The organism is Mycolicibacterium chubuense (assembly GCF_001044255.1).
Classification (GTDB): domain Bacteria; phylum Actinomycetota; class Actinomycetes; order Mycobacteriales; family Mycobacteriaceae; genus Mycobacterium; species Mycobacterium chubuense.
Window position 1 is genome coordinate 1 of record NZ_JYNX01000061.1, and the last position, 53,866, is coordinate 53,866.

The following is a 53,866-nucleotide window of genomic DNA, read 5'->3' on the forward strand; positions in this document are numbered from 1 at the left end:
GCGCCGCGTTGCCGTAGCCCCCTGTCGTCGACACCACGTTGTTGCTGCCGAAGATGCTGCGGCACTGCGACGAGCACGGGCTGAGTTATCAGCGCGAGGACGACCATGCCTACGCCCAGAACGAGAAGGGTCTGGGCACGGCACGCAGCGTGTTGGCGGCGTGCAAGGAAGCCGGGCTGGATGCGCAGTGGGTCGACGAGGCCGACGTCCCGTTCCCGTTCGCCGGCGGCGTGCGGCTGCGCGAACAGGCGCAGATCGACCCGATCCCTTTCCTGTCCAGCCTGGTCGCCGAACTCGAGAAGCACGGCGGCACCCTGCTGCAGGGCGTGCGCGCCACCACGGTGTCGGGTACCGGACCGCTGCGGGTGAGCCTGCGCCGCACCGCCGAGGCCCAGGACACCCGCGACGCCCAGCACACCGTCACCGCGCAGAAGGTCGTGCTGGCCACCGGGACTCCGGTCCTCGACCGCGGGTTCTTCTTCGCGCGGATGGAGGCCAAACGCTCCTACTGCCTGGCCTTCGACGTCCCGGGCGACATCACCCGGTCGATGTACCTGTCGGTGGACTCGCCGACCCGCTCCGTGCGCTACGCGCCGACCCCGACGGGCGACAAGCTGATCGTCGGCGGCGCCGGCCACACCGTCGGCCGGGCCGACCACCCGAAGAACGCCGTCACCGAGCTGGCACGCTGGGCGGCGCTGCACTACCCCGGCGCGGTGCAGACCCACTACTGGTCGGCGCAGGACTACCATCCCATCGACGAGCTGCCCTACGTCGGACCCCTGCTGCCCAAGTTCGAGAACCTGCTCGTGGCAACGGGATTCGACAAGTGGGGGATGACCAACGGGGTCGCCGCCGCGCTGGCGCTGTCGTCCCGGATCCTCGGCGGCCGGATGGACTGGGCCGCGGCGTTCGCCAGCTGGAGCCCCCACGAACTCAGCGGCATCCCGACCGCGCTCCAACTCAACATGCAGGTCGGACTGCACCTGGCCAAGGGCTGGGTGGCCCCGCTGACCGCGTCGGGCGAACCCGAGGAGGGCCAGGGCATCGTCAGCGGCGCGCCCTGGCGGATGACGGCCACCAGCATCGTCGACGGGGTGACCCGCACGGTATCCCCGGTGTGCCCGCATCTGGGCGGCGTCGTCACCTGGAACGACTCCGACCTGGCGTGGGAGTGCCCGCTGCACGGCTCGCGCTTCGCACCCGACGGCGCACTGATCGAGGGTCCCGCGACCCGCGGTCTGACCCCGTCCCGCTAGCTCACCTGCGCAGGCTGTCCGACGGGTTCACCCCGTAGGCCTGCCGGTACATCCCGGCGAACCGGCCGGTGTGGGCAAACCCCCAGCGTGCGGCGACGATCCCGACCGTCGTACTCGCGGGATCCGACCGGAGCAGTTCGCGGTGCGCGTGATCCATCCGCACCCGGCGCAGGTACTCCATCGGCGTCATGTCCAGGTGTTTGCGGAACATGTACTGCAGCGCGCGCGGGGTCACGTGGACACTCTCGGCGATGTCGACCAGCGTGACGTCGCGGTCGGCGCTGTCGTCGATGAAAGCCACAGCGCGGCGCAACAACTCGGGCTTCGCGTCGGTCCGGTCGGTGGCCGTTGGTTCCACGACCGCGTTGCTGGGCAGCGTCGACAACACGACCGCGGCGAGCATCGACGACGTGGTCGACGCGACAAGCGGGGTCGGCGGCTCGTCCGCCTTCGCCACGCTGCGGACGTAGTCGATGGTGCGGCTCAGCCGCCGGTGCGCGGCGGCCGACACCGGACGGTGACCGGTCAGCCGCACGCCGTCGGCGGGCCGCGCCGAGGACGCGACGCGGTCGAGCAGTGCGGTGTCGAACATCGTCAGATCGAAGCTCGCCCGGCGGACCCGGCCCGAGTAGGGTAGATCCGGCGGCGATAACAGCGCGACGTCGCCGGGCGCGAACACGTCCGGTCCGTCGCCGATGAAGTTCTCCTCGATGCGACCGTCGTGCACCCGACACAGGCAGACCCGGCCCAGCGGGGCCGCGTCGTAGGACATCGTGAAGTCGAGCCGGAGTTCGTCGAAGCTGACCGGGCCGACCCACTGGCGCTCGATGTGCGCCGAGGTCGCTTCGCCGTCGTCCGCCCCGATGGACATCTTGGTGTACGCCCGTACCAGGAAATCCTCGGTTGCTGCGAGATCCGTGCTGTCGAACACCAGATCGTCGTGCGCAGGATCACTGCTGGTCATGAAGCCTCCCGCCAGGTTCAGCGGTGCCGCGGGGCCAATGGCTTCGCCCCCTTGTTGCCGACCACTTTACCGGCCGGGCCAGCGCAGCACGCAAAAGCGGCGGGGCGCGGCTTTGCTGTGAAATGCTGTCCGCCATGGTGGCGCGGTGAGCACCGACAAGGTCCGCGTGGTGGTCGGCGACGACCACCCGATGTTCCGCGACGGCGTGGTGCGGGCGCTGCAGTCCAGCGGGTCGATCGACGTGGTGGCCGAGGCCGACGACGGGCCGGCCGCGCTGGCGGCGATCCGCGAGCACCGGCCGCATGTGGCGCTGCTCGACTATCGGATGCCGGGCATGGACGGCGCCGCCGTCGCCGCGGCGGTGACGCGCGACGATCTGCCGACGCGGGTGCTGCTGATCTCCGCACACGACGAGTCCGCGATCGTCTACCGTGCGCTGCAGGACGGGGCGGCCGGATTCCTGCCCAAGGAGTCGACGCGCGGGGAGCTGGTCACTGCCGTGCTGGACTGCGCGAAGGGGCGTGACGTGATCGCGCCGAGCCTGGCCGCGGGGCTGGCCGGGGAGATCCGCCGCCGCGCGGAGCCCGACGCCCCGGTGCTCAGCCCGCGCGAACGCGAGGTGCTGGTGCTCATCGCGAAAGGAAGCAGCATCCCGGCGATGGCCAAGGAGCTGTTCCTCGCCCCGTCGACGGTGAAGACACACGTGCAGCGGCTCTACGAGAAGCTCGGGGTCAGCGACCGGGGCGCCGTCGTCGCCGAGGCGATGCGCCGCAAGCTGCTGGACTGACGTGGATCTGCTGCGCACCTGCCGCGACTATCTGGCCGCCGAACCCGTGCGCGTCTCCGCGGTGCTGCGAGTGCCGCTGATCGCGCTGATCGGGGTGCTGGTGTGGATCTGGGAGGTCGACCACTGGCTGCCGCAGCTCTACGCGGGGATCCTGGGCTGCTACGCCGTGGCCGCGGTGGTGTGGCTGCTCGCGGTGCTGCGCGGGCCGGTGCCGCGGTGGGCCGACTGGGCGTCGACGATCGCCGATCTGGCCGTGATCATCGCGCTGTGCCTGGTCAGCGGCGGGGCGACGGCGGCGCTGCTGCCGGTGTTCTTCCTGCTGCCCATCTCGGTGGCGTTCCAGGACCGGCCCACGCTGACCGCGATCATCGGCGCCGTCACCGCCGGCGGCTATCTGACGGTGTGGATCTTCTACTCCAAGCGCGACGACAAGGTCGGCCTGCCGAACATGGTGTACACCCATTTCGGGTTCATGGTGTGGATGGCGGTCGCGACGACGGCGCTGAGCTTCGTGCTGGCGCGGCGCGCGGCCCGGCTGCGGGCTCTGCAGGAGGTGCGCCGCCAGCTGGTCTCCGAAGCCATGCAGTCCGACGAGCGGCACAACCGGGAGGTCGCCGAGCATCTGCACGACGGTCCGCTGCAGACGCTGCTGGCCGCGCGGATGGAGCTCGAGGAGGCCCGTGAGCGGCATCCCGACCCGGCGCTCGACCTCGTCTACACCGCGCTGCAGGAGACGGCGACCGGGCTGCGCTCCACCGTCACCGAACTGCACCCGCAGGTGCTGGCGCAATTGGGCCTGACCGCGGGCATCCGGGAGCTGTTGCGCCAGTTCCAGATTCGCTACGACGTCGAGGTGGTGGCCGAACTGGAGGAGGTCGGCAAGCCGGCGTCGCAGTCCCTGCTGTACCGGGCGGCCCGCGAATTGCTCACCAACGTCGGCAAGCACGCCGGCGCCACGACGGTGACCGTTGATCTGATGCGCCGCGGCGACCGGGTCATCCTGACCGTCGGCGACGACGGCCGCGGCTTCGATCCCGACATCGTCGGCACGTCGCTGGCCGCAGGCCACATCGGACTGGGGTCGCTGCTGGCCCGGTTCGACGCGATGGGCGGGTCGATGGACGTCGACTCCGAACCCGGGCGCGGCACGCTCGTCACCGCGACGTCGCCGCCCGAATAGTGACTGCCCAAGGTCGAGGAGAGGTGAGGCGCCTGTGGTGAGAGGTCGCCCGCGCCCCGCCTCGTGACGACGTCACCACGAGCAGTGAGCCACACGTCTACACGTTGTGCACGAGAAGTGCGAGTGACCTCGTGCAGAACGTGCGGACCTGGGTCCAGTGGGGCAGAACGCGACTCGTTCCTCGCCGCTTGATCGTCGTCAGACCGTTCTGAATGGTCGGTCTTCTCAACGCGGCTCGTTCCTCGCCGCTTGATCGTCGTCAGACCTTCGCGGTCTCCGACAGCGCCGCGTTGATCGCGTCGACGCGGTCCTTCGCGTCGCCGAACAGCATCTGGGTGTTCTCCCGGAAGAACAGCGGGTTCTGCACGCCGGCGTAGCCCGAGGCCATCGACCGCTTGAACACGATCACGTTGTCGGCGTTCCAAACCGTCAGCACCGGCATGCCGGCGATCGGGCTGGACGGATCCTCCGACGCGGCCGGGTTGACGGTGTCGTTCGCGCCGATGACCAGGACGACGCTGGTGCCGTCGAAGTCGTCATTGATCTCGTCCATCTCGAGCACGATGTCGTAGGGCACCTTGGCCTCGGCCAGCAGCACGTTCATGTGCCCGGGCAGCCGGCCCGCGACCGGGTGGATGCCGAAGCGCACCTCGATGCCGCGGTCGCGCAGCTTGCGGGTGAGCTCGGCGACCCCGTACTGCGCCTGCGCGACGGCCATCCCGTAACCGGGCGTGATGATCACCGAAGTCGCCGACGCGAGCAGTTCGGCTGCACCGTCGGCGGTGATCTCGCGGTGCTCGCCGTAGTCCTTGTCGTCGGCCGGGCCGGCCTCGATGCCGAAGCCGCCGGCGATGACGGAGATGAACGACCGGTTCATCGCCTTGCACATGATGTAGGACAGGTACGCACCCGAGGAGCCCACCAGCGCGCCGGTGATGATCAGCAGGTCGTTGCCCAGCAGGAAGCCCGACGCCGCGGCGGCCCAGCCCGAGTAGCTGTTGAGCATCGACACCACGACGGGCATGTCGCCGCCGCCGATCGAGGCCACCAGGTGCCAGCCGAGCAGCAGCGCCAGCACTGTGACGACGACGAGCAGCCACAGCTGCGGGTCGATGACGAACCACACGGTCAGCGCGACGAAGACCACCAGCGCGCCGACGTTGAGGAAGTTCTTGCCGGGCAGCATCATCGGCGCGGACTTGATGCGCGCCGAGAGCTTCAGGTTGGCGACGATCGAACCGGTGAACGTCACCGCGCCGATGAACACGCCGATGACGACCTCGGCGGAGTGGATCCCGAGCATGCCCTCGCGGCTCAGTTGCAGCGCCTCGGCGCCGCCGGCGTCGCGCTCGACGTGCAGGTAGCCGTTCCAGCCGACGAGCACCGCGGCCAGGCCGACGAAGCTGTGCAGCAGCGCGATCAGCTCCGGCATGCCCGTCATCTCGACGACCTTCGCGCGCCACAGCCCGATCGCGGCGCCGATCGCCATCGCGACGACCAGCAGCGCCAGGCCGAGCGGCTCGATGTGGCGGGCCAGCGCGAGCGCGATCGTCGCGATCAGCGCGACGGCCATGCCGGCGATGCCGAACGAGTTGCCGGCGCGCGACGTCTCGTGTTTGGACAGTCCGGCCAGCGCCAGGATGAACAGCAGCGCGGCGACGACGTAGGCCGCGGTGGCGGCGGTCTCCAGGGTGAACATGGTCTTAGCTCCTCGAGAACATGGCCAGCATGCGGCGGGTCACCGCGAAGCCGCCGAAGACGTTGATGCTGGCCAGCAGGATCGCCAGGCCGGCCACCGCGGTGATGACGGGGTTTCCGTGCCCGATCTGCAGCAGTGCGCCGACGACGATGATCCCGGAGATCGCGTTCGTCACCGACATCAGCGGGGTGTGCAGCGCGTGGTGCACGTTGCCGATCACGTAGTAGCCGATCACGATCGCCAGCGCGAACACCGTCAGGTGCACCTGCAGTGCGGCGGGGGACAGCGCGATCAGCGCGAACAGCACCGCCGCGGCGGCGAACGCCGTGCCGAGCCGGCGACCCGTCGACATCGGCTTCTTCGCCGGCTTCTGCGCGACCGGCGCGGCTGCGGCCGCGGCCGCGGGTGCGGCCGAGACCTGCACGGGCGGCGGTGGCCACGTGATCTCGCCGTCGCGCACCACGGTCACCGACCGCTGCACGACGTCGTCGAAGTCGCGGAAGGCCCGTCGCGGCTGCGCCGGTTCGGCCAGGCCGTCGTCGACCGGTTGCCCCAGCTCAGCGTCGCCATCGTCGCCGGGTTGGCGCNGATGATCTGCTTGTCGTGCCGATCGGCCTGGTCCTTGACGGTGCCTTCGACGTTGCCGCCGTTGGCCGCGGCCATGTCGACGATCACGCTGCCCGGCTTCATCGAGGCCACCATCTCGGCGGTGATGATGCGCGGCGCGGGCCGGCCCGGGATCAGCGCGGTGGTGATGATGATGTCGACGTCCTTGGCCTGCTCGGCGTAGAGCTGGGCTTCGCGGGCCTTGTAGTCGTCGCCCATCTCCTTGGCGTAGCCGGTGGCCGACACCTCGGCCGCCGCCGGATCGACGGCCAGGTACTCGCCGCCCAGCGACTTGACCTGATCGGCGACCTCGGGACGCGGGTCGGTGGCCCGCACGATGGCGCCCAGGCTGCCGGCCGCGCCGATCGCCGCCAGGCCGGCCACGCCGGCGCCGACGACCAGCACCTTGGCCGGCGGCACCTTGCCCGCCGCGGTCACCTGTCCGGTGAAGAACCGGCCGAAGCGGTGCGCGGCCTCGACCACGGCGCGGTAGCCGGCGATGTTGGCCATCGACGACAGCACGTCCAGCGACTGCGCCCGCGAGATCCGGGGTACCGCGTCCATCGCGAGCACCGTGATCGGCCGGCTGGACAGCTTCTCGAGCAGTTCGGGCTTCAGCGCCGGCGAGATCAGGCTCACCAGGGTCGCACCGTCGCGCAACGCTGCGATCTCGTCGTTGGCGGGAGCGTTGACCTTGAGCACCACGTCGGCGTTCCAGGGGGAGCCGATCTGGGCGCCGGCGTCGACGTAGGCGGCGTCGGCGAAGCTGGCGGCGGCACCGGCGCCGGACTGCACTACGACCTCGTAGCCCAGTTTGACCAGCTGCGTGACGGTGGCCGGGGTGGCGGCCACCCGCGTTTCACCAGGCAGAGACTCTGCGGGTATCCCGATGATCATCGATGTCGATCCGATCTAGGCTGCGCGTGCGAATCTGCGGAAGGGCCCCGGCGGCGTGCCGGGCACTTCGACGCTGCTCGTCGTTGGACGTGGAGGATGACAGTCTAAAGACGGCACACGCGCGACTCACAATCCGATCCGTCATCTCCCCCGCATGGGGGAGGGCGCCGGCCGCAGTTCAACTCAGCGTGAGCGCAGTACTTTTCCTGACTTGACGGATCCGTCAGTGTCTGCCGGTGTCCGTTTTCGTCGACATCGCGCCCGAGGACTCCGCTACCGCGGCGCCCGGCCCTGACGCGCGCCCCCGGGGCGCTCGGTGGCGGCGCCGGCTGACCCGCGCCGCCCTGCCGCTGCTGTCGGTCGTCGTGTTCGGCGCCGTGTGGCAGGCGGCGGCCGCCAGCGGGATCTGGAACCAGACGTTCGTGCCCTACCCGGCGACGGTGTGGCGGGCCTTCGTCGACGTCTCCACCACCCACGACGGCGTCCGCGGCTACGCCGGGTATCTGCTGTGGGAGCACCTCTACATGACGCTGCGCCGCGTGCTGGCCGGCGTGGTCATCGGGGTGGCCATCGGCGTCGCGCTCGGACTCGTCATGGGATCGGTCGGCTGGCTGCGCAGCGTGCTGGAACCGTGGCTGACGTTCCTGCGGGCGCTGCCGCCGTTGGCCTACTTCTTCCTTCTGGTCATCTGGCTGGGCATCGACGAGGCCCCCAAGATCACACTGCTGGCGCTGGCCGCACTGCCGCCGGCCGCGGTGGCCACCACCGCCGCGGTGGTCGCGGCACCCGTCGGGCTGCAGGAGGCCGCCCGCGCGCTGGGCGCGTCACGGCGCCAGGTGATCCGCGATGTCGTCGTCCCGTCGGCGCTGCCGGAGACGTTCACCGGGATCCGGTTGGCCGTCGGCATGGCCTACTCGTCGGTGGTGGCCGCCGAACTGTTCAACGGCATCCCCGGCATCGGCGGTCTGGTCAAGGACGCCAGCAACTACAACAACACCCCCGTCGTGCTGGTCGGCATCTTCGCCATCGGCGTCTCAGGTCTGGTGATCGACGGACTGTTGCGGTCGGTCGAGCGCCGGGCCGTCCCCTGGAGAGGAAAGATATGAAACGCAAGTCCCTGATCGTCGCGCTGGTGGCGGCCGTGCTGGCGCTGGCCGGTTGCTCGGTCGGCAACGGTGGGCAGCAGAGCAACGACCCAGACAAGCCCACGATCCGCATCGGCTACCAGAGCTTCCCCAGCGGCGATCTGATCGTCAAGAACAACAAGTGGCTCGAAGAGGCGCTGCCCGACTGGAACATCAAGTGGACCAAGTTCGACTCCGGCGCCGACGTCAACACCGCGTTCATCGCCAAGGAACTCGACTTCGGCGCACTCGGGTCCAGCCCGGTGGCGCGCGGACTCTCGGCGCCGCTGAACATCCCCTACAAGGTGGCCTTCGTGCTCGACGTCGCGGGCGACAACGAGGCCCTGGTGGCGCGTAACGGCAGCGGCATCGACACCATCGCCCAGCTGCGGGGCAAGCGCATCGGCACCCCCTTTGCGTCCACCGCGCACTACAGTCTGCTCGCGGCACTGAGCCAGAACGGGTTGTCCCCCAACGACGTTCAGCTCGTCGACCTGCAGCCCCAGGCGATCCTGGCGGCCTGGGAGCGCGGTGACATCGACGCCGCCTACACGTGGCTGCCGACACTGGACCAGCTGCGCACCTCGGGCAAGGACCTGATCACCAGCCGGCAGCTTGCCAAGGACGGCAAGCCGACGCTCGACCTCGGTGCGGTCGCCGACGACTTCGCCGCCCAGCACCCCGAGGTGGTCGACATCTGGCGTCAGCAGGAAGCGCGCGCGCTCACGCTGATCCAGAAGGATCCCGCGGCCGCGTCCTCGGCGATCGCCGCCGAGATCGGGCTGAGCGCCGAAGAAGTCGCCGGCCAGCTCAAGCAGGGCGTGTACCTGACCCCCGAGCAGGTGGCGTCGCCGGAATGGCTTGGCTCCGAGGGCAAACCGGGCAACATCGCGGTGAACCTGCAGAGCGCGTCGCAGTTCCTCGCCGAGCAGAAGCAGATCCCGGCCGCGGCGCCGCTGCAGACGTTCCAGGACGCGATCTACACCAAGGGTCTGCCGGGTGTCCTCGCGCAGTGACGCAGCGATCCGGATCGCGTCGGTCTCCCACCGGTACGGCAGCGGACGCGACGAGGTCACCGCGCTGGGACCCGTCGACCTGACTGTCGACCCGGGGTCGTTCCTGGTGCTCGTCGGCGCGTCCGGCTGCGGCAAGAGCACGCTGCTGCGGCTGCTCGCCGGCTTCGAGGCGCCCAGTCAGGGATCGGTCGAAATCGCCGGTGCCGCACCGACTCCCGGCGTGACCGCCGGGGTGGTGTTCCAGCAGCCGCGGCTGTTCCCGTGGCGGACGGTCGGTGGGAACGTCGAGCTGGCGCTGAAATACGCGAAGGTGCCGCGGGACCGGCGGGCCGAGCGTCGCGACGAGCTCCTCGACCGGGTCGGGTTGGCGGGCACCGCACACCGGCGCATCTGGGAGATCAGCGGCGGCCAGCAGCAGCGCGTCGCGATCGCCCGGGCGCTGGCGGCCGAGACGCCGCTGTTCCTGCTCGACGAGCCGTTCGCCGCGCTCGACGCGCTGACCCGGGAGCGCCTGCAGGAGGACGTCCGCCAGGTCAGCGCGGAATCGGGGCGCACCACGGTGTTCGTCACGCACAGCGCCGACGAGGCGGCGTTCCTCGGCTCCCGGATCGTCGTGCTGACCCGTCGCCCCGGACAGGTCGCGCTGGACATCCCGGTGGACCTGCCCCGCACAGGCATCGACCCCGACGAGTTGCGTCGCTCGCCGGAGTACGGGGAGTTGCGCGCGGAGGTCGGCCGGGCCGTCAAAGCCGCCGCGGCCTGAGCCGTCCAGGCACATCTCGAAACGGCACCGATCCCGCATCGACATCGACCGGGCCGGTGCGCCCCGCGCCCCACGGGCCGCACGATGTCGAGGTGAGCATGGTGGTGGAGCGCGGATTGGCACGGTGCCCGCGGTGTGTCTCGATGGCGGACTACGTCTTCATCGAGGGCGAACCCGACGGGATGCGCTACGAGGTGCGTTGCCGAAAATGCGGGGAGCGCTACGAGGAGGACCTGCGGCCGGTGGAGCCCGGGAAGCAACTCGCGCTCATCGAGCCTCCGATTCTGTGGCCGCCGGACCAGGAGCCTGTGCCGCCGAGGGACTGGCGCGCGGAGATCCGCGGGCACGTCTCAGTGGTGGTACAGAAAAGCCGCGCCGAACTCGACGAGATGGTGCGGCGCACACGCACTTTGGCGCCCAAACGTCGGTTCGGGCGCCAGATGGCCGATCAGACCGGCGGGTAGGAGGGTGGCGGGTACACCCCGCGCAGGATCCACGCGAACCAGTTGATGCCGTACTCGACTTCGTCGCTTGCGTCGTAATCGGGATTGGGGTCCACCGCGATACCTCTCCGTCGGCCGTGCACGCTGGCTCTGCAGGAAGTCTAGACCGGCTGGGGCTGCGGTCACAGGGCAACGACCTAGACTGAACCAACCAGTTAGTGGATCGTGGACCCACCGGTCCGTTCTAGAGTGAGTCACCATGTCTGAGACCGCTGTGCCGACCGGGCCGAGCAACGGTATGTCCCGCCGCGAGGAACTGCTGGCCGTGGCCACCAAGCTCTTCGCCGCGCGCGGCTACCACGGCACCCGGATGGACGACGTCGCCGACGCGGTCGGGCTCAACAAGGCGACGGTCTACCACTACTACGCGAGCAAGTCGCTGATCCTCTACGACATCTACAAGGGCGCGGCCGACTTCACCGTCGACGCGCTGCACGACGACCCGTCGGCCTCGGCCCGCGAGACGATCTACCACTTCACTCGGCGCCTGCTGGTCGGCATCTCCAGCGACATCGAGCGCGCGGCCGTCTACTTCCAGGAAGCCCCCTACATCACCGAGTGGTTCACCGAGGAGCAGGTGGCCTACATCCGGGAGAAGGAAACCCAGGTCTACGAGCACGTCCGCGACGTGATCGACCGTGGCATCGCCAGCGGCGAGTTCTACGAGTGCGACTCCCACGTGCTCGCGCTCGGCTACATCGGGATGACGCTGGGGTCCTACCGCTGGCTGCGTCCGCACGGCCGGCGCACGGCCCAGGAGATCGCCGTCGAGTTCAGCACCGCGCTGCTGCGCGGGCTGATCCGCGACGAGGCGGTGCGCCACGATTCCCCGCTGGGCGCCGACCAGGCCGACGCCCGCTCGGGCGGCTAGCCGAGCTCGCGCCACGGGTCGCGCAGGAACCCGGTCAGCACGTCGGCCATCGCGGGAATGGCGCCGTTGGCGATCACCTCGAACCCGTGGGTGCTCAGCGTGGGCAGGCACAGCAGCCCGGCCTGCGGCGTGAGCGCACTCGCCTTGGCGTGCGAGGCGTCGGACTCGAACGCGCCGAGCACCGCGGCCTGCGGCGCCAGGCCCAGCTCGTCGGCCATGTCCATCAGCCGGTCGGCCACGGACTTGTCATAGACGCACAGCGCGTCGCTGTAAGCGACGATCGGGCCACCCCCGACCTGCGTGCCGTACTCGGGTTCGGTGGGCCCCACCTCGAGGGCCAGGGTCAGCTCGCCGGGCAGGGTCCGGCTGGCGTACCCGCCGCCGATGCCGCCGATCTCCTCGTTGGTGGTGCACACGAAGTACACGTCGCCCGGCGGTGTGGCGCCGCCGCGCAGGTCACGGGCGCAGCACAGCAGCGCGGTGAGCGCGGCACGGTCGTCGAGGAAGTAGCAGCCGAGGTAGTCGTTGCCGACGTCGACCAGGGTGCGCCTGCAGCGGTCGACGCACACGCGGGTACCCGGCGCGACGCCGGCGTGGCGCAGTTCGGTGCCGGTCAGTCCGGTGAAGACGTAGACGTCGGGCCAGTCCAGCGCCTTGTCGCCCTGATCGGGTTTGGTCCGCCAGATGCGCGGGCTCTCCCGGGTGGTGTGCTCGGAGCCGAGCGCCAGCACGCCGCACACCGTCGTGTGCTGCCCGAGCACGGCCACCGGTCCGAGGCCGACGTTGCCCGGGTACATCGTGCCCAGCGGCGTCAGGTGCAGGGTGCCGTCGGCATCGATGCGCTTGACCAGCATCGACAGCTCGTCCATGTGCGCCATCACGCGCACCGCGGGCGCGTCGCCGCCGCGCAGCACACCGATCACGTTGCCGGCCGGATCGGTCCACGCCTCGTCGACCTCGGGCTGCAGTTCGCGCAGGCACACGTCGCGGACCGCGTCCTCCTGCCCACACGGTCCGTAGGCGAACAGCAGTTCCTGGAGCAGCGGTCGGTAGGCGGTCACACCGGTAGCAATTGCCGATGCGGTGATCGGCAAACGGGCGGGTACCCGACCTGCCGTGACGATCCGCATCGGCACCTCGGGATGGTCGTACAACCACTGGGTGGGCGTCCTCTACGAACGCGGGCTGGCCCCGGCGCGGCGATTGGAGCGCTACGCCGCCGAATTCGACACCGTCGAGCTGAACGGAAGCTTCTACCGGTGGCCACCGGACGCGTGGTTCGAGCGCTGGCGGGACCAGCTGCCGCCAGGCTTCCTGATGGCGGTGAAGGCGGCCCGCGGCCTGACCCATGCCCGCCGGCTGAGCTCGCCGGAGATCTGGGTCGAGCGCCTGCACCGCGGCTGGAGCGCGCTCGGCGACCGGGCCGGACCGCTGCTGGTACAACTGCCGCCGACGATGGAGCGTGACGACGCGCGGCTCGATCACTTCCTCGACGTGATGCCCGCAGCCATCCCGGTGGCGGTGGAGTTCCGGCACCCCTCCTGGAACGACCCCGGCGCGTTCGCCGTCCTCGAGCGCCACGGGGCCGCGTACGTGGTGATGAGCGGTGCGGGGTTGCCGTGCCTGCTGACGGCGACGGCCCGGTTCGTCTACGTGCGGCTGCACGGCCCCGATCCCGGTGCGCTCTACGGCGGCTCCTACAGCCCCGAGGACCTGCGGTGGTGGGCCGACCGGATCCGCGAGTGGGACGGGCAGGGCCGCGACGTGCTGGTGTACTTCAACAACGACCTCGGCGGCAACGCCGTGCGCAACGCCAGAGATCTGCGCGCCGCCCTGGCCGCCTGACGTTTGGCACCCCCGTGAGGCGGGTACGCGAACCCGCCATGAGGGCCCCCCGCATCGTCACCGCAGTGCACGCGTTCCTCCGCGCGGGATATCCCGCTGCGGCGCCGCGCCAGGGGTATGTCGTCGCGCTGGCTCTGCTGCCTCCGTCGTCGGCCACAGCGCGCTGACGGCGTCGGCGGACCTGCCGATGATCGACACCGTCGTGCGATGGCTGCTCACCACGGGTGTGCCCATCGCGCTCGTGGTGCTGTTCGCCGTCCTCGCCGGCCGGGCGATCCGCAGCCTCGCGCGCCGCATCAGCCGCCGGTTGGCCGCGAGCGACGATGCGGCTGTGCGCTCCGAGAACGTCAAGCACCGGCAGACGCTGGCCTCGGTGGTCTCCTCGGTGGCGATCACGCTGCTCTATGCCGGCGCGAGCCTCGAGGTCGCGGACCGGTTGGGGCTGCCGATCGGCTCGCTGGTCGCGCCGGCCGCGGTGCTCGGCGGCGCACTGGGGTTCGGGGCGCAGCGCATCGTGGGGGACCTGCTCAGCGGGTTCTTCGTCATCACCGAGAAGCAGTACGGCTTCGGTGACCTCGTCGAACTGACCATCTCCTCGGGTGGAACCGCAACCGGCACAGTCGAATCGGTGACCCTGCGGGTCACCACGCTGCGCACGGCCGAGGGTGAGGTGTACACGGTCCCGAACGGAACGATCGTGAAAGCCCTGAACCTGTCCAAGGATTGGGCCCGCGCGGTGATCGACATCCCCCTGCCTGCAGCGGCGGACATCGCCGCGGTCAACGAGGTGCTGCGCGACGTGTCGGCTGCGGCGATGCGCCGCGACGCCCTGGCCGACCTGCTGCTCGACGAGCCGCAGCTGATGGGCGTCGAGAGCATCCAGGTCGACACCATCAACGTGCGGATGGTGGCACGGACGCTGCCGGGCAAGCAGTTCGAGGTGGGCCGCGAGCTGCGCGCGCTGGTGGTGCCCGCGTTGCGCCGGGAGGGCATCGCCACGACCGCGTGAGGCGCCGGCGCGAGTCGCTATGCTCAGCCGATGCCGTTGGTGAGCAAGACAGTCGAGGTCGCAGCGCCCGCAGAGTCGATCATGGCGATCGTCGCCGACTTCGAGAGCTACCCGCTGTGGAACGAGGAGATCAAGGGCTGCTGGATCCTCGCCCGCTACGACGACGGACGGCCGAGCCAGCTGCGGCTCGACGTCGTGGTGCAGGGTCAGGCCGGCACGTTCATCACCGCGGTCTATTACCCCGGCGAGAATCAGATCTACACGGTGCTGCAGCAGGGCGACCACTTCGACAAGCAGGAGCAGAAGTTCTCGGTGGTCGGGCTCGGCGTCACGTCACTGCTGACCGTCGATCTCGACGTGGAGACCAAGCTGGCGCTGCCCAAACCGATGGTCAAGAAGGCCATCGGCGACACGCTCGACTACCTCGCCGACAACCTCAAGACCCGCGCCGAGCAGCTCGCGGCCGGCTAGCCCACAGTCCGACCTGGTCCAGGTAGCCGAGCAGGCGCGACAGCCCGTCGGCGAACTGGTCCTCGGTCAGATCGACCACCGTCGCGGTGTCGCGGCGCCGCAGCGCGGCGATCAGCCGGTCGTGGCTGGCGACCGCTTCGGCGCCCCAGGTCCGGTCGGAGGCGAACAGCTGCGGCGGCAGATACCGGGTGGCGTGCAACAGGAACCAGGCCAGCTTGATCCGCCCCGAGGCGCGGTTGAACGTGCGGTGGAAGGCGAACTCCGCGGCCGCGATCGCGTCGGGATCCTGCTGCTCGACCGCGGCCGCCATGGCCGCGTTGAGCACCTCGAGCTCGTCGATCTGCTCGTCGGTGATGCGCCGCGCGGTCGTCGCGGCGAGCTCCTGGGCGATCGTCGACTGGAGCCAGAAGATGTCCTCGATGTCGTTGCGGGACAACGGAACCACGCGGTGCCCACGGTGCGGCTCGAGCTCGACCATGCCTTCGCCGCGCAGGGTGCGCAGCGCCTCCCGGATTGGGGTGATGCTCACACCGAGGCGGGCCGCGGTCTCGTCGAGGCGGATGAAGGTGTTGGGGCGCAGCACCCCGGTCATGATCTCGGTGCGCAGGCGGGAGGCGACCTCGTCGGAGAGCTGTTCGCGGCGCACCGCGCCGGCGGGTCGTGCTCCGGCGGGAGCGATCATCGCGGTGCCGCCCTTCAGATGTGACGACGGGTTGTCCCGACGCCGCCTGGCCCATAGTGTGACCGAGGCAACATCATGTTTGATCAAATATCATCCTCGCGCAACTCACAGTGACGGAGCGGACGACGGTGACTTCGACGAGCGTGCCGGAGCAGCCCTACCTGGCCCGCAGGCAGAACTGGGCCAATCAGCTGAGCCGGCACGCGCTGATGCAGCCCGAAGCGACGGCACTGCGGTTCCTCGGCGCCACCACCACCTGGGCCGAGTTGGACCGCCGGGTCAGCGCGCTGGCCGGGGCGCTGCACCGGCGCGGCGTCGGATTCGGCGACCGGGTGCTGATCCTGATGCTCAACCGTCCGGAGTTCATCGAGTCGACGCTGGCGGTCAACAAGCTCGGCGGGATCGCCGTGCCGGTCAACTTCCGGATGACCCCGCCGGAGATCGCGTTCCTGGTGTCGGACTGCCAGGCCGCGGTCGTCGTCACCGAGCCCGTACTGGCCGGGGTCGCCACCGCCGTGCGGGACCTCGACGCCACGCTCGACACGGTGATCGTCGCCGCCGGCGCCACCGAGGACGGGGTGCTGGGCTACGAGGACCTGCTGGCCGAGAACGCGCCGTGCCCTGCGGTGGACATCCCCGACGATTCGCCCGCGCTGATCATGTACACCTCCGGCACCACCGGGCGTCCCAAAGGTGCGGTGCTCACCCACAACAACCTGGCCGGCCAGGCGCTGACGCACCTGTTCACCATCGGCGCCGACATCAACCACGACATCGGGTTCGTCGGGGTGCCGCTCTTCCACATCGCCGGGATCGGCAACACGATCTTCGGCCTGCTGCTCGGCCGGCCGACGGTGATCTACCCGCTCGGCGCGTTCGATCCCGGGGAACTGCTCGACGTGCTGGCGGCCGAGAAGGTGACAGGCATCTTCCTGGTGCCCGCTCAGTGGCAGGCGGTGTGCGCCGCGCAGCGCGCCGAGCCCCGGGACCTCAGACTGCGGGTGCTGTCCTGGGGTGCCGCGCCGGCGTCGGACACGCTGCTGCGCGAGATGGCCGACACGTTCCCCGGCGCCCAGATCCTGGCCGCCTTCGGGCAGACGGAGATGTCTCCGGTGACCTGCATGCTGTTGGGCGAGGACGCGCTGCGCAAACTCGGTTCGGTCGGCAAGGTCATCCCGACGGTGTCGGCGCGCATCGTCGACGAAGAGATGAACGACGTGCCGGTGGGGCAGGTCGGCGAGATCGTCTACCGGGCGCCGACGCTGATGGCCGGCTACTGGAACAACCCCGCGGCGACGGCGGAGGCCTTCGCGGGCGGCTGGTTCCATTCCGGCGACCTCGTCCGGCAGGACGAGGAGGGTTACATCTGGGTCGTCGACCGTAAGAAGGACATGATCATCTCGGGCGGCGAGAACATCTACTGCGCGGAAGTGGAGAACGTGCTCGCCGCCCATCCGGACATCGTCGAGGTCGCGGTGATCGGCCGCAGCCACGAGAAGTGGGGCGAGGTCCCGGTTGCTGTGGTCGTTACCCGGAGTTCGCTGAGAGCATCCGGTGAGGTCGCTTTGACGCTGGCCGATCTCGACCGATTCCTGACCGAGCGGCTCGCCCGGTACAAGCACCCCAAGGCCCTCGAAATCGTCGAGGCGCTGCCCAGGAATCCGGCGGGCAAGGTGCTCAAGACCGAACTGCGCGCACGCTTCGCCGCCGGCGACCAGATTGACGCTCGCGAAAGTTCCACTCGGACAACGGTTTCGGCCGGGCAGCAGCCAGGTTAGCCGGAAGGGGATCATTTGCTAACGGTTGAGGGGCTAATCCCGCGGATGCGGTACGGGCGGTCCGAGGGATCGGGTACAGTCCTGTGGTCCGCCTTACTACCAACCGGTAGGGAGGCGGGGCTCACACGGTTGGGGTTGGGGCTGGAAAGGGGCGTGCGTCAGGTGCTGCCGGTGCGCTACACCAGCGACGGATTAGTCGCGAGAGGTCTGCGGTGACCACCACTTCCAACCTGACGGGCTACGTGCGCGATCAGGTCAGACCGGCGCTGGTAGCGGTCGGTGGCTTCGTGCGCATGTGCGTGCTGGTCGGCAAGGCCCTGCTGCGGCCGCCGTTCCAGTGGCGCGAGTTCATCCTGCAGAGCTGGTTCCTGCTGCGGGTCGCCTTCCTGCCCACCGTCGCGGTGTCCATCCCGCTGACCGTGCTGCTGATCTTCACGCTCAACATCCTGCTGACCGAGTTCGGCGCGGCCGACATCTCCGGCGCGGGCGCGGCGCTCGGCGCGGTCACCCAGCTGGGTCCGCTGGTGACGGTGCTCGTCGTCGCCGGTGCCGGCTCCACCGCCATCTGCGCCGACCTCGGCGCCCGCACCATCCGCGAGGAGATCGACGCGCTCGAGGTGTTGGGCATCGACCCCATCCACCGGCTGGTGGTGCCCCGCGTGATCGCCTCGACCTTCGTCGCGATGCTGCTCAACGGCGCGGTCATCACCATCGGCCTCGTGGGCGGCTTCATCTTCGGTGTGTACCTGCAGAACGTGTCGGCCGGCGCCTACGTCTCCACGCTGACCCTCGTCACCGGCCTGCCCGAGGTGATCATCTCGTTGGTCAAGGCCCTGACGTTCGGCCTGATCGCCGGTCTGGTCGGCTGCTACCGCGGGCTGACGTGCGCCGGCGGCGCCAAGGGCGTGGGCACCGCGGTGAACGAGACGCTGGTGCTGTGCGTGATCGCGCTGTTCGCGGTCAACGTCGTGCTGACCACCATCGGTGTGAAATTCGGAACGGGGAGCTGACATGTCGACTGCTGCCGTTCTGCGGTCCCGGTTCCCCCGGGGTGCCGCGGCCGCCCAGAAGGTGGCCGGCGCGCCCGGCCGTGGCCTGGACTCGATGGGCCACATCGCCTGGTTCGTCGTCACCGCGGTCGGATCGATCGGGCATGCGATGCGGTACTACCGCAAGGAGATGCTGCGCCTGGTCGCCGAGATCGGCATGGGCACCGGCGCGATGGCCGTCATCGGTGGCACCGTCGCCATCGTCGGCTTCGTCACGCTGTCAGGTTCGTCGCTCGTCGCGATCCAGGGCTTCGCGTCGCTGGGCAACATCGGTGTCGAGGCGTTCACCGGATTCTTCGCGGCGCTGATCAACGTGCGCATCGCCGCGCCCGTCGTCGCGGGTCAGGCACTGGCGGCCACCGTCGGCGCCGGCGCGACCGCCGAGCTGGGCGCCATGCGGATCAGCGAGGAGATCGACGCCCTGGAGGTGATGGGCATCAAGTCCATCTCCTACCTGGTGTCCACGCGCATCGTGGCGGGCTTCGTCGTGATCATCCCGCTCTACGCGATGGCGATCATCATGAGTTTCCTGTCGGCGCAGGTCACGACGACATTGATCTACGGGCAGTCGACCGGCACCTACGAGCACTACTTCCGGACCTTCCTGCGGCCGGACGACGTGTTCTGGTCGTTCGTGCAGGCGATCATCATCTCGGTGATCGTCATGCTCAACCACTGCTACTACGGCTTCTACGCCAGCGGCGGTCCCGTCGGCGTCGGTGAGGCCGTCGGCCGGTCGATGCGAGCCTCGTTGATCGCGATCGTCTGTGTTGTCCTGTTCGCGTCGTTGGCGCTCTACGGCGTCGACCCGAACTTCAACCTGACGGTGTAGCGATGACGGCACCTGTGAACGACACGCGCAAGCCGCCCTACAAACTGGCCGGCCTGGTGCTCGCGATCGTGACCATCATCGTGCTGGTGCTGGTGTTCCTGCAGTTCCGTGGCGACTTCCTGCCGCGCACCCAGCTGACGATGATGGCCGCCCGCTCGGGTCTGTCGATGGATCCCGGCGCGAAGGTCACCTACAACGGTGTCGAGATCGGCCGGGTCGGTGAGGTCGAGCAGGTCACCGTCGGCGGCGAACCGCGCGCGAAGATCGTGCTCGAGGTCAACCCGAAGTACATGGATCTGATCCCGCAGAACGTCAACGCCGACATCAGCGCGACCACGGTGTTCGGCAACAAGTACGTGTCGTTCTCGTCGCCGCCGAATCCGTCGCCGACACGAATCACCGGATCCGACGTCATCGACGTGACCAAGGTGACCACCGAGTTCAACACGCTCTTCGAGACCGTGGTGTCGGTGGCCGGCCAGGTCGACCCGATCAAGCTGAACCAGACACTGACCGCGACCGCGCAGGCACTCGACGGCCTCGGTGACCGGTTCGGGCAGTCGATCGTCAACGGCAACCAGATCCTCGACGACGTCAACCCGCGCTTGCCGCAGCTGCGCCGCGACAACCAGCTGCTCGCCGACCTCGCCGACGTCTACGCCGACGCCTCACCCGATCTGTTCGACGGCCTGCAGAACGCGGTGACCACCGCACGCACCCTCAACGAGCAGCAGGGCAACGTCGACCAGGCGCTGATGGCGGCCGTCGGCTTCGGCAACACCGGCGGCGACATCTTCGAACGCGGCGGGCCCTACCTGCAGCGCGGCCTGAAGGATCTGGTGCCCACCTCCGCGCTGCTCGACCAGTACAGCCCCGCGCTGTTCTGCACGATCCGCAACTACCACGACGTCGAACCCAAGATCGCGGCGTCGCTGGGCGGCAACGGCTACTCGCTGCGCACGCACTCCGAACTGCTCGGGCTGGGCACCGGCAACGCCTACGTCTATCCCGACAATCTGCCGCGGGTGAACGCCAAGGGCGGACCCGAGGGTCGCCCGGGCTGCTGGCAGCCGATCACCCGCGACCTGTGGCCGGCGCCGTACCTGGTGATGGACACCGGGGCGTCGATCGCCCCGTACAACCACCTGGAACTGGGCCAGCCGATCCTCACCGAGTACGTCTGGGGACGCCAAGTCGGGGAGCACACGATCAACCCATGAAAATCACCGGAACCGCGATCAAGCTGGGCGCCTTCTCGCTGGTGCTGCTGCTGTTCACCGCGATCATCATCGTGGTGTTCGGTCAGATGCGCTTCGACCGCACCAACAGCTACTCGGCGATCTTCACCAACACCAGCGGGCTGCGCTCCGGCCAGTTCGTCCGTGCCTCCGGGGTCGAGGTCGGCAAGGTCAAGGACGTGAAGCTGATCGACGGCGGCACCAAGGCGCGTGTCGACTTCGACGTGGACCGTTCGCTGGAACTGTTCGACGAGACGACGGCGTCGGTCCGATACCTCAACCTGATCGGGGACCGCTACCTGGAGCTCAAACGCGGCGACAGCAACAAGAGGTTGCCCGCGGGCGGCACCATCCCGGTCGAACGCACCGAGCCGGCGCTCGACCTCGACGCGCTGATCGGCGGCTTCCGGCCGGTGTTCCAATCGCTGGATCCGGACAAGGTCAACACGATCGCGCAGTCGATCGTCACGGTGTTCCAAGGACAGGGCGGCACGATCAACGACATCCTGGACCAGACCGCCTCGCTGACCTCGGCGCTGGCCGACCGCGACCAGGCCATCGGCGAGGTGATCACCAACCTCAACACCGTGCTGGCCACCGTGGTGAAGCACCAGACGCAGTTCGACGACACGGTCAAGAACTTCGAGACGCTGATCACCGGGCTGAAGAACCGCGCCGACCCGATCGCCTCATCGGTCGCCGACATCAGCGACGCGGCGGGCACCATCGCCGACCTGCTGGCCGACAACCGGCCGCTGCTGCAGCAGACCATCAGCAAGCTCGAGGTCGTCCAGCAGCCGCTGGTCGACCAGAAGGATCAGCTCAACGACCTGCTCGTCCGGCTTCCGACCGCGTTGAAGATCATCGGCCGCGCCGGCGGCGTCTACGGTGACTTCTTCAACTTCTACGCCTGCGACGTGACGCTCAAGCTCAACGGGCTGCAGCCCGGCGGGCCGGTGCGCACGGTCAAGGTGTGGAGTCAGCCCTCGGGTAGGTGCACGCCGAAATGAGAGTCCTCGAGGGATCGAACCGTGTCCGCGGCGGGCTGATGGGCATCATCCTGCTCGTCATCGTCATCGGCGTGGGGCAGAGCTTCACCAGCGTGCCGATGCTGTTCGCGACGCCCACCTACTACGCGGAGTTCTCCGACACCGGCGGCATCAACAACGGCGACAAGGTCCGCATCGCGGGTGTCGACGTCGGCCTGGTGCGCTCGCTGGAGATCTCCGGCGACAAGGTCGTGATCGGCTACTCGCTGGGCGGCACGCAGATCGGCACCAGGAGCCGGGCGGCCATCCGCACCGACACCATCCTGGGCCGGCGCAACATCGAGATCGAGCCGCGCGGTGATGATCCGTTGCGGGCCAACGGGACACTGCCGCTGGGCCAGACCTCGACGCCGTACCAGATCTACGACGCATTCTTCGATCTCAGTAAATCCGCCTCGGGCTGGGACACCAAGACGGTCAAGGATTCGCTCAACGTCCTGTCCCAGACGATCGATCAGACCTATCCGCACCTGAGCGCGGCGCTAGACGGGGTGGCCCGGTTCTCAGACACCATCGGCAAGCGCGACGATCAGATCAAGTCGCTGCTGGCCAACGCCAACCGGGTGGCCGGCGTGCTCGGCAACCGCAGCGAGCAGATCAACCAGCTGTTCGTCAACGCGCAGACCCTGCTCGCGGCGGTCAACGAACGTAACTACGCGGTGAGCCAACTGCTCGAGCGCGTCGACAAGTTCTCCGCTCAGGTCAAGGGGTTCATCGACGACAACCCCAACCTGAACCGCACCCTCGAGCAGCTGCGCACGATCAGCGACGTGCTCAACGAGCGCAAGTTCGATCTCGTCGACGTGCTGACCACGCTGTCGAAGTTCACCGCGTCGCTGGGCGAGGCGATCGCGTCCGGCCCCTTCTTCAAGGTGATGCTCGTCAACCTGGCTCCGTACTGGATCCTGCAGCCGTTCGTGGACGCCGCCTTCAAGAAGCGCGGCATCAATCCGGAGGAGTTCTGGCGCAACGCCGGCCTGCCCGCGTTCCGGTTCCCGGACCCCAACGGCACCGGCTTCACCAACGGCGCGCCGCCGCCGGCGCCCACCCCGCTCGAGGGCACCCCGGACAGCCCGGGTCCCGCCGTCGTGCCCGGCTCGCCGTGCTCGTACACCCCGCCCGCCGACGGGCTGCCCCGGCCCGGCAATCCGCTGCCGTGTGCGGGACTGTCGGTCGGCCCCTACGGAGACAACCCGTACGGCCCGAACTACGAGGGTCAGGGCCCCAACGTCGCGACGTCGGCGCCGAACCCGACCGGGCCGCTGCCCGGACCGGGTGTGCCGGCTGCGGCGATCCCGGGCCAGCTCTCGCCGAACGTGCCGGGCGCGATGCCGCCGTTGCCGCCGGCCCCGCCCGGTGCGCGGACGGTTCCGCTGGCACCGCAGCCCTCGGCGCCCGATTTCACGCCGGGCATCGCGCCGCTGCCGCCGGCGCTGACGGGTCCGCCGCCGCCGCCGGGACCGGGTCCGCAGCCGGCGCCCGCGGGTCAGCCGCTGCTGCCGGGCAATCCACCGTTCCTCCCACCGGGTTCACAAGGTTGAGGGGGGAGAGCGAGATGTCGACGATCTTCAACGTGCGAAACCTCAAGGTGCCCGGCGTGTCCCGGGCGGCCCTGGTGGTCGGCACGATCGTGCTGATCGGCGCGATCGTGGCCGCGTTCGTGGGCTGGAAGGCCTATCAGCGGTTGACCACGAACACCGTCACCGCCTACTTCAGCCAGACCCTGGCGCTGTACCCCGGGGACAAGGTCCAGATCATGGGCGTGCAGGTCGGCAAGATCGAGAAGATCGAACCCGACGGCGACAAGATGAAGGTGACCTTCAACTACGACAAGAAGTTCAAGGTCCCGGCCAACGCCACCGCGTCGATCCTCAACCCGAGCCTGGTCGCGTCGCGCACCGTCCAGCTGGCCCCGCCCTACACCGGCGGACCGGTGATGGAGAACGGCGCGGTCATCAACCTGGACCGCACCCAGGTGCCGGTCGAGTACGACGATCTGCGCGATTCGCTGGACCGGTTGCTCACCGACCTCGGGCCGACGCCCGAGCAGCCCAAGGGCCCGTTCGGTGACATCATCGAGTCGGCCGCCGACGGTTTCGCCGGCAAGGGCGAGCAGCTGAACAAGACGCTCAAGGGTCTGTCCGAAGCGCTCTACGCGCTCAACGAGGGCCGCGGCGATCTCTTCAGTGTCGTCAAGAGCCTCGCCCTGTTCGTCAACGCGCTCTACAAGAGTGATCAGCAGTTCGTGGCGCTGAACAACGACCTGGCGAAGTTCACCAACGCGTTCACCAACACCGACCGCGAGGTCGCCGACGCGTTGCAGAACCTCAACCAGTTGCTCTCCACCACAAGGGATTTCATCGGCAAGAACGGTGAGGTGCTGACGCACGACATCGACAACCTGGCCGACGTCACCAACGCGATCCTGCAGCCCGAGCCCCGCGACGGTCTGGAGACCGGCCTGCACGTGTTCCCGAACCTGGGCGCGAACGTCGTCAACATCTCCGCGCCGAACGCGGGCGGCATCGTCGGTCTGCCGGTGATCAACAACTTCGCCAACCCGATGCAGTTCATCTGCAGTGCGATCCAGGCGGGCAGCCGGCTGGGCTACCAGGAGTCCTCGGAGCTGTGCGCGCAGTACCTGGGTCCGATCCTCGACGCGATCAAGTTCAACTACCTGCCGTTCGGCGCCAACCAGCTGCATCCGGCGATGACGCTGCCCAAGCAGATCGCGTACTCCGAGCCACGGCTGCAGCCGCCGCCGGGATACAAGGACACCACCGTGCCGGGCATCTTCTCGCGGGACACGTTGTTCTCCCACGGCAACCACGAGCCCGGCTGGGTGGTCGCGCCCGGCATGCAGGGTGTCGACGTGCAGCCGTTCACCCAGAACATGCTGACCCCGGAGTCGTTGTCCGAGTTGATGGGCGGACCCGACATCGTGGCCCCGCCCGCGCCTCCGGCGTTCGGCGTCAACAACGGCAGGCTGCCCGGCCCGCCGAACGCGTACAGCGAGAACACCCCGTTGCCGCCGCCGTGGTACCCCCAGCCGGGGCCGCCGCCGGGTCCGGCACCGGGCGTCGTCCCGGGCGATCCGCTCGGCGCGATCGCACCGGCCGCACCGCCGGCCGCGTCCGCGCCGGCACCCGCGGCGCCGTCGGGTCCGTTGTTGCCGGCTGAGGCGGGAGGCCGACCGTGAGAAGCATCGCGACATTCGGGCGACGGGCGGTCGCGCTCGGCGCGGCCGCCGTGGTCCTGACCTCGTGCGGCTCGTGGAAGGGCATCGCGAACGTGCCGCTGCCGGGTGGCCCCGGCACCGGTCCCGACCACACGACGATCTACGTGCAGATGCCGGACACGTTGGCGCTCAACGTGAACAGCCGGGTGCGGGTCTCCGATGTCTACGTCGGACGGGTCCGCGCCATCGAGCTGAAGAACTGGGTCGCGACGCTGACGCTGGATCTGGACAAGTCCGTCCAGTTGCCGGTCAACACGCTGGCCAAGATCGGCCAGACGAGCCTGCTGGGCTCCCAGCACGTCCAGCTCGACCCGCCGCCGGACCCGTCACCGCAGAAGCTGAAGACCGGGGACACCATCCCGCTGAAGAACGCCTCGGCGTTCCCGACCACGGAGCGGGTGCTGGCCAGCATCGCCTCGATCCTGACCGGCGGTGGCGTCAACAACCTGGAGACCATCCAGTCCGAGATCTTCAACGTCCTCAACGGCCGGTCCGACCAGATCCGGGACTTCCTGGGCAAGCTGGACACGTTCACCGACGAGCTGAACAAGCAGCGCGACGACATCACTCGGGCGATCGACTCGACCAACCGGCTGCTGTCGATCGTCGAGCAGCGCAACGACACCCTCGATCAGGTGCTGACCGAGTTCCCGCCGCTGATCAAGCATTTCGCCGACACCCGCGATCTGTTCGCCGACGCCGTGCAGGCGCTGGGCCGGATCAGCAACGCGGCCGACGATGCGCTCTCGCCCGCCAGCGGGGACCTGAACACCAACCTGGCCAACCTGCAGCGGCCGCTGCGCGAACTGGGCAAGGCCGGGCCGTACACGCTCGGGGCGCTGAAGCTGCTGTTCACCGCGCCGTTCAGCATCGAGAACGTGCCGAAGGTGGTGCGCGGTGACTACATCAACGTCTCGCTGCTGGTGGACCTGACGCTGTCGGCCATCGACAACGGCTTCCTGAGCGGCACCGGTGTCTCGGGAATGCTGCGGGCGCTGGAACAGTCGTGGGGCCGCGACCCGAACACGATGATCCCGGATGTGCGGTTCACACCGAACCCGCACGACGTGCCGGGTGGACCGCTGGTGGAAAGGGGTGAGTGAGCGATGTTGACCCGGTTCATCAAGATCCAGCTGATCATCTTCACGGTCCTCACCGTCGCCGCGGTCGCGGTGCTGGGGCTGTACTACCTGCGGCTGCCCAGCTTGGCCGGCGTCGGGCAGTACACGCTGTACGCGCAGCTGCCCCGCTCGGGCGGGCTGTACGCCACCGGCAACGTGACCTACCGCGGCACCCAGATCGGCAAGGTCACCGAGGTCGAGCCGACCGAGAACGGCGCACGGGCCACGATGAGCATCAGCAACGACTACAAGATCCCGGTCGACGTGACCGCCGAGGTGCATTCGGTCTCGGCGATCGGCGAGCAGTACCTCGACCTGGTGCCCGCCGCCGACACCAAGCAGTACCTGAGCCCCGGCCAGACGATCACCAAGAGCACGGTGCCCGCCGAGGTGGGTCCCGCGCTCGACGCGGCCAACCGCGGTCTGGCGGTGCTGCCGAAGGAGAAGATCGACTCGCTGCTGACCGAGACCTCCGCGGCGGTCGGCGGTCTGGGCCCGTCGCTGCAGCGGCTCGTCGAATCGACCACCAACCTGGCCGAGGGATTCCGCGACAACCTGCCGCAGGTCAACGACATCATCACGAACGCGGCGCCGATCCTCGACAGCCAGGTGCAGTCAGGGGACGCGATCGGCCAGTGGTCGCGCAACCTGAACATCATCGCCGGGCAGACCGCGGAGCAGGACTCCGCGCTGCGCAGCGGGTTGCAGCAGGCCGCGCCGACGCTGGATCAGGTGTCGACGGTGTTCAACGACGTCCGCGACTCGCTGCCGCAGACGCTGGCGAACCTGTCCGTGGTCATCGACATGCTCAAGCGCTACAACAAGGGCCTCGAGCAGGCGTTGGTGATCCTGCCGCAGGGCGCGGCGCTGTCACAGGCGGGCACGATCTTCGAGAACGAGGGTCTGCTGCACTTCGGCCTGTCGATCAACCTGCCGCCACCGTGCCTGACGGGCTTCCTGCCCGCCTCGGAGTGGCGATCGCCGGCCGACACCAGCATGGCGCCGCTGCCGTCGGGCACCTACTGCAAGATCCCGAAGGATTTCCAGGGCAACGTGGTGCGCGGTGCGCGCAACTATCCGTGCGCCGATGTGCCGGGCAAGCGGGCGGCCTCGCCGCGCGAGTGCCACAGCAACGAGCCTTACGTCCCGCTGGGCACCAACCCCTGGTACGGCGATCCCAACCAGATCCTGTCGTGCCCGGCGCCCGGTGCCCGGTGTGATCAGGGCGTCGACCCCGGCCGGGTGATCCCCGCGCCGTCGGTGAACAACGGGACCAACCCGCTGCCCGCCGACAAGTTGCCGCCCGTGCAGAGCACGTCACCGGTGAGCGATCCGATCAGCCAACCCGGCTCGGGTACGGTCAGCTGCAGCGGTCAACAGCCCAACCCGTGCATCTACACTCCCGCACAGGGGCCGCCCGGCTCGACCGCGGCGTACAGCCCGCAGAGCGGTGAGGTGGTAGGGCCCGACGGTGTGCGCTACAACGTCAAGAATTCGACGAACCCAGGAGACGACGGATGGAAGGAGATGCTGGCACCAGCCGGCTGAACCCCCCCATCGACACTGACGACCCAACCGGCGGGCAGGAGCGAAGCGACCCGGGGATCGACACCGGCGGGCAGGAGTCCGAGGCGCCGGGCGCCACGTCCGTCGAAGAATCGACCGATCCGCGCCGGCCGTCCCGGCCGGGCACCGGCTGGGTCGCTGCGATCACGCTGCTGCTGGTCCTGCTCACCGCGGGCGCGGCGGCCGGCGGGTATTTCGCGCTCCGGGCCAACGAGCGGGGTGCCGCGATCACGCGCAGTGACGAGGCGGCGCTCGCCGCCGCCAAGGAGTGTGTGGCGGCCACCCAGGCTCCCGACACCGCCGCCATGACCGCCGCGCAGTCCAAGATCCTGGACTGCTCGACCGGCGACTTCGGCGTGCAGGCCGGGCTGTTCAGCAGCGTGGTCGCCGAGGCGTACCAGGCGGCCAACGCCCGGGTCGCCGTCGACGACCTGCGCGCCGCGGTCGAACGGCACAACGACGACGGGTCGATCAACGTGCTGGTCGCGGTGCGCGTGAAAATCACCAACTCCGAGGCGGCCGACCAGCAGGTCGGGTACCGGCTGCGCGCCACCATGGCCTTCGACGAGGGCCGCTACCGGATCGCCAAGCTGGACCAGGTCACGTCGTGACGGTCGTCCTCCCGATCTCCGCGTCACGCGCCGACGACGCCGCACCGGATCCGATGCCGGGGTCCTGGGCGGCGCGGGCGGGCGCGCTCGTGGTCGACATCGTTCCCGGGGTCGCGGTCGTCGCGACGATGGCGCTGCTGGCGCTGGCGTCGCCCGCCGACGGCTGGGCGCGCTGGGTGTTCACCGGGGCGGGGGCGGCGGCACTGTTCGTGATGGCGCTGAACCGGTTGGTGGCGCCCGCTGCGATCGGGTGGACGCTGGGTCGGGCGTTGTTCGGCATCGCGGTGCGTGACCGCAGCGGCGCGCCCGTCGGCATCGGCCGGTTGGCGCTGCGCGAACTGTCGCACCTGGCCGACACCCTGGCGGTGTTCGTCGGATGGCTGTGGCCGTTGTGGGACGCCAGGCGCCGCACCTTCGCCGACCTGCTGGCGCGCACCGAGGTGCTGCGCGTCGAGCCGCCCCGTCGGGACATGCGCCGGCTGGTGGCCGTGTTCCTGATCGCGGTCGCGCTGCTGTGCGCCGCGGCCGCCGGTCTGGGCTATCTGACGGTGTACCGGCACGAGCGCGCGGTCGACGCGGCGCGGGCGCAGATCGCCGAGCAGGGCCCGCGGATCGTCGAGCAGATGCTCAGCTACGGCGCCGACACGATGCCGGCCGATTTCGCTCGCGCTCAGGGGCTGACCACCGACGGCTACCGCCCGCAGTTGGTCGCCCAGCAGCAGGCGGCCCAGAAGGCGGGCGTGAAGTCCAACGAGTACTGGGCGGTGAGCAGCGCGGTGCTGACGAACCCGCCGGTGACGCCGGATCAGGTGTCGATGCTGATGGCGATGCAGGGGCAGCGCGGCGACGATCCGAAGGACCTGAAGTTCATCACCGCGACGGTCCGGGTGGACTTCGACCGCTCGGCCGACGGCCAGTGGCGGGTCGCCAACCTGACCGTGCTGAAGAAGCCGCAGATGAATCAGGCGCAACAGTGAGCCCGCGCCGCAAGGTCGACGACACCACGGCCGACTACTTCACCCGCACCCCGCGTCCGCCGCGCCGGTGGGGGTTGACCGTCGTGTCGGTGATCGCGGCGCTCGTCGTGGCGGCGGCGTTGACGGCCAGCACGTTCATGCTCGTCCGCCACGAGTCGGACCGCCGGCAGGCGCTCACCGAGGCGGCGGCGCTGGGTTACGCCCGCGAGTTCATGACGACCTACACCAGCCTGGATCCGTTCAACGCCAACGCCTACACCGACCGGATCGCCGCGCAGGCCACCGGCGAGTTCGCGAAGAACTTCAAGGAGAAGCAGAACGCGATCCTGCTCCAGGTCGCCCAGGCCGAACCCACGACCGGTGACGTGCTGGAGGCCGGGGTGCAGCGGTGGAACGACGACGGCAGCGCCGACGTCCTGATCGCGACGAAGGTGACCTCGAAGTCGCCGGACGGCAAGACGACGATCGAGAGTGGGAGTCGCTGGATCGCCACGACGATCAAGGAAGGACAGCAGTGGAAGATCAGCAACCTGGTTCAGGTGATCTGACCACCGACGACGCGCCCGTCACCTCGACCGGCGACACCTTCGAGGAGACCTCGCAGCGTCGTCGCCGGTTCTTTCGTCGCCGGACGGCGGCCACACCCCCGGAGGCCACCGACACCGGTTCGGACGCCGCGCCCGAAGCGTCCGAGCCGCCCGCCGAGGACCAGCCCAAGACACCCGTCGGGAAGGCGGCCCGCGCCGCCCGCACCACGCCCCCGCCGGAGGAGCCGGCCGACACCGAGACCGTCACCGACACCGAGACCGTCACCGACACGGAGATCGAACCTCCCGCCGAGGTCGTCCTGGTGCCGCACCGGCCCGCGGGCGCACGGACGATCGGCGTCGCGGTGGCCGCGTCGGTGCTGTTCGTCGGCGGCGGAGCCTTCGCCGGCGCGATGGTGCAGCCGTACCTGGCCCAGCGCGCGCTGAACGCCACCAAGATCGACATCGCCCGCACGGCGACGGCCGCGATCACCGCGCTGTGGACCTACACCCCCGACGACATGCCCACGCTCGCCGACCGGGCGTCGAAGTTCCTCTCCGGCGACTTCGCGGGGGAGTACCGCAAGTACATCGACGCCATCGTCGAACCCAACAAGCAGGCGCAGGTCACCAACACCACCGAGGTGGTCGGGGCCGCGGTGGAGAGCGTGTCGCCGGCCGGCACCCCGACCGAGGCGACCGCGCTGGTGTACACGAACTCCGTGGCGACCAGCCCGGTCACCAAGAACATCCCGTCGCTGCGGTACCTGTCCTACCGGCTGACCATGACACGCCACGACGGCGACTGGCTGATCACCCGGATGTCGACCATCACCTCGTTCGACCTCACCCCCAAGTTGTAGATCCGGCCCGACGGTGCCGCCCCCTTCGCCGGTGTCGCACCGGCTGACGCTGACCGCGCTGCTCCTGCTCACCTTCACGACGGGGCTGATCGACGCGGTCAGCGTGCTGGTACTCGGGCACGTGTTCGTCGCGAACATGACCGGCAACGTGATCTTCCTGGGGTTCTGGTTCGTCCCGCACTCCGGCGTGGACCTGACCGCGGCGATCGTCGCGTTCGCGGGATTCGTCGCGGGCACCATCATGGGCGGCCGGCTGTCGCGGCACCTGGACAGCCACGTGCGGCGCTGGCTGGTCACCGCCCTCGGCACCGAGGCGCTGCTGCTCGCCGTGCTCGCGGTGCTCGCCGGCACCGGGGTGCTGGACTATCACGACAACCGCAAGCTCATCCTGATCGCCGGGCTGGCGGTGGCGTTCGGCGCGCAGAACGCCACGGCCCGCCAGTTCGGCATCCAGGAGTTGTCGACCACGGTGCTGACGTCGACGATCGTCGGGATCGGCTTCGACAGCCGGCTGGCCGGCGGGACCGGTGACCGGGAGAAGCTGCGTTACGGCGTGGTGGCGACGATGTGCCTCGGCGCGGGCGTCGGTGCGACGCTGACGCGGTTCACCGTCGCACCGATCATCGGGCTGGCGGCGCTGCTCGTCACCGCGAGCGCGGCGATCTTCTGGTTCGGTGAGCAGGGCTGACGTGTTCCACGTGAAACGCGACGCCCGGGCGCCGGCGGGCTTCTTCGCGTGCGAGGCGGCGGGGCTGCACTGGCTGGCGGCCGCCGACGGGGGAGTGCCGTGTGCCCGGGTGGTCGCGGTGGACGAGCAGTCGCTGACGTTGGAGCGGTTGACGACGGCCGCGCCGACCGAGCGTGCCGCGGTGACGTTCGGTGCGGGCCTGGCCCGCACGCACGCCGCGGGTGCCGACGGATTCGGCGCACCTCCGCAGGGCTGGACCGCGCCGCACGGATACTTCGGCCCGCTGGGCCGGCCGCTGCCGATGAGCTACAGCCGGGAGGCGTCCTGGGGCCGGTTCTACGCCACCCACCGGCTCAGGCCGATGGCCGAGCGCGCCGCGCCGCTTCTGGACGCCGCCGCCCGGGAGGCCGTGCAGGCCGTCGTCTCCCGTTGTCTGGCAGGCGATTTCGATGATCCTGCTGAAGCGCCGAGCCGGTTGCACGGCGACCTGTGGAGCGGCAACGTGATGTGGACGCCCGGCGGGGTGGTGCTGATCGATCCGGCCGCCCACGGCGGGCACCGCGAGAGCGATCTGGCGATGCTCGCGCTGTTCGGCTGCCCGCACCTCGACGCCGTGCTCGAGGGATACCAGAGCGTTCGGCCGCTGGCCGACGGCTGGCGGGGCCGCGTCGGCCTGCACCAGCTCTACCCGCTGCTGGCCCATGTCGTGCTGTTCGGCGCGGGCTATGCCGCCCAGACCCACGCGGCGGCGCGCAGCGCGCTCTAGTTGAACGCGAGCCACGCGGGCTGCGCGCGCTCGTGCGAGTCGCACAGCACCGCCATCGTGTCGCAGGAGCCCTGCGGGGAGCCCGCCCCCGCCCACATGCCGCCGGTGTCGCGGCGCAGCACGATCGCCGAGGATCCGCCGCCGTCGAGCAGGACGGCGGTGTCGCTGCCCAGGCCGCGGAACAGGTCCTGGATCTGGTCGGGGGTGTAGCTGCCGCCGGAGAAGACGTACATCTCGTCGCGGTCGCGGACATAGGCGATCGCGGTGCGGGCCGCACTCGGCCCGGGGTCGTTCATCTGGCTGGTGTCGCCGGGGGCCAGTAGGCCCAGACCGGCCACCGCGACGAAGCGGGTGCCCTTGTCCAGCAGACCCGCGATCACCGGGGAGGCCGCGTCGAAGTCGTTCTCGCTGCGAGGCGGGACGACGAACGGCGCGCCCTGCACCGGCAGGATCATGGTCGACAGCTCCATCCAGTTCTCGTTGCCGCCCGAGAGCCCCTGCTTGCCCGCGTAGGCCAGCGTGCCGGTGACCGCGGCGTTGGTGCGGCCCAGGTTGCGGGTGTTGTCGACGTAGGCGCCGAGCGGCGAGCTGCACCCGGTCGACTTCCATGAGCCGCCCTGCTGACCGCGCACATCGAAGAAGTTGGCGTTGATCGCGATCGTCGGCTGCCCCAGCACCTGCCATGCCTGCAGCGGCGAGTAGGTCTCGGAGGCCTGCAGCAGTCCCTCGGCGGTTCGGGCGCGCGGATCGCGTTCGCAGCGGGCCTGGAAGCCGGTGTGCGAATCGGCGAGCAGCCGCGGGGCCAGCCGGGTGGACGCGGCCTTGATGATCATCAGCCGGCCGCCGTTGGTCATCTCGTACCAGCGCCCCGAGGCGTCGAGCATCGGCGCCGGGAATCCGCCGCCGAAGTTGTAGACCAGGTACGAGCCCTTGGTGTTGGCGATCGCGCCGGCGAGCAGCTCGCGGGCGCTCGCCGCGGCGGCGGGCGGTGCGGTGACTCCCGCGGCCACGACCGCGCACACCACCGCCGCAGCAGCGCCGCGCAGCGCCCGGCGAATGTTTGCGACAGGAGTCGGCACGACGGCTCCTCCCGAGGGTGTGGTCTGACGAGTTCGGTCGAAATGACAGCATCAATCCCACCAGACGCACTGTCAACTTTCGTCACAGCAACATCACAGGACGATTCCGGGCGGGTCGCTGGAGTGTTTGCTGAGAATCGGGTAGACGAAGGTCATGCCTACCGTGTCACGCACCTTCACCGTCAGTCCGCCGCCCACGGTCGTCCGGGACTACCTCGTGGACTTCGCCCACGCCGAGCAGTGGGATCCGGGCACGCAGCGCTGTGAACGCATCGACAGCGGGCCGGTGGGCGAGGGCGCCTACTGGCACCGCGTCTCGAGGATCTTCGGCCGCACGGCGGAGCTGACCTCCACGCTCGATGAACTGACCGACCACAAGGTGGTGTTCGTCGGCGAGAGCCGCTCGGCCACGTCGGTCGACACCATCACGATCGAGCCGGACGGTGCCGGGTCGATGATCACCTACGAGTCCGAACGGCACATGCACGGCACCGCCCGGCTGCTGAACCCGGTGATGAAGCGGGCGGTCGAAAGACTCGTCGGCGATACCGAACGGCAGCTGACCGCAGTGCTCAACGACCTGGCCGAGCAGCCGGATCAGGCGGGCGGCGCCAGCCGGTAGATCGCGTCGGCGGCGTCGTCGGTGATGTAGACCGCGCCGTCGGGACCGGTGACCGCTGCCACCGGGCGGCCCCAGCGCGAGCCGTCCTCGGACTGGAAGCCGCCGACCAGGGTCTGCTGGTCGCCCAGATCGCCGTCGCGCCACGGGAAGAACGACACCTCGGGCGCGCGTGGCGGCGTGGCGTTCCACGAGCCGTGCACCCCGACGAGCGCACCCTCTGCGAACGGTTCGGGCAGTACGCCGGTGGTGAAGCTCAGCCCCAGCGGCGCCGAGTGCGCGCCGAAGCTCTGCTCGATCGGTGGCAGAGCCGCACAGTCCATCCGGCTGCCGTCGGCGTTGGTCTGGACGTCGCGGACCAGCGGCAGGTTCGCCGGCCCGCCATCGGGATTGCAGTACGGCCAGCCCAGCTCCCGTCCCGGCGTGAGCCGCGCCAGCTGTTCGCGCGGGTGCTCGCTGACATAGGACGGATCGACCTGACCGGTGCGCGGATCGGCGATGTTGTCGCGGCCGTTGTTGGCCGTCCACAGCGCGCCGTCGGGGGCGATGGCCAGGCCGGTGCCGTTGCGGACACCGGTCGCGAACGGCTCAGCGGGCCCGCCGCCCGGCGGCACCCGCATGACCGTCGCCCGCGGCGGAGTCGCGGTGCGGTCCTCGGCCGTGATGTTGCCCGTCGACCCGATCGAGAAGTACACCGCCCCGTCCGGTCCGATCGCCACGCTCTTGAGCGCGTGGGCGTAGGCGCCGCGCAGGTCGGGGCTCTTCGCGTCGGGTAATCCGTCCGCCACGACGCGCGGGTTGGTGGCCGTGCCTTCGCGGTAGTCGTAGGCGTCCACCCGGTTGCTCTGCGCGACATAGAGCGTGCTTCCCGCGAAGGCCAGCCCGTGCGGCTGGTCCAGGTCGTCGAGCAGCGTCGACTCCTCGGCGCCGGAACCGCGGGGGGTGAACCGCGCCACCGTGCCCGCGCTCGGCACCGACACCAGCAGCGTGCCGTCGGGCGCCCAGGCGGCCAGCCGGGGCCGCGGCGTGCGCGCCCACACCGACAGCGTCCACCCGGCGGGGACCCGCACCTGCCGCGGCTGGTCGAACGGCGCCTGCGCCAGATCCGGCGGGACCTCGACGGTGACCACGTCGGTCCCGGTCGTCGCCGGCGCCGAGGACGCGGTGGCACCCGTCGACGACGACGGCGACGACGGCGACGAGGGCGCCGGCGCGTCGGTACACCCTGCGAGCAGGGCTGCGCCGACGAGCAGCGCTCCGATTCGGTTATGCCGCAGCAAGTCCGGCATGCATCTCCCAAACGAGGATTTCGGCGGCGTCGGTGGCGGTGACGCGCTGACCGCCCGACGCGGTGAACCGCACGGCGTCGCCTTCGTGCAGCGGTCCGGCGCCTTCGAGGACCACCTCGCCGCGCGGCACGAACAGGTGCAGGTACGGCGCGTCGGGCAGTTCCACGCTCTGCCCGGGCTGCAGCCGGGCGCCGTGCAGCGCCGCGTAGCGGTTGCGGATCGTGATCGCGGCGGCGTCGCTGTGCTCGGGCATGCCGGAGGCGATCGTCACCAGGCCGCCACGCAGCAGCTCGTCGTCGATCTCGAGCTGCTGATAACCGGGGGTGATGCCCGATTCGTCGGGCACCACCCACATCTGAACGAAATGCACGGGCTCACTGTGCGTTTCATCGCCCGTCAGCGTCCACGAATCGTTCTTCTCGGAATGCAGGATGCCGCGGCCGGCCGACATCCGCTGCGCCAGCCCCGGGTAGATGACCCCGGAGTGGCCCGTGGAGTCCTGGTGCACCAGCGAGCCGCGCAGCACCCACGTGACGATCTCCATGTCGCGGTGCGGATGGGTGTCAAAACCGGTGCCGGGCTTGACGATGTCGTCGTTGTTGACGAGCAGCAACCCGTGGTGGGTGTTGTCGGGTTCGTAGTGACCGCCGAACGAGAACGAGTGCTTGGAGTCCAGCCAAGCGATCTTCGTGGCGGCGCGATCCTCGGCGCGCCGGATGTCGACGACGCTGTGGGTGGTGGTCATGCGATCACTCCTCGGGAGTCTTGGCCAGCCTAGGTGGCTGTTCTGCGTCCGACAACATGCATGACACATCATGTATTCCGTACAGTGGGGGGATGGAATGGCTCACGGCCGAGCAGCAGCGCATCTGGCGCGACTACCTGGCGATGACGAGCAGGCTGCATACGGCGATGCACCGTCAGCTCCAGGCGGACTGCGAACTCTCGCTGTCCGACTACGACGTCCTGGTCGCGCTGTCCGAGCGGGGCCCACTGCGCATCACCGAACTCGGCGAGTTGATCGGCTGGGAGCAGAGCCGGCTGTCACACCAACTGCGCCGGATGCGCGGGCGGGATCTGGTGGCGCGCGAGGGCGACGACGACGACCGCCGCGCCGCGACGGTGACGATCACCGATGCCGGCCGATCCGCCCTGGAGACCGCGGCGCCCGGGCACGTCGACCTGGTTCGCTCGGTGGTGTTCGACGGGCTGTCGCCGGCCCAGCAGCGCGCGTTCGGCGCCGCGATCGGCGCCGCGCTCGACCGCCTGCGGGCCGTCGGCAGGACCGACGAGGCGACTCCGCCGCGGTGAGCTACTTCTCGACGAGGGCTCGCAACCGGTCGATGCGCCGATCCCAGCGCTGCGACAGCGTGGCCAGGTAATCCTGGGCGGCGAGCAGCGAGGTGGTCTGCACCGTCCAGATCCGCTCCCGGCCCCGTTTCTCACTGCGCACCACCCCGGCCGACTCCAGCAGCGCGAGGTGCTTCGCTGCCGCCTGCCGGGTCACCGGAACCGACTGCGTCACCGCCGACGTCGAGCACGGCCCGGTGTCGCACAGCCAGATGACCATCCGCAGCCGGTGGGGATCGCCCAGCGCATCGAACAGCGGTGCCGCGCTCGTGGCGGTCACGCCCATTGCGGCGCCGCCAGGTACTGCCCGATGAGGCGGAGCTGGGTGGCCCAGCCACCGCTGTTGTCGGCGAACGCCGCCGCACGACGGGATTCGGGAAGTGCGTCGAAGCCGGACTCCACGATCTCGACGAGCACGCCGCCGTCGGCCTCGGTCAACGTGAACTCCACCAGGGTGGTCAGGTCCGCGAACTCCGGCTCCGGCAGCGGATTCCACCGGAAGGCGAATCGGCGGGGCGGCTCGACCGTGACGACGTGCAGCGGAAACGTCATGCCCGCGAACGACTCCTGGCTCGCGGCGACCTCGTCGTCGACCGCGGTCGGTGTCATCACACCGGTGACGGTGGCCCCGGCAACGAACGGTCCGTCGACGGTCATCCCGAACCAGATGCCGAATTCCGCGGAATCGCTGATGGCCCGCCACACCCGGTCGAGGGGGGCCCGCAGCAGTGCGCTCTTCTCGATGCGATCAGTCATTATGCAACCTCCTGGTTGCCTTTTACGCTAGACCAGATCGCGGTCGATGTGCAACCTTTTGTTTGCCTATTGATCCGGCCGGCTCACAGCGTCGCGGGCAGTCCGAACTTCTCGAACAGCGACTGCTCCATGAACGCCACCACGTGGGCGATGCCCGTGTCACGGATGTCGAGCACCTGCAGTTGGAACGCCTCGTGCACGCCGGTCTGCGGGTTGCGCATGTACATCGCCGCGGCCGGCTGGCCGTTGGCGGTGGTGCGCACGAAGAGCATGTCCCCGGGCCCCTCGGCGGGGCAGTGGTTCTTCGACAGCGACACGATGTCGGCCGGCCCGTCATACCAGCCGTCGAACGGCGGCATCTCCCAGATCGCATCGGCGGTGAACAGCTCCACCAGCCGGTCGATGTCATAGGTCTCGAACGCCGCGATGAAGCGGTCGAGCAGCTCGGCCGCCTCCGGCGACTCGACATCGGCTGCCTCGTCGTCACGGGTGGGCGCCACCTCGTCGAGTTGCGCCCGGGCCCGCTGCAGCAGGCTGTTCACTGCGGCGGTCGACGCGCCGATCGCCGCGCCCACCTCGGCGGCCTTCCACTGGAGCACCTCGCGGAGCACCAGCACCGCGCGCTGTCGCGGCGGCAGGTGCTGCAGGGCTGCGATGAACGCCAGCCGCACCGATTCGCGGGACTCGGCGATCACCGACGGGTCGGACGGATCCTCCCGCGGCGCGTCGGGCAGCGGCTCCAGCCAGGTGATCTCGTGGCGCTCGTGGAGCTCACCGAGGGGGTCGGACGACGGTTGCCCCAGCCCGCTGGGCAGTGGCCGCTTGTTGCGGCCCTCCAGCGCGGTCAGGCAGGTGTTCGTCGCGATCCGGTACAGCCACGTGCGCACCGAGGACTTGCCTTCGAAGCCGCCGTAGGACTTCCACGCCCGCAGATACGTTTCCTGGACCAGGTCCTCCGCATCGTGCAGCGAACCGGTCATCCGGTAGCAGTGCGCGAGCAGTTCCCGCCGATACCGCTGGGCGTCGGCGAGAAAGGCGTCCTCGGCGCTGCTGCCATCGACAGCCAACACGGTCACGTATCGCAGCCTACGCAGCAGCACCGACAGGGTCAGCCCCCTCGAGCCCGGTGAGACCTCGGTGTCGGCAGACTCGCCCGCTAGTCTGCCGGTCATGGCCGTGACGCGAACCGAACGCAGCTTCGACGGGGTCGGTGGCGTGCGCATCGTCTACGACACCTGGACGCCGGATCAGCCGCCGCGCGGGGTCGTGGTGCTGGCCCACGGATACGCCGAGCACGCCCGCCGCTACGACCATGTGGTGACCCGGTTCGCCGACGCCGGACTGCTCACCTACGCCCTCGATCACCGCGGCCACGGCAGGTCCGGCGGCAAGCGCGTCTACCTGCGCGAGATGGCCGAGTACACCGCGGACTTCCACACCCTGGTCGGCATCGCCGCCGACGAGCATCCCGACCGCCCCCGGGTGGTGCTCGGGCACAGCATGGGCGGCGGCATCGTGTTCAGCTACGGCGTGGAGCACCCCGGCGACTACACCGCGATGGTGCTTTCCGGGCCCGCCGTCGACGCGAACGAGTCGGTGTCGCCGGTGAAGCTGCGAGCCGCCAAGGTGCTGGGCCGGATCGCCCCCGGGCTGCCCGTGGAGAACCTGCCGGCCGATGCGGTCTCCCGGGATCCGCGAGTGGTGTCCGCCTACGAGGCCGATCCGCTCGTCTACCACGGCAAGATGCCCGCCGGCATCGGCCGCGCGCTGATCGGCGTCGGCGAGACCATGCCGAAGCGGGCCGCGGCCATCACCGCGCCGCTGCTGGTGGTGCACGGTGAGGCCGACCGGCTGATCCCCGTCCACGGCAGCAGGCGTCTGCTCGAGTGCGTCGGCACCACCGACGCCCACCTCAAGGTGTATCCCGGCCTCTACCACGAGGTCTTCAACGAGCCGGAGCAGGCGCTGGTGCTCGACGACGTGACGTCGTGGATCGAGTCGAAGCTGTGAGACGCGTCCTGGCGGCGCTACTCGGGCTGGCGGTGCTGCTCGTGGCCGGCTGCTCGTCGAACGCGCCGACGGCCGCGCCGGAGTGGGTCGACGAGGAGGTGTCGTTCACCGCCGACGGGCTGACCCTGTACGGCACCTACCGGCACCGCGACACCGACGACCGCGGCCCGGCCGCGCTGCTGATCTCCGAGAGCGGCAACACCGACCGCAACGGCGACAACCAGGTCGCCGGCCCCATCGGCAACATGCGCCAGCTCGCCGAGCTGCTGTCGGAGCGGGGCGTGGCGACGCTGCGCTACGACAAGGTCGGCACGGGCAAGACGGGCATCGGCCCGTACGCCGCCCGGCCCGGCGACGTCGTCAGCGGCGTCTACACCGCGGGCGCAGGGGCCGCCCTGCGCTTCCTGGCGGGCCGGCCCGGCACCGATCCGGACCGGGTGTCGATCTACGCGCTGGGCGAGGGCACCATTCACGCGCTGACGCTGGCGGGTGACGCCGCCCCCGACGCCCCGAAGGTCCACTCGCTGGGCCTGTTCCAGCCGCTCCCGGGCCGGTACCTCGACATCATCACCGACCGGGTCGAGGCCGACGGCAAGCCCGAGACGGTCGCCGCCTGGACCGCGGCCGTGCAGCAGATCCGCACCGAGGGCACGGTGCCCGACAAACTCCCCGACGGGTTGAATGCGATCGTCAACCCCGGCAATCTGAAGGCGGTCATCGACGCCGACCGAATCGACCCGATGGCGCTGGCCGCGAAGGTACCCGCGGGTACCCCGGTCCTGCTCACCTGCTCCGACGCTGACAACCAGGCCCGCTGCCAGAACGTGCGGCCGCTGGTTGACGCGCTGAGCCGGACCGCGCTGACCGTCGTCGAACTCAAGGGCGTCAACCATGTGCTGCGCGACGACCCGACCGACAGCATCGCCAACTACGCCAAGAAGGATCCGCTGTCCCCGCAGCTGGTGTCCGCACTGGACGCGTTCGCCACGAAGTGACCGACCGGCTGTGGATGAATTCGGTTGTGGGGATGAGCAATACTGGTCGGCGATGACATGTCTGCGGCCCGGCCTAGGTTTTCGGGCATGAGCACTGACGAGAAGATGCTGGCCCGGATCGCCGCGCTGCTGCGCCAGGCCGAGGGCACCGACAACGAGCACGAGGCCGAGGCGTTCATGGCGGCCGCGCAGCGGCTGGCCACCGCCACGTCGATCGACCTGGCGGTCGCCCGGTCGCACAGCGAGACGCGGACGGCCGCGCAGACGCCGGTGCAGCGCACCGTCACCATCGGCGAGCCCGGCGCCCGCGGGCTGCGCACCTACGTGCAGCTGTTCGTGGTGATCGCCGCCGCCAACGACGTGAAATGCGACATCGCGTCGAACTCGACGTTCGTCTACGCCTACGGCTTCGCCGAGGACATCGACGCCACCCATGCGCTGTACACCAGCCTGGTGCTGCAGATGGTGCGCGCGTCGAAGGACTACATCGCCTCCGGCGCGCATCGGCCGACACCGACCATCACCGCGCGCATCAACTTCCAGCTCGCCTTCGGGGCGCGGATCGGGCAGCGGCTGGCCGAGGCGCGCGAGCAGGCCCAGCAGGAGGCGACGAGAGGTCCGGCGAGCAACCCCGGTACCGCGATCGCGTTGCGCAACAAGGACCTCGAGCTCAAGGACTACTACCGGCAGACGTCGCGGGCGCGGGGCACGTGGCGGGCCACCAGCGCGACGGCGGGCTACTCCTCGGCGGCGCGACGGGCCGGCGACCGCGCCGGGCGGCGGGCGCGGCTGGGCGGCGAGACGGAACTGGCGGGAGCACGCCCGGCACTGGAGAGATGACCCGCGACGCGCAGCGCGCGAAAGTGCATGCCGCAGAGGGCTTTCTGCGACATCAGCCCTTCTGCTTCCAGAACGGCGGCACGACGCGGCCGCGCCGCACCGCCATGATCAGCAGGACGACCCCCGTCGCGGTGCACAGCACGAACGCGATGACGGAGGCTTCGATGCCGAAGACGCCGCCGGTCAGCAGTGCCGGGCCGTCGATGTCCGGCTTGATGAGACCGGGGAGGGCGTAGCCGCCCGACACGGTGCCCGAGAAGACGGCGGACTGAGTGAAGTTCCAGGCGAAGTGGAAGCCCATGCTCATCCACAGCCGACGGGTCAGCATGTAGGCCGCGGCGAGCAGGATGCCGGCTTCGGCGCTGATGAAGATGGCGCCCAGGAGCGTCGCGGTCGGGTTCATAAGGTGGAGGAGACCGAACACCAGTGACGACACGGCCAGCGAGATCCAGCTGCCCAGCAACTCCTCGACGATGCGGAACAGCGCGCCGCGGAACAGCAGCTCTTCGAAGATCCCCGAGCTCAACGGCACGGCGATCGCCGGCAGCATCGCGGACACCGGGTTCAGCCCGTCGATCCGGTAGATGCCCGCCACGATGAGGATCAGGATGCAGGCGGTGTAGAGCCCGGCTCCGATGAGGAGGCCGATGCCGAGTTCCCGGCCCATTCCGGGTAGCGCCAGTTCGGTGACCGCCCGGCGTTCGACGAGGCGGACGAATCCGATGTAGACGGCGAAGCCCACCGCACACCAGCCGATGACGACGGCGATCTGCAGCAGCGGATCGTCCGCCGTGTCGCCGATGAACTCGTTGCTCTTGGCCAGCAGGAAGAACAGCGCGGCGCCGAGGACGGCGAGGCGCAGCGGCGGGAACTGCGCGACACGAAGCCATACCGGCTTGTGGCTGGTCACATCGTTCATGGCAGGCTTTCAGCTGTCGTTGACGGGATTGTCATTGTCACGCATCCCGGTCTGGACGGTGACCGATCGCCACGGTGTGACCGACGAATCCCTCTCTACGCGCCGCGAATCCCCGAAGCGTGGTATCCGGCGCGGAGCAGCAGTGCCGCCTCTGCTCCCAGCACGGCGTCGACCAGGAACAGCATCGCGTGCCGGAACTCCGCTCCGTGCCATCGGGTTCCACTGCGGGTGGCCGGGAGCCCTTCGCTCACCGAGAGGTGGTGAGCCAATTCGTGCAGCACCGTGCTCTCACGACCAAAAGCCCTGTTCACCATCGGGATTGCCACCGTCGCGGTCGACGGCTCGTAGTGCGCCTTGCCTTGACCGCGGCGCTCCCGGACGCGGACCGGCCCGGCGTTCGGGTAGCGCTGTCGTACGGAGTCCGATGTCAGCACCGTGTCGACATACCGCTGCACCGAGGCGATGTCGGCGAATCGCTTCTGCAGGGGAACGTTGAGGTGTGAACCGTGGAAGTTCACCGGCCCGCCCCTGTCGAGCACGGCGGACCACTGGTCTTCGGCCCCGTAGACCGCTGATGCGCTCATGTCGGACGCCTGCCGCCGGACAGCATGGTCAGCATTCTGCCGTGCATCTGATGGGTCACGCCGCGCGCGGTACGGTCGCGGATGTGACCGAACCCGACTGGGTGTCTCTCGACGAGTTGTTCACCGACCTGCTGCACACCGAGGACGATGCGCTGCGCGCGGCCAGGGACGCCGGTTCCGCAGCGGGTATGCCCGCGATCGAGGTCTCGGCGCAGCACGCCAAACTGCTGTCGCTGTGGGTGCGGGTCGCCAAGGCGCGCCGGGTCCTCGAGATCGGCACGCTGGCCGGCTACTCCACGATCGCGCTGGCCCGCGCGGTCGGGTCCGACGGCTCGGTGGTCAGCCTCGAGTTCGAGCCGGCGCACGCCGAGGTGGCTCGCGCCAACCTGGAGCGGGCGGGGGTGGCCGACCGTGTCGAGATCGTCGTCGGCGCGGCGCTGGACACGCTGCCCACACTGGCCGACCGGGCACCGTTCGACCTGGTGTTCATCGACGCCGACAAGGAGAACAACGTCGCCTACGTCGAGTGGGCCATCTCCCTCGGCGCCCCCGGAACCGTGATCATCGTCGACAACATCGCCCGCTTCGGGCGCGTGCTCGATCCCCGGCCCGACGATCGGCAGGCGCAGGCCGTCCGCGACATGCTCGCGATGATGGGCGCCCACCCGCGCCTGGACACGGCCGCGATCCAGACCGTCGGCACTAAGGGGTGGGACGGCTTCGCAGTCGCGGTGGTCGGTTAACGCCAGGCCGCGCGGTTCACGACGGTGCCGCGGTGCATCACCCGGTCACCGACCACACCGTCGTGGTCGGCTTTGTGCATGACGCAGCGGTTGTCCCAGATCACCACGTCGTCGGGCTGCCACTGGTGCCGAAAGACGTTGTCCGGCCTGGTGGAATGCGTCAACAGCTCGTCGATCAACTCCGCGGCGGCCTCCGGTGCCATCCCGCTGACCTCCCGGCAGCGCTGGCGGGTCGACAGGTACAGCGCCGTCCGCCCGGACAGGGGATGCCGCAGCACCAGGGGATGCTGTGCCGAGGTCTCCGCGCCCTCGTCGAGGTCGAGCCCGGTGACGACGTGGGTGACGACGCGCTGGCGGATGCGGGCCTGCACGTCCCGCGGCAGCGTGTCGTACGCGTTGAACTGGTTGGTGAACAGCGTGTGCCCGCCGCGTTCGGGCACCGTCACGGCGCGCAGCGCGGTGTAGGCCGGCGGGCAGCGCAGATAGCTGGTGTCGACGTGGAACGACGAGCGCGGCGCCCGGGTGCGCCCGACGTTGGTGATGACGTTGAGCAGTGGGGCGTGCGGGACCGGGGTCTCCCCGGTGGTGAACACCAGCTCGCCGAAGCTCTGCAGGAACCGCACGAAGTCCTCGTCGCCGACGCGCTGGCCGGGCAGCACGAGCACTCCGTGCACCGCGAGCAGGGCGCGCAGATGCGCGACGACCGTGGGGTCCAGCGGGCCCACCCGGACTCCGCGCACCTGGGCGCCGATCGGATGGCGGGTGGTGATCTCGATCGTCATGCCGCCTCGACGCGTGCCTCACGGCACAGGGTGTCGAACAATGCTGGAAGCGAGAAGCCCTGTGCTACAGCCATTTTCACGATGACGCTGGACGGGGCGAAGGAGCAGTACGGCCCGGCCTCCAGGAACCACGGCACCCCGTCGGGGTCGATGCGGAAGTCGAAGAGCCCGTAGTGCCGGCAGCCCAGCGCCCGGAAGCAGGCCCGCGCCGCACGCCACACCGGCTCGACCACCGGGTCGTCGTCAGAGACGATCCAGGCGCGTCCCGCGTCGCCGGCCACCAGGCGCAGATCCCCGCCGCCGGAGCGGTCCAGCTTGTCCGCGGGTAGCCGGATCGGGGCGTCGAGCGCGTACTCCTCCAACGGCAGGCACACGAGTCCGCCGTCGACCTCCAGGACGCCGCAGCGCACTTCGCGTCCGAGCGGCACATACGCCTCGACCAGCACGTCCGCCGAGTACGAACTGGCGCGGCCCACCGCGGCGCCCAACTCCGCGCGGTCGGTGACCAGCGACACCCCCATCGAGTTGTCCGACCGCGCGGGTTTCACCACGACGGGCAGCGGCAGGTCGACCTCGTCGGCACGCGTCACGACCCGGCCCGCCGGCACCGCGACACCGTGGGCGGCGACCAGCGCGCGGGCGACCGCCTTGTCCGCGGTGTTGGCCATCACCATGGCGGTGTTCCCGAGGAAGGGCAGCCCCAGGACGTCGAGCAGGGCCCGATACGACGTCATCCCGGGTTGGCAGAACATCTGCGGCAGAACGACATCGGCGCGCATGTCGGCCAGCCGGGCGATGCCCGCCGCGGCCGGCAGCGGTTCGGCCGCGGCCAGGCTCTCCGCGTCGAGGCCGTCGGGGAACTGCCAGGTGCCGCCCGGTGCGACGTAGGCGAACCCGACCCGGTGGTGCTCGACCAGCGCCGCCGCGCTGGCGCGTGCGTACAGCCGCGACAGCTCCGCGTGGAACTCGTCGACCGGAGAACCGACGAGCTGAACGACGTTGCGCCCCAAGTCAGTCACCGCCCGATTCGACGAGCTTGCCGATGTTGAAGTCGATGCGCCGCCACCCGCGCCGGCGCCGCAGGTTGTCGACGAGCAGGGCGGGGATCTGCAGGTGGTACACCCCGAGATAGGGCAGCGGGTCCCACGCCGCGAAGATGGCGTCCCGGCCCTCGGCGATCACCCGCAGTCGCCGCAGCCGGTCGGGTCCACGCAGCAGCCGCCACAACTCGTGGTAGATCCAGTACGTCGGGGTCGAACCCGGCAGCGGGGTGATCGCGGTGGGCCGGTCCTCCAGGTACGCCTGCGCCACCTCGGGGTGGTCGTGGAACATCGTGATCGCGCTGTGGGTGCGCGGATTGCACTCGATCGCGTACACGCGCCCGTCGGCCGCCTCGATGAAGTCGAACGAGACCTGGCCGGTGAGCCCGAGTGCCGCGGCGAACCGGGTGACCCACGCCCGGATCGCGGGCTTGTCGACGAAGCCGTAATTCAGTTGCACCGCCGAGGATTCGCAGCAGCCGTACACGGTGACGGCGCCGTCGCGCACGGTGGAGTGCGTGCAGTACTCCTGGCCGTCGACGTACTCCTGCAGCAGCCACGGGTCGCCGGGCGACATGTCGAGGCTGTGCGCGAACGCGGCGTTGTGTTCGGGGGTGTCGCGGTGCAGACGGGTCAGATCGGTGCGGCCGACCGGGTTGTAGGACAGCCTCTTGAGGATGTAGGAGCAGCCCGGGGCGAAGTCGAAGCGCTCGATGTCGCGCGGGTCGGTGATCAGCACGGACTCCGGCACCGTCAGGCCGATCGAGGTGGCCAGCCTGCTGAAGTCGCGCTTGTCGTCGAGTGTGGCGATGAGCGCCGCCGAGCCGTGCAGGATCTCGCAGTGCCCGCCCACCAGATCCCGGACGGCTGCTTCGGGCACGCTGGCCGCCGGGCTGGACACCGGCACGAACACGTCCACCCCTTCGGCGGCGATGATGTCCGCCAGGGCCTGCGCGTAGCGCGGGTTGGACGCCTCGGGCAAGCAGTGGAACGCCGACACCGCGCGGGAGAAGCGATGACCGGTCCAGCGGTACTTGGCCGACTCGGCGAGCACCACCCGGTGCCCGGCCAGATGGAACGCGCGGGCCAGGTGCAGCGCCTTGGTCATCTTGCCGCCGCTGACGAGCACCGTCCGCGGCCGTGTGGCGGGGCGGACGGCGGGGCGCGGCGCGCGCCGCAGCAGCGCCAGCCCGGTGACGGCGAGGTCGACGGGCAGCGTGGCGGTCAGGGCGGCGAGGACGGCGAGGGTGCGGGCGGCGTCGGGAGGACGCCGCACCGCACCCGCCGGGGCGGCCCGGTCTGTGGTTTCCGCGGTGAGGGTCATCGCGGGAGCGGACGGATCAGGGTCAGCCCGTCGCGCACGGGGATGAGCACCTGTTCGGTCCGCGGGTCGTCGGCCAGCGTGCGGTTGAATGCCGCGATGGCCCTGCCGTTCTCGGTGACGGTGTCGCCGGTGGTCCACGGCTGGCCCTGCATCAGCGTGTTGTCCACGGCGATCACCGCACCGGGCGCCAGCAGGGTCGAGTCGAGCAGCAGGTCGAGGTAGCCCTGGTAGCCGCTCTTGTCGGCGTCGATGAACACGACGTCGAACGGCGGCTCCCCGCCGTCGGCGAGCCGGCGCAGCGTCTCCAACGCGGGACCCTGCTCGATCCGGATCCGGTCCCCGATGCCGGAGCTGTCGAACGCGGCCCGGGCGATCTCGGCGGCGCCGGCATCGATCTCGCACGCAACCACGACGCCGTGCGCGGGCAGCGCCTCGGCCATGGCCAGCGCGGAGTACCCGGTGAACATGCCGATCTCGAGCACCCGCGTCGCGGAGGTCATCCGGACCAGGAACTTGAGCAGCTGTCCCTCGACGTGCCCGGAGAGCATCTCCTGCTCCAGCCCGTCACGCCACAGGTGGGCGCGGGTGCGCCGGGCCAGGTCGGCCAGCGCCGGCGACTCCCCGGTGGTGTTGGCCTCCAGGTAGGGATCCAGACCGGCTGCGAGATCCCTTGCCCGGCAGAGCTTCTCGACCGTCACCGCGTCGACGGACGGCTGCGCACGCACGTGGTCGCACAGCTCGGCCAGCTGCTGGGCGAGAATGGTCGTCGGCGTGACCGGCCGCGGCACCGCGGCGAGGACCTCAGCCATCGACGGTGGCGGCGGTGAACGCGTCGATGCCGTCGCCCCCGCGGTCGTACTCGGCGCACAGCTTCTTGTGCAGCGTCAGCGTGTCGACGAGCTCGTCGACGGTGACGTCGTTGAGGAAGCGGCACGTGCCGATCGGGTCGGGCACCGCGGCGCGCAGGATCCCGTCGCGGGTGCGCAGGATCGCCGCCGTCGCCCGCTCCAGCAGCTCGGGTGTCAGGTACTCGGAGTCCAGCGCCAGTCCCAGCGCGCTCATCGTGGCCAGCACGCGGTCGCGGCCGCCGGCGGTGAGCAGGCCCCGGCGCTCGGCCAGCGTGACCGACAGCGCCATGTCGATGCTGATCGCGTGGCCGTGGAAGAACGGTGTCGGCGGGGTCAGCTCCAGCGTGGGGCTCCAGGTGTGGCCGAACGCGATGACCCGGTCCAGGTCGATCTCGTGCAGGTTCGGTGCTTCCAGCTCGAGCATGGTGGCGATCGCCTGGTAGGTCAGCCGGTGCGCGGTGGCCCGCAGCAGCGGCGTGCCGTCCAGGTGGCCGAACCGGGTGGCGAGCAGTTCAGGCCCGAAACGTTCGAGCAGGTCGAAGATCTCGGCGTTGCCGACCACGGAGATCTTGATCAGCTCGGCCATGCCGTTGCGGATCTGGTCCTCGGGCAGTGTCTTGAGGAACGAGAAGTCCAGGAACACCTGCTGCGACGCGTGGTAGGCGCCCAGCCGGTTCTTGTGGTGGCCGTGGTTGACGGCCACCTTGATCGACACGCTCGCGTCGATCAGCCCGATCAGCGTGGTGGGGATCCGGATGTAGGGCGTGTTGCGCCGGTAGCTCGCACACGCGAATCCCGCGACGTCCGTGGTCAATCCGCCGCCGACGACGAGCACCGGTTCGGTGCGCACGAGGCCGAAGTGGTCGAACTCGGTGACGATGCGTTCGAAGGTCTCCAGCGACTTGGCGGTCTCGTGGATGTGGACGCCGATCACGGTCAGATCGATCCCGTGGTGGTCGAAGTACGCGTCGATGCTGTCGCGGTAGAGGTCGTAGACCACCTCGTCGATGACCATCAGCGTGCGCCCGTACCGCCGGTAGGCGTCGGCGAGTTCGGTGTTGCCGACGTCGAACACGCCGTCGACGTAGGTCAGGTCGTAGGAGATGCGTTCGTAGCCTTCGACGTGGAAGTTGCGCTCGGAGGCGGTGACTCGTGCGGTGAGGTCGCTCATGCGTGCAGGCTCCGTTCGTTCCGGTCAGGCGGCGGCCAACGCCACCACGCGGTCGGCGTCGAGGTGGTCGGCGGTGTCGGTGGCTTCGTCGAAGTCGGCGCCGGCGGTGTTGGCGTTGGGGAAGGCGATGCAGCGCAGCCCGGCGGCGAGGGCGGCGCGCACGCCGCCGATGTTGTCCTCGATGGCGACGGCGTCGGCGGGCTCGATGTCGAGCCAGTCGAGTGCGAGCCGGTAGGCCGCCGGCGCGGGTTTGGGTTCGTCGACGTGGTCGTCCCAGACGACGATGTCGAAGGTCGAGGCGTCGATGTCGGGCTCGAGCGCCGCGAGCAGGGCGTCGACGTTGGCCTTCGACGTGGTGGTGACGAAGCCGACCTTGTGGCCGGCCGTCTTGGCCTGCTCGATGGTCTCGCGCACCCCGGGCCGGGGGCCCAGCGTCGCGTCGGCGAGCAGTTTCTGGAACAGCTGCGACTTGGTGGCGTGCACGGCGGCGGCGTCGACGTCCTGACCGCGCTCGGCGGCGTAGTCGGCGACACGCTGCGCGCCGCCGTTTGAACCGAGCAGGGAGCGGTACTCCTCCTGCGACCAGGTCCAGTCCAGCCCGTGCTGGGCGAAGGCCTCGTTGAACGCCTGACGTTGCAGTTCCGACGTGTCGGCCAGGGTGCTGATCGATCCGAAAAGGATGGCGGGCATGGGGTTTCCCTTCTGGGGCGGTGTGTGACCGTGGCATTGCCGGCGCCGGGTTCTCGACGCGGTTGCGAGGAAATGCTCTCGAACTACCATTACTGGATCTAGAGTTCATTAGTACACACCAAAATCACTAATGAAAAGGCCGTCCACCAATCCAGTTTCTGACGCATTGGTGACGCGATCGCAGCCGCAACGGGAAGGGCCCGATGGTGCCCAGCACTCAGGACAGGGACGGCGAGGACGCGCGCGTGGCTCGGACGCGCGCGGATGTGTCGCGCGCCGCTCTCGACGTGTTGCGCACCGCGGGATTCGACGAGGTCACCCACGCCCGGGTCGCCGAGAGCGCGGGCTACTCGAAGACCACGCTGTACGCGCACTGGCCGACCCGGCTGGACCTGGTGCGCCTGGCGCTCGACGCGCTCGGAGAGTTGCCGCACCACCCGGTGAGCGGGGATCTACGGGCCGACCTGATCGGTGAGCTCACGGTGTTCCGGCGCTCGGTCACCGAGCTGCGGCTCGACCGCCTCGTGTTCGGGCTGGCACAGTCGGCCACCACCGCGGCCGCGGCCCGGCTCCGGGACCGGGTCAACGCCGAGGGGCAGCGACCCCTGCGGGAGTTGTTGGGGCAGCGGTTCTCCGGTGCCCGGCTGGAGGCGGCACTGTCGATGTTGACCGGAGTGGTGACGTGTCCGTCGCTGATGTTCGGCGCCCTGCCGGCCGACGCGGTGGTGGAGGCCGCGGTCGACATCGTGCTCGCCGCCGGGCGTGACTCCTCAGCCGGTGGTCTCCCACAGCGGTGAGGCCGCCGCGGCGCGCAGCGCCTCGACGATCGCCGCCTCCTGGGACCGGAACCGCTCGGTCGGCGCCGGAACGGAGATTGCCAGCACGTGTCCGCCCGGTGTGCGCTTGGCGATCCCGGCGGCCGAGATGCCGGCCGTGTGCTCGTCTCGGTCAAAGGCGATGCCGGTGCGCCGCACCTCGCGGATCTCCCCGGCCAGCGCGGCGGGCACCTCGTCGTCGTCCAGCAGCGCCAGCGCGGCTTTGCCGTTCGCGGTGTCGGTCAACGGGAACCGGCCGCCGATCGCCGAGACCGCCCGCAGCCGGTGCGGGGACTCGATCTGGTCGATGAACCACATCTGCCGGCCGCGCAGCACCGACAGGTCGACGGTCTCGCCGGTCGCGGTCGCGACCGCCTCGAGCACCGGGCGCAGCGCGGCCGCCAGATGTGCGCCGTCGGCGCTGGCGAGCCCCAGCAGCCGGTCGCCCAGGCGGTAGCGGCCCGCGTCGTCCACCGCGGCGAAGCCGACGTCGACGAGCGCGACCAGGAGACGGCGCGCCGTCGACTTGGCCAGCCCGAGATTGGCCGCGATGTCGCCGGGCCGTAGCCGGCCGGGTGCGGTGGCGATCTCGTCGAGCGCCGCGGCCGCGCGGCGTAGCGCCTGCAGGCCATCCTCGCGGGTCGCGTCGCGGGTTCGCTGATTCTCGTCCGACTCCGCCATGCCGAGCACTATAGTGATCCGCTGTACGAATCACGATGATCCGCTATTCGGATCAGCAGGAGGGCAGAGCGGTGGCGGACCTTCCCGACGGGCGGCACTTCTTCCGCGGTGACGACGGCTACGAGCAGGCCCGGGCGCAGACGGTGTGGAACGCCCGTACGCCCGAGCGGTATCCCGACGTCGTCGTGCAGGCCGCCGACGCCGACGAGGTGGTCGCCGCCGTGCGCTACGCCGCGCGGCACGACATGCGGATCGGCGTCCGGTCGGGAGGGCACAGCTGGGCCGGCAACCACGTGCGCGACGGCGGCATGCTGCTCGACGTCAGCCGCCTCGACGACTGCGTGATCGACACCGACACCCGGACCGCCGTCGTCGGCCCCGGGATGGGCGGCAGCGTGCTCGCCGGCCTGCTGGACCGCCAGGGGCTGTTCTTCCCCGCCGGGCACTGCAAGGGCGTGCGCATCGGCGGCTACCTGCTCCAGGGCGGCTACGGGTGGAACAGCCGCGCCCTCGGTCCGGCGTGTGAGAGCGTGCTCGGCCTGGACGTGGTGACCGCCGACGGCGAGCGCCTACACGTCGACGCCGAGCACCACCCCGACCTCTACTGGGCGGCGCGCGGCTCCGGTCCGGGCTTCTTCGCCCTCGTCGTCGCGTTCCACCTGCGGCTCTACCCGCGTCCGCCGGTGTGCGGCAGCAGCCTCTACGTGTATCCCATGGCGTGCGCGGAGGAGATCTACCCGTGGGCGCGCGCGATCAGCGCCGAGGTGGACCGCCGGGTGGAACTGCAGATCGTGGCGTCGCGGGCGGTGCCCGGCGCCGGGATCGACACCCCGTCGATCGTCTTGGCGTCCCCGGTGTTCGCCGACTCCGAGGCCGAGGCGACGGCTGCGCTGGCCCTGCTGGAGACCTGCCCGGTGCGGGACCGGGCGAGCATCGCGGTGCCGTACGCCCCGTCGGACCTGGACACCTGGTACGCGGGGGTGATGAGCAACTACCCGACCGGTTACCGGTACGGCACCGACAACATGTGGACCTCGGCGACGGCCGAGGAGCTGATGCCGGGGATCCGGCGGATCCTCGAGACGATGCCGCCGCACCCGGCGCATTTCCTGTGGCTGAACTGGGGGCCGTCACCGCAGCGTCAGGACATGGCCTACAGCCTCGAAGACGAGATCTACCTCGCGCTGTACGGGGTGTGGCGCGACGCCGCCGACGACGAGGCCCACGGCGACTGGGCGCGGTCGAACCTGGCCACGATGGAGCACCTCCAGACCGGGGTTCAGCTGGCCGACGAGAACCTGGGCCGCCGCCCCGCCCCGTTCGCCACCGACGCCGCCATGGCCGAGCTGGACCGGGTCCGGTCGGTCTACGACCCGGCGGGCCGGTTCCACAGCTGGATGGGACGGGTGTGATGGCGTATCTCGGGTACCGGGCCGGCGACGCCGACACCGCGTGGGGGTCTTTCTTCGATCCGCACATGGCGCCGCTGCCCGCCCACGTGGTCGACGCGCTGCACCACGGCCCGCAGGCCGACCAGGTGCTGCTCGATTTCGCCTGTGCCGCCGACCTTCTCGACGACGGTTACCTCCCCACCGAGACCGGTTACGGTCGGCTGCGCCGGGGTGGCTTCGCGGTGTCGGTGCTGACCGACATGCCGGGGGTGACGCCGCGGATGTGGGACTGGTGGTTCGGCTGGCACGGCAGCGATGCACGCCGGTACAAGCTGTGGCATCCGCGCGCGCACGCGTCGGCGCGGTGGGCCGACGGCGGCGGTGACGGGCACTACGTCGGGCGCACGTCGCTGGTCGAGGAGTACCTCGGGTCGACGTACACCAAGGCGGCGATCCGCTTCGTGTCCCCGGAGGAGCTGGGACTGCCTGCACACCGGCTCGGCGAGTCCGTGGCCGTGTGCGCGCGGCTGGGGTCCTCGGAGCTCCCGGTGGACATCGGCTGGCTGGTGCACCAGGTCCGGCCCACGGCGGGCGGGTCCGAGATGCGCTCGCGGTTCTGGATGGGTGGGTCGGAGGTCGGGGTCAGGCACGGAAACCTGTTCGCCAACAGCATGATTCGCCCGGTGGCGGCACGCCAGCTGCCGGATCCGCGTGATCTGATGGTGCACTGCGCCCAGGAGATGAACCACCTCGCCGGGTTCCTGCCGGCGCTGTACGCGCGGTTCGGTTAGCGGCATGATCGGGGGATGGCCCCGACAGACGGTCGAGGCGTGGCCGTGGCGGGAATCCTCGGGGCGGCGGTGCTGGCCGCGCTGCTGCTGGTGCCTGGGCTGAGGCTGGGCGTCGACCGACCCTGGCTCGGTGTGGTCGTGATCGTGGTGCCGGTCGTGGTGCTCCTGACCGCGACGGGGCACCGGCATTACGGGTTCGTCCGGGCGACCCTGGTCGCGGTGGTCGTGACGCTGCTCGGCGCCGCGGTGAGCTGGGTGGTGGCGCTGTTCACTCTGGTCAAAGCGCTCAGCGGCGTGGGCATCGGTGTGGGGTGGACCGTGCTGCTGTTCCTGACGCCTGCGGTGTCGGTGATGGCACTGGGTGCGCTGGCGCTGCGGTTCGTCCCGACGAGTGACCAACGTCCCGTGGCGAGACGATCTAGCGCCCTGACGCTCGGGGCTCACGCCGGCGGACGATCGCGGTCATGAAATCTCTGATCATCTGTGTGTCGGTCTCCAACGGGAACACCCGTCGGGTGGCCGACAGCATGGCCGAAGTGCTGGGCGCCGACGTCGTGACACCCGAGGCGGTCGACGTCGATTCGCTCGGGCAGTACGACCTCATCGGATTCGGGTCGGGCGTCTACTTCATGGCGGTGCATCCGCGGCTGTGGAATCTCGTGCGCCGGTTGCCGACGGACGACACCGGCACTCGGCGCGCGTTCACGTTCTTCACCAGCGGCGCGCGCCGGATGCGCCTGCTGGATTACGGCGGCCCGCTGGGCCGCAAGCTCGCGGCGAAGGGCTTCGACGTGCTGGATTCGTTCTGGTGTCTTGGTTGCGACACGGTCGGTCCGTTGAAACTCCTCGGCGGGGTCAACAAGGGACGGCCGAACGAGACCGACCTCGAGCAGGCCGCGGCGTTCGCAGAGCGGCTTCGGCGGCGGGTCGAGATCGCGCAGGCACCACCCATGCTGTGACGCAGGTTCCCGAGACGGGTACACCACGGCCGTGTGGACAGTGAGCAGACAGATTCCCGCGCCCGCCGACGCGGTGTGGCACCTTCTCGTCGACCTCGACGCGTGGCCGCAGTGGGGGCCCACCGTCGCGGGCGCCGAACTCGACGGCGGCGGGTTGGAACTGGGGGCGACGGGCCGGGTGTGGACGCCGGTGGGAGTGCCGCTGCCGTTC

At 69.9% G+C, this 53,866-nt stretch carries 58 protein-coding genes and 3 pseudogenes (1 of these 61 cut by a window edge); 39 read left to right on the plus strand and 22 right to left on the minus strand.

The features are described from left to right. The first annotated feature begins 53 nt into the window (after window positions 1–53). A complete protein-coding gene (locus MCHUDSM44219_RS22660; protein ID WP_048420601.1) occupies window positions 54–1,259 on the plus strand; it encodes an FAD-dependent oxidoreductase in 1,206 nt (401 codons plus the stop codon). 1 nt (window position 1,260) lies between these two features. Here the strand turns inward: MCHUDSM44219_RS22660 and MCHUDSM44219_RS22665 are convergent, their stop codons facing one another. After that, window positions 1,261–2,223 carry an AraC family transcriptional regulator gene (locus tag MCHUDSM44219_RS22665; protein ID WP_048420520.1) on the minus strand — a complete coding sequence of 321 codons (963 nt, stop codon included), beginning with the start codon at window positions 2,221–2,223 and terminating at the stop codon, window positions 1,261–1,263. Between the two features lie 145 nt (window positions 2,224–2,368). Between MCHUDSM44219_RS22665 and MCHUDSM44219_RS22670 the strand changes: the two genes are divergently transcribed. Beyond that, window positions 2,369–3,010 (plus strand): response regulator, encoded by a 642-nt coding sequence (locus tag MCHUDSM44219_RS22670; RefSeq protein WP_082162347.1) that lies wholly within the window; start codon window positions 2,369–2,371, stop codon window positions 3,008–3,010. Between the two features lies 1 nt (window position 3,011). Continuing rightward, on the plus strand, window positions 3,012–4,190 hold the full coding sequence (locus tag MCHUDSM44219_RS22675) for a sensor histidine kinase (protein WP_109777909.1): 1,179 nt from the start codon (window positions 3,012–3,014) through the stop codon (window positions 4,188–4,190). 259 nt (window positions 4,191–4,449) lie between these two features. On the opposite strand, the gene pntB is transcribed toward MCHUDSM44219_RS22675, so the two are convergent. The 3 genes and pseudogenes from pntB to MCHUDSM44219_RS31305 form a co-directional block, all read right to left on the minus strand. Next, complete coding sequence (gene pntB, locus MCHUDSM44219_RS22680) at window positions 4,450–5,889, minus strand: Re/Si-specific NAD(P)(+) transhydrogenase subunit beta (protein ID WP_048420521.1); 1,440 nt, start codon at window positions 5,887–5,889, stop codon at window positions 4,450–4,452. Between the two features lie 4 nt (window positions 5,890–5,893). Then, window positions 5,894–6,388, minus strand: a pseudogene (locus MCHUDSM44219_RS31300) (proton-translocating transhydrogenase family protein); the annotation flags it as partial. A gap of 89 nt (window positions 6,389–6,477) precedes the next feature. Beyond that, a pseudogene (locus tag MCHUDSM44219_RS31305) lies at window positions 6,478–7,392 on the minus strand (Re/Si-specific NAD(P)(+) transhydrogenase subunit alpha); the annotation flags it as partial. A 236-nt stretch (window positions 7,393–7,628) separates the two neighbouring features. Here MCHUDSM44219_RS31305 and MCHUDSM44219_RS22690 point away from each other — a divergent pair. The 4 genes from MCHUDSM44219_RS22690 to MCHUDSM44219_RS22705 all read left to right on the plus strand — a co-directional run bounded on the left by MCHUDSM44219_RS22690 (window position 7,629) and on the right by MCHUDSM44219_RS22705 (window position 10,759). After that, window positions 7,629–8,498, plus strand: a complete 870-nt coding sequence (locus MCHUDSM44219_RS22690; protein ID WP_048420522.1) for an ABC transporter permease — start codon at window positions 7,629–7,631, stop codon at window positions 8,496–8,498. After that, window positions 8,495–9,532, plus strand: coding sequence for a taurine ABC transporter substrate-binding protein (locus tag MCHUDSM44219_RS22695; protein WP_048420523.1), 1,038 nt, complete (start codon window positions 8,495–8,497; stop codon window positions 9,530–9,532). Before MCHUDSM44219_RS22690 ends, MCHUDSM44219_RS22695 begins: the two co-directional genes overlap by 4 nt. Beyond that, complete coding sequence (locus MCHUDSM44219_RS22700) at window positions 9,516–10,295, plus strand: ABC transporter ATP-binding protein (protein WP_048420524.1); 780 nt, start codon at window positions 9,516–9,518, stop codon at window positions 10,293–10,295. The genes MCHUDSM44219_RS22695 and MCHUDSM44219_RS22700 overlap by 17 nt, the downstream gene beginning before the upstream one ends. A 143-nt stretch (window positions 10,296–10,438) precedes the next feature. Next, a complete protein-coding gene (locus MCHUDSM44219_RS22705) occupies window positions 10,439–10,759 on the plus strand; it encodes a hypothetical protein (RefSeq protein ID WP_236695562.1) in 321 nt (106 codons plus the stop codon). Here the strand turns inward: MCHUDSM44219_RS22705 and MCHUDSM44219_RS30540 are convergent. Then, window positions 10,744–10,851, minus strand: a pseudogene (locus tag MCHUDSM44219_RS30540) (CAP domain-containing protein); the annotation flags it as partial. The gene MCHUDSM44219_RS22705 and the pseudogene MCHUDSM44219_RS30540 overlap by 16 nt on opposite strands. A gap of 146 nt (window positions 10,852–10,997) precedes the next feature. Between MCHUDSM44219_RS30540 and MCHUDSM44219_RS22710 the strand changes: the two are divergent. Further along, window positions 10,998–11,669: a TetR/AcrR family transcriptional regulator gene (locus MCHUDSM44219_RS22710; RefSeq protein WP_048420525.1), complete on the plus strand. Its 672-nt coding sequence runs from the start codon at window positions 10,998–11,000 to the stop codon at window positions 11,667–11,669. On the opposite strand, the gene MCHUDSM44219_RS22715 is transcribed toward MCHUDSM44219_RS22710, so the two are convergent. Beyond that, window positions 11,666–12,730, minus strand: a complete 1,065-nt coding sequence (locus MCHUDSM44219_RS22715) for a peptidase M42 (RefSeq protein WP_236695563.1) — start codon at window positions 12,728–12,730, stop codon at window positions 11,666–11,668. The two genes, MCHUDSM44219_RS22710 and MCHUDSM44219_RS22715, sit on opposite strands and share 4 nt — an antisense overlap. 55 nt (window positions 12,731–12,785) lie before the next feature. Here MCHUDSM44219_RS22715 and MCHUDSM44219_RS22720 point away from each other — a divergent pair, with 55 nt between their 5' ends. Genes MCHUDSM44219_RS22720 through MCHUDSM44219_RS22730 form a run of 4 tightly spaced genes read left to right on the plus strand, consistent with a single transcriptional unit; the run spans window position 12,786 to window position 14,994 of the window. Continuing rightward, complete coding sequence (locus MCHUDSM44219_RS22720; protein ID WP_048420526.1) at window positions 12,786–13,514, plus strand: DUF72 domain-containing protein; 729 nt, start codon at window positions 12,786–12,788, stop codon at window positions 13,512–13,514. A gap of 38 nt (window positions 13,515–13,552) precedes the next feature. Next, on the plus strand, window positions 13,553–13,681 hold the full coding sequence (locus tag MCHUDSM44219_RS30200; RefSeq protein WP_131722343.1) for a DUF3349 domain-containing protein: 129 nt from the start codon (window positions 13,553–13,555) through the stop codon (window positions 13,679–13,681). 20 nt (window positions 13,682–13,701) lie between these two features. Beyond that, window positions 13,702–14,523, plus strand: coding sequence for a mechanosensitive ion channel family protein (locus MCHUDSM44219_RS22725; RefSeq protein ID WP_048420527.1), 822 nt, complete (start codon window positions 13,702–13,704; stop codon window positions 14,521–14,523). Window positions 14,524–14,553: 30 nt separating this feature from the next. Beyond that, entirely contained in the window at window positions 14,554–14,994 is a 441-nt protein-coding gene (locus MCHUDSM44219_RS22730; RefSeq protein ID WP_048420528.1) for an SRPBCC family protein, read from the plus strand. Here the strand turns inward: MCHUDSM44219_RS22730 and MCHUDSM44219_RS22735 are convergent. Then, window positions 14,960–15,676: a GntR family transcriptional regulator gene (locus tag MCHUDSM44219_RS22735; protein WP_048420529.1), complete on the minus strand. Its 717-nt coding sequence runs from the start codon at window positions 15,674–15,676 to the stop codon at window positions 14,960–14,962. The genes MCHUDSM44219_RS22730 and MCHUDSM44219_RS22735 overlap by 35 nt on opposite strands. A 128-nt stretch (window positions 15,677–15,804) precedes the next feature. On the opposite strand from MCHUDSM44219_RS22735, the gene fadD5 reads away from it, so the two are divergent. The 15 genes from fadD5 to MCHUDSM44219_RS22810 all read left to right on the plus strand — a co-directional run bounded on the left by fadD5 (window position 15,805) and on the right by MCHUDSM44219_RS22810 (window position 31,979). Continuing rightward, the gene (gene fadD5, locus MCHUDSM44219_RS22740) at window positions 15,805–17,454 is read left to right on the plus strand and encodes a fatty-acid--CoA ligase FadD5 (RefSeq protein WP_048420606.1); all 1,650 of its coding nucleotides are present in this window, start codon (window positions 15,805–15,807) and stop codon (window positions 17,452–17,454) included. A 212-nt stretch (window positions 17,455–17,666) separates the two neighbouring features. Beyond that, window positions 17,667–18,464, plus strand: a complete 798-nt coding sequence (locus tag MCHUDSM44219_RS22745; protein WP_048420530.1) for an MlaE family ABC transporter permease — start codon at window positions 17,667–17,669, stop codon at window positions 18,462–18,464. 1 nt (window position 18,465) lies between these two features. Continuing rightward, on the plus strand, window positions 18,466–19,335 hold the full coding sequence (locus tag MCHUDSM44219_RS22750; RefSeq protein ID WP_048420531.1) for an ABC transporter permease: 870 nt from the start codon (window positions 18,466–18,468) through the stop codon (window positions 19,333–19,335). 2 nt (window positions 19,336–19,337) lie between these two features. Then, on the plus strand, window positions 19,338–20,555 hold the full coding sequence (locus tag MCHUDSM44219_RS22755; protein ID WP_048420532.1) for an MCE family protein: 1,218 nt from the start codon (window positions 19,338–19,340) through the stop codon (window positions 20,553–20,555). Beyond that, complete coding sequence (locus tag MCHUDSM44219_RS22760; protein ID WP_048420533.1) at window positions 20,552–21,583, plus strand: virulence factor Mce family protein; 1,032 nt, start codon at window positions 20,552–20,554, stop codon at window positions 21,581–21,583. The genes MCHUDSM44219_RS22755 and MCHUDSM44219_RS22760 overlap by 4 nt, the downstream gene beginning before the upstream one ends. Further along, on the plus strand, window positions 21,580–23,163 hold the full coding sequence (locus MCHUDSM44219_RS22765) for a virulence factor Mce family protein (protein ID WP_048420534.1): 1,584 nt from the start codon (window positions 21,580–21,582) through the stop codon (window positions 23,161–23,163). The genes MCHUDSM44219_RS22760 and MCHUDSM44219_RS22765 overlap by 4 nt, the downstream gene beginning before the upstream one ends. Window positions 23,164–23,177: 14 nt before the next feature. After that, window positions 23,178–24,821 (plus strand): virulence factor Mce family protein, encoded by a 1,644-nt coding sequence (locus MCHUDSM44219_RS22770; protein WP_048420535.1) that lies wholly within the window; start codon window positions 23,178–23,180, stop codon window positions 24,819–24,821. Then, window positions 24,818–25,963: a virulence factor Mce family protein gene (locus tag MCHUDSM44219_RS22775; protein ID WP_048420536.1), complete on the plus strand. Its 1,146-nt coding sequence runs from the start codon at window positions 24,818–24,820 to the stop codon at window positions 25,961–25,963. Before MCHUDSM44219_RS22770 ends, MCHUDSM44219_RS22775 begins: the two co-directional genes overlap by 4 nt. A 3-nt stretch (window positions 25,964–25,966) precedes the next feature. Continuing rightward, window positions 25,967–27,529 (plus strand): virulence factor Mce family protein, encoded by a 1,563-nt coding sequence (locus MCHUDSM44219_RS22780; RefSeq protein WP_048420537.1) that lies wholly within the window; start codon window positions 25,967–25,969, stop codon window positions 27,527–27,529. Next, the gene (locus tag MCHUDSM44219_RS22785; protein WP_048420538.1) at window positions 27,499–28,158 is read left to right on the plus strand and encodes an Rv1363c family protein; all 660 of its coding nucleotides are present in this window, start codon (window positions 27,499–27,501) and stop codon (window positions 28,156–28,158) included. The genes MCHUDSM44219_RS22780 and MCHUDSM44219_RS22785 overlap by 31 nt, the downstream gene beginning before the upstream one ends. After that, on the plus strand, window positions 28,155–29,135 hold the full coding sequence (locus MCHUDSM44219_RS22790; RefSeq protein ID WP_048420539.1) for an RDD family protein: 981 nt from the start codon (window positions 28,155–28,157) through the stop codon (window positions 29,133–29,135). Before MCHUDSM44219_RS22785 ends, MCHUDSM44219_RS22790 begins: the two co-directional genes overlap by 4 nt. Then, entirely contained in the window at window positions 29,132–29,683 is a 552-nt protein-coding gene (locus MCHUDSM44219_RS22795; RefSeq protein ID WP_048420540.1) for an Rv1363c family protein, read from the plus strand. Before MCHUDSM44219_RS22790 ends, MCHUDSM44219_RS22795 begins: the two co-directional genes overlap by 4 nt. After that, the gene (locus tag MCHUDSM44219_RS22800) at window positions 29,650–30,525 is read left to right on the plus strand and encodes a hypothetical protein (RefSeq protein WP_048420541.1); all 876 of its coding nucleotides are present in this window, start codon (window positions 29,650–29,652) and stop codon (window positions 30,523–30,525) included. The genes MCHUDSM44219_RS22795 and MCHUDSM44219_RS22800 overlap by 34 nt, the downstream gene beginning before the upstream one ends. A 13-nt stretch (window positions 30,526–30,538) precedes the next feature. Then, a complete protein-coding gene (locus tag MCHUDSM44219_RS22805; RefSeq protein ID WP_048420542.1) occupies window positions 30,539–31,213 on the plus strand; it encodes a YoaK family protein in 675 nt (224 codons plus the stop codon). Continuing rightward, complete coding sequence (locus MCHUDSM44219_RS22810) at window positions 31,200–31,979, plus strand: fructosamine kinase family protein (RefSeq protein WP_236695564.1); 780 nt, start codon at window positions 31,200–31,202, stop codon at window positions 31,977–31,979. Before MCHUDSM44219_RS22805 ends, MCHUDSM44219_RS22810 begins: the two co-directional genes overlap by 14 nt. Here MCHUDSM44219_RS22810 and MCHUDSM44219_RS22815 read toward each other — a convergent pair. Further along, on the minus strand, window positions 31,976–33,058 hold the full coding sequence (locus MCHUDSM44219_RS22815; RefSeq protein WP_048420544.1) for a phosphodiester glycosidase family protein: 1,083 nt from the start codon (window positions 33,056–33,058) through the stop codon (window positions 31,976–31,978). The genes MCHUDSM44219_RS22810 and MCHUDSM44219_RS22815 overlap by 4 nt on opposite strands. A gap of 154 nt (window positions 33,059–33,212) precedes the next feature. On the opposite strand from MCHUDSM44219_RS22815, the gene MCHUDSM44219_RS22820 reads away from it, so the two are divergent. Further along, complete coding sequence (locus MCHUDSM44219_RS22820; protein ID WP_048420545.1) at window positions 33,213–33,680, plus strand: SRPBCC family protein; 468 nt, start codon at window positions 33,213–33,215, stop codon at window positions 33,678–33,680. Here the strand turns inward: MCHUDSM44219_RS22820 and MCHUDSM44219_RS22825 are convergent. Both MCHUDSM44219_RS22825 and MCHUDSM44219_RS22830 read right to left on the minus strand, forming a co-directional pair. Further along, window positions 33,656–34,966, minus strand: a complete 1,311-nt coding sequence (locus tag MCHUDSM44219_RS22825; RefSeq protein WP_048420546.1) for a PQQ-dependent sugar dehydrogenase — start codon at window positions 34,964–34,966, stop codon at window positions 33,656–33,658. The genes MCHUDSM44219_RS22820 and MCHUDSM44219_RS22825 overlap by 25 nt on opposite strands. Next, window positions 34,944–35,711, minus strand: a complete 768-nt coding sequence (locus tag MCHUDSM44219_RS22830) for a pirin family protein (protein WP_048420547.1) — start codon at window positions 35,709–35,711, stop codon at window positions 34,944–34,946. Before MCHUDSM44219_RS22830 ends, MCHUDSM44219_RS22825 begins: the two co-directional genes overlap by 23 nt. Before the next feature lie 92 nt (window positions 35,712–35,803). Between MCHUDSM44219_RS22830 and MCHUDSM44219_RS22835 the strand changes: the two genes are divergently transcribed. Further along, the gene (locus MCHUDSM44219_RS22835; RefSeq protein WP_048420548.1) at window positions 35,804–36,277 is read left to right on the plus strand and encodes a MarR family winged helix-turn-helix transcriptional regulator; all 474 of its coding nucleotides are present in this window, start codon (window positions 35,804–35,806) and stop codon (window positions 36,275–36,277) included. Between the two features lies 1 nt (window position 36,278). On the opposite strand, the gene MCHUDSM44219_RS22840 is transcribed toward MCHUDSM44219_RS22835, so the two are convergent. From MCHUDSM44219_RS22840 to MCHUDSM44219_RS22850, 3 genes are all read right to left on the minus strand, one after another. After that, window positions 36,279–36,602 (minus strand): ArsR/SmtB family transcription factor, encoded by a 324-nt coding sequence (locus MCHUDSM44219_RS22840; RefSeq protein WP_048420549.1) that lies wholly within the window; start codon window positions 36,600–36,602, stop codon window positions 36,279–36,281. Then, window positions 36,593–37,072 carry an SRPBCC family protein gene (locus tag MCHUDSM44219_RS22845; RefSeq protein ID WP_048420550.1) on the minus strand — a complete coding sequence of 160 codons (480 nt, stop codon included), beginning with the start codon at window positions 37,070–37,072 and terminating at the stop codon, window positions 36,593–36,595. The genes MCHUDSM44219_RS22840 and MCHUDSM44219_RS22845 overlap by 10 nt, the downstream gene beginning before the upstream one ends. Before the next feature lie 83 nt (window positions 37,073–37,155). Continuing rightward, on the minus strand, window positions 37,156–38,178 hold the full coding sequence (locus MCHUDSM44219_RS22850) for a sigma-70 family RNA polymerase sigma factor (protein ID WP_048420607.1): 1,023 nt from the start codon (window positions 38,176–38,178) through the stop codon (window positions 37,156–37,158). 64 nt (window positions 38,179–38,242) lie between these two features. Here MCHUDSM44219_RS22850 and MCHUDSM44219_RS22855 point away from each other — a divergent pair, with 64 nt between their 5' ends. The 3 genes from MCHUDSM44219_RS22855 (at window position 38,243) to MCHUDSM44219_RS22865 (ending at window position 40,917) form a co-directional block, all read left to right on the plus strand. Beyond that, a complete protein-coding gene (locus MCHUDSM44219_RS22855) occupies window positions 38,243–39,082 on the plus strand; it encodes an alpha/beta hydrolase (protein ID WP_048420551.1) in 840 nt (279 codons plus the stop codon). Further along, a complete protein-coding gene (locus MCHUDSM44219_RS22860; protein WP_172506308.1) occupies window positions 39,079–40,077 on the plus strand; it encodes a hypothetical protein in 999 nt (332 codons plus the stop codon). Before MCHUDSM44219_RS22855 ends, MCHUDSM44219_RS22860 begins: the two co-directional genes overlap by 4 nt. Before the next feature lie 87 nt (window positions 40,078–40,164). Next, a complete protein-coding gene (locus MCHUDSM44219_RS22865; protein WP_048420553.1) occupies window positions 40,165–40,917 on the plus strand; it encodes a DUF2786 domain-containing protein in 753 nt (250 codons plus the stop codon). Window positions 40,918–40,969: 52 nt separating this feature from the next. On the opposite strand, the gene MCHUDSM44219_RS22870 is transcribed toward MCHUDSM44219_RS22865, so the two are convergent. Together MCHUDSM44219_RS22870 and MCHUDSM44219_RS22875 are read right to left on the minus strand one after the other, a co-directional pair. After that, a complete protein-coding gene (locus tag MCHUDSM44219_RS22870) occupies window positions 40,970–41,827 on the minus strand; it encodes a CPBP family intramembrane glutamic endopeptidase (protein WP_201778169.1) in 858 nt (285 codons plus the stop codon). Between the two features lie 104 nt (window positions 41,828–41,931). After that, complete coding sequence (locus tag MCHUDSM44219_RS22875) at window positions 41,932–42,420, minus strand: TIGR04338 family metallohydrolase (protein ID WP_048420555.1); 489 nt, start codon at window positions 42,418–42,420, stop codon at window positions 41,932–41,934. Between the two features lie 83 nt (window positions 42,421–42,503). Here MCHUDSM44219_RS22875 and MCHUDSM44219_RS22880 point away from each other — a divergent pair, with 83 nt between their 5' ends. After that, window positions 42,504–43,163: an O-methyltransferase gene (locus MCHUDSM44219_RS22880; RefSeq protein WP_048420608.1), complete on the plus strand. Its 660-nt coding sequence runs from the start codon at window positions 42,504–42,506 to the stop codon at window positions 43,161–43,163. On the opposite strand, the gene MCHUDSM44219_RS22885 is transcribed toward MCHUDSM44219_RS22880, so the two are convergent. From MCHUDSM44219_RS22885 to MCHUDSM44219_RS22910, 6 genes are read right to left on the minus strand one after another with little or no spacing between them, the layout of a single operon-like run. Further along, window positions 43,160–43,945, minus strand: coding sequence for a TauD/TfdA dioxygenase family protein (locus MCHUDSM44219_RS22885; RefSeq protein ID WP_048420556.1), 786 nt, complete (start codon window positions 43,943–43,945; stop codon window positions 43,160–43,162). The genes MCHUDSM44219_RS22880 and MCHUDSM44219_RS22885 overlap by 4 nt on opposite strands. After that, window positions 43,942–44,964, minus strand: coding sequence for a D-alanine--D-alanine ligase family protein (locus MCHUDSM44219_RS22890; protein ID WP_082162349.1), 1,023 nt, complete (start codon window positions 44,962–44,964; stop codon window positions 43,942–43,944). The genes MCHUDSM44219_RS22885 and MCHUDSM44219_RS22890 overlap by 4 nt, the downstream gene beginning before the upstream one ends. Then, window positions 44,957–46,309 (minus strand): ATP-grasp domain-containing protein, encoded by a 1,353-nt coding sequence (locus MCHUDSM44219_RS22895; protein WP_201778170.1) that lies wholly within the window; start codon window positions 46,307–46,309, stop codon window positions 44,957–44,959. Before MCHUDSM44219_RS22895 ends, MCHUDSM44219_RS22890 begins: the two co-directional genes overlap by 8 nt. Continuing rightward, window positions 46,306–47,118 (minus strand): O-methyltransferase, encoded by an 813-nt coding sequence (locus MCHUDSM44219_RS22900; RefSeq protein ID WP_048420558.1) that lies wholly within the window; start codon window positions 47,116–47,118, stop codon window positions 46,306–46,308. Before MCHUDSM44219_RS22900 ends, MCHUDSM44219_RS22895 begins: the two co-directional genes overlap by 4 nt. Beyond that, window positions 47,111–48,328, minus strand: a complete 1,218-nt coding sequence (locus MCHUDSM44219_RS22905; RefSeq protein WP_048420559.1) for a sedoheptulose 7-phosphate cyclase — start codon at window positions 48,326–48,328, stop codon at window positions 47,111–47,113. The genes MCHUDSM44219_RS22900 and MCHUDSM44219_RS22905 overlap by 8 nt, the downstream gene beginning before the upstream one ends. 24 nt (window positions 48,329–48,352) lie before the next feature. Then, window positions 48,353–49,018, minus strand: coding sequence for an HAD-IA family hydrolase (locus tag MCHUDSM44219_RS22910; RefSeq protein WP_048420560.1), 666 nt, complete (start codon window positions 49,016–49,018; stop codon window positions 48,353–48,355). A 245-nt stretch (window positions 49,019–49,263) separates the two neighbouring features. On the opposite strand from MCHUDSM44219_RS22910, the gene MCHUDSM44219_RS22915 reads away from it, so the two are divergent. Further along, window positions 49,264–49,815 (plus strand): TetR/AcrR family transcriptional regulator, encoded by a 552-nt coding sequence (locus tag MCHUDSM44219_RS22915; RefSeq protein WP_162232102.1) that lies wholly within the window; start codon window positions 49,264–49,266, stop codon window positions 49,813–49,815. On the opposite strand, the gene MCHUDSM44219_RS22920 is transcribed toward MCHUDSM44219_RS22915, so the two are convergent. After that, the gene (locus tag MCHUDSM44219_RS22920) at window positions 49,789–50,514 is read right to left on the minus strand and encodes an IclR family transcriptional regulator (protein WP_048420610.1); all 726 of its coding nucleotides are present in this window, start codon (window positions 50,512–50,514) and stop codon (window positions 49,789–49,791) included. The two genes, MCHUDSM44219_RS22915 and MCHUDSM44219_RS22920, sit on opposite strands and share 27 nt — an antisense overlap. A gap of 71 nt (window positions 50,515–50,585) precedes the next feature. Between MCHUDSM44219_RS22920 and MCHUDSM44219_RS22925 the strand changes: the two genes are divergently transcribed. The 5 genes in view from MCHUDSM44219_RS22925 to MCHUDSM44219_RS22945 are tightly spaced (at most 31 nt apart) and all read left to right on the plus strand, a layout consistent with a single transcriptional unit that may run on beyond the window. Then, window positions 50,586–51,926 carry an FAD-binding oxidoreductase gene (locus MCHUDSM44219_RS22925; RefSeq protein WP_109777926.1) on the plus strand — a complete coding sequence of 447 codons (1,341 nt, stop codon included), beginning with the start codon at window positions 50,586–50,588 and terminating at the stop codon, window positions 51,924–51,926. After that, on the plus strand, window positions 51,926–52,696 hold the full coding sequence (locus MCHUDSM44219_RS22930; RefSeq protein ID WP_048420611.1) for a DAPG hydrolase family protein: 771 nt from the start codon (window positions 51,926–51,928) through the stop codon (window positions 52,694–52,696). The genes MCHUDSM44219_RS22925 and MCHUDSM44219_RS22930 overlap by 1 nt, the downstream gene beginning before the upstream one ends. A 15-nt stretch (window positions 52,697–52,711) precedes the next feature. Further along, on the plus strand, window positions 52,712–53,164 hold the full coding sequence (locus tag MCHUDSM44219_RS22935; RefSeq protein WP_048420563.1) for a hypothetical protein: 453 nt from the start codon (window positions 52,712–52,714) through the stop codon (window positions 53,162–53,164). Continuing rightward, window positions 53,161–53,655 carry a flavodoxin family protein gene (locus tag MCHUDSM44219_RS22940; RefSeq protein WP_048420564.1) on the plus strand — a complete coding sequence of 165 codons (495 nt, stop codon included), beginning with the start codon at window positions 53,161–53,163 and terminating at the stop codon, window positions 53,653–53,655. Before MCHUDSM44219_RS22935 ends, MCHUDSM44219_RS22940 begins: the two co-directional genes overlap by 4 nt. 31 nt (window positions 53,656–53,686) lie before the next feature. Further along, a protein-coding gene (locus MCHUDSM44219_RS22945; RefSeq protein WP_048420565.1) for an SRPBCC family protein crosses the window boundary here: on the plus strand, window positions 53,687–53,866 show its 5' portion. It continues 204 nt past the right edge of the window; the window shows 180 of its 384 coding nt (coding positions 1–180); it begins with the start codon at window positions 53,687–53,689; its stop codon lies off the right edge, out of view.

Excerpts from the sequence above, each read along its gene's own strand:
- MCHUDSM44219_RS22935 (WP_048420563.1), top strand. The coding sequence starts at position 52,712 with ATGGCCCCGACAGACGGTCGAGGCGTGGCCGTGGCGGGAATCCTCGGG.
- MCHUDSM44219_RS22660 (WP_048420601.1), top strand. The coding sequence starts at position 54 with ATGCTGCGGCACTGCGACGAGCACGGGCTGAGTTATCAGCGCGAGGAC.
- MCHUDSM44219_RS22825 (WP_048420546.1), bottom strand. The coding sequence starts at position 34,966 with ATGCCGGACTTGCTGCGGCATAACCGAATCGGAGCGCTGCTCGTCGGC.
- MCHUDSM44219_RS22840 (WP_048420549.1), bottom strand. The coding sequence starts at position 36,602 with ATGGGCGTGACCGCCACGAGCGCGGCACCGCTGTTCGATGCGCTGGGC.
- MCHUDSM44219_RS22900 (WP_048420558.1), bottom strand. The coding sequence starts at position 47,118 with ATGGCTGAGGTCCTCGCCGCGGTGCCGCGGCCGGTCACGCCGACGACC.
- MCHUDSM44219_RS22830 (WP_048420547.1), bottom strand. The coding sequence starts at position 35,711 with ATGACCACCACCCACAGCGTCGTCGACATCCGGCGCGCCGAGGATCGC.
- MCHUDSM44219_RS30200 (WP_131722343.1), top strand. The coding sequence starts at position 13,553 with ATGAGGGCCCCCCGCATCGTCACCGCAGTGCACGCGTTCCTCCGCGCG.
- MCHUDSM44219_RS22920 (WP_048420610.1), bottom strand. The coding sequence starts at position 50,514 with ATGGCGGAGTCGGACGAGAATCAGCGAACCCGCGACGCGACCCGCGAG.
- MCHUDSM44219_RS22750 (WP_048420531.1), top strand. The coding sequence starts at position 18,466 with ATGTCGACTGCTGCCGTTCTGCGGTCCCGGTTCCCCCGGGGTGCCGCG.
- MCHUDSM44219_RS22725 (WP_048420527.1), top strand. The coding sequence starts at position 13,702 with ATGATCGACACCGTCGTGCGATGGCTGCTCACCACGGGTGTGCCCATC.
- MCHUDSM44219_RS22865 (WP_048420553.1), top strand. The coding sequence starts at position 40,165 with ATGAGCACTGACGAGAAGATGCTGGCCCGGATCGCCGCGCTGCTGCGC.
- MCHUDSM44219_RS22940 (WP_048420564.1), top strand. The coding sequence starts at position 53,161 with ATGAAATCTCTGATCATCTGTGTGTCGGTCTCCAACGGGAACACCCGT.
- MCHUDSM44219_RS22930 (WP_048420611.1), top strand. The coding sequence starts at position 51,926 with ATGGCGTATCTCGGGTACCGGGCCGGCGACGCCGACACCGCGTGGGGG.
- MCHUDSM44219_RS22855 (WP_048420551.1), top strand. The coding sequence starts at position 38,243 with ATGGCCGTGACGCGAACCGAACGCAGCTTCGACGGGGTCGGTGGCGTG.
- pntB (WP_048420521.1), bottom strand. The coding sequence starts at position 5,889 with ATGTTCACCCTGGAGACCGCCGCCACCGCGGCCTACGTCGTCGCCGCG.
- MCHUDSM44219_RS22875 (WP_048420555.1), bottom strand. The coding sequence starts at position 42,420 with ATGAGCGCATCAGCGGTCTACGGGGCCGAAGACCAGTGGTCCGCCGTG.
- MCHUDSM44219_RS22765 (WP_048420534.1), top strand. The coding sequence starts at position 21,580 with ATGAGAGTCCTCGAGGGATCGAACCGTGTCCGCGGCGGGCTGATGGGC.
- MCHUDSM44219_RS22785 (WP_048420538.1), top strand. The coding sequence starts at position 27,499 with ATGGAAGGAGATGCTGGCACCAGCCGGCTGAACCCCCCCATCGACACT.
- MCHUDSM44219_RS22895 (WP_201778170.1), bottom strand. The coding sequence starts at position 46,309 with ATGACCCTCACCGCGGAAACCACAGACCGGGCCGCCCCGGCGGGTGCG.
- MCHUDSM44219_RS22695 (WP_048420523.1), top strand. The coding sequence starts at position 8,495 with ATGAAACGCAAGTCCCTGATCGTCGCGCTGGTGGCGGCCGTGCTGGCG.
- MCHUDSM44219_RS22910 (WP_048420560.1), bottom strand. The coding sequence starts at position 49,018 with ATGCCCGCCATCCTTTTCGGATCGATCAGCACCCTGGCCGACACGTCG.
- MCHUDSM44219_RS22710 (WP_048420525.1), top strand. The coding sequence starts at position 10,998 with ATGTCTGAGACCGCTGTGCCGACCGGGCCGAGCAACGGTATGTCCCGC.
- MCHUDSM44219_RS22665 (WP_048420520.1), bottom strand. The coding sequence starts at position 2,223 with ATGACCAGCAGTGATCCTGCGCACGACGATCTGGTGTTCGACAGCACG.
- MCHUDSM44219_RS22905 (WP_048420559.1), bottom strand. The coding sequence starts at position 48,328 with ATGAGCGACCTCACCGCACGAGTCACCGCCTCCGAGCGCAACTTCCAC.
- MCHUDSM44219_RS22780 (WP_048420537.1), top strand. The coding sequence starts at position 25,967 with ATGTTGACCCGGTTCATCAAGATCCAGCTGATCATCTTCACGGTCCTC.
- MCHUDSM44219_RS22845 (WP_048420550.1), bottom strand. The coding sequence starts at position 37,072 with ATGACTGATCGCATCGAGAAGAGCGCACTGCTGCGGGCCCCCCTCGAC.
- MCHUDSM44219_RS22770 (WP_048420535.1), top strand. The coding sequence starts at position 23,178 with ATGTCGACGATCTTCAACGTGCGAAACCTCAAGGTGCCCGGCGTGTCC.
- MCHUDSM44219_RS22705 (WP_236695562.1), top strand. The coding sequence starts at position 10,439 with ATGGCGGACTACGTCTTCATCGAGGGCGAACCCGACGGGATGCGCTAC.
- MCHUDSM44219_RS22835 (WP_048420548.1), top strand. The coding sequence starts at position 35,804 with ATGGAATGGCTCACGGCCGAGCAGCAGCGCATCTGGCGCGACTACCTG.
- MCHUDSM44219_RS22760 (WP_048420533.1), top strand. The coding sequence starts at position 20,552 with ATGAAAATCACCGGAACCGCGATCAAGCTGGGCGCCTTCTCGCTGGTG.
- MCHUDSM44219_RS22730 (WP_048420528.1), top strand. The coding sequence starts at position 14,554 with ATGCCGTTGGTGAGCAAGACAGTCGAGGTCGCAGCGCCCGCAGAGTCG.
- MCHUDSM44219_RS22755 (WP_048420532.1), top strand. The coding sequence starts at position 19,338 with ATGACGGCACCTGTGAACGACACGCGCAAGCCGCCCTACAAACTGGCC.
- MCHUDSM44219_RS22820 (WP_048420545.1), top strand. The coding sequence starts at position 33,213 with ATGCCTACCGTGTCACGCACCTTCACCGTCAGTCCGCCGCCCACGGTC.
- MCHUDSM44219_RS22885 (WP_048420556.1), bottom strand. The coding sequence starts at position 43,945 with ATGACGATCGAGATCACCACCCGCCATCCGATCGGCGCCCAGGTGCGC.
- MCHUDSM44219_RS22735 (WP_048420529.1), bottom strand. The coding sequence starts at position 15,676 with ATGATCGCTCCCGCCGGAGCACGACCCGCCGGCGCGGTGCGCCGCGAA.